Below are 57,671 nucleotides of genomic sequence, written 5' to 3'. Positions count from 1 at the left end.
TACACGAGCAACGCTAACATGTTGTTTTTTTGAAAATTGGAAATCCAGAATTTTGGTTTGTGTCTACCACCGTTAAAGCAATCTATGTCGAACAGTCTCCTATTTGGGTGTTGTCACGCTAACTGTAGTTCGGTTGCTCTTGTTTGGATTTGGACGTGGGTCGCATCGATGAGTTCATCATCCATGAACTATAACCGTCACCGATTTTCTCCTCAGATCATTGCCCATGCGGTGTGGCTTTATCGTCGCTTTAATTTGAGCTTGCGCGAAGTTGAAGAAATGCTGTTGGTGCGCGGGATCGATGTGTCTAACGAAACTGTCCGGCTTTGGGTCATCAAATTTGGGCCGGTGATCGCTTGATGCTTGCGACGGCGGCAGGGCCATCCAAGCGATGTCTGTCACCTCGATGAAGTTGTTGTATAGATCTCAGGTCGCAAGTATTGGCTTTGACGCGCGGTCGATCAGCATGGCGTGGTGCTGGACGAAATACTCCAACCCAACGGGACAATCTGGCCGCAATACGGTTGTCGCGCCGCCCGATAAAGCGTCTTGGCTTCATTCCAAAACGGATCGTCACGGACAAGCTCCGCTCATATGGTGCCGCCAAGCAGGAGATTGCTCCGGGTCTGGATCATTGGTCGCACAACGGGCTCAACAACCGTGCCGAAAGCGAGAGCAGACGATGCAAGGATATCGGTCTCCAGGAGGTTTGCAGAGGTTTGTGGCCACCCACTCAGCCATACCTAACTGCTTCTGTGTCCCCGCACGATGTCGCTCCGCTTTAACAATCCAATACCATCGTCTCGAGGCGTTTGACACCCGGAACGCCGCCACTCGAGCTGCTTGACTTCAGGGCACCAGCATTCCGTGGTGGCCCGGAAGTTTACGTGACAACACCACTGTTTGGCCTGCTGGACGACGATCTGGAACTGGCCATAAGGGTGGTACTGCTCCATTGGATGCTCGGCTACTTTCACCCTTACTCCGTAGGCAATGGCCGTATCGCCCGGTTTCTGATGTACGTTTTGCTGGCTTCGGGAGGGTATCCTTGGATGGTGATCCAAATGCAGGACCGAGCCGAATGTATGAGCGCGCTCGAAGCCGCGAGCGTTTCAGGAGATGTATCCCTTTTTGCAAGGTTTATCGCCGCAAGGCTCGGCGCATGATGAGCCAAAGAACCGATGCAGCCTGTGTCTTGAATGCTAATATTTAGACCACCAATTGATTTGAACGAATAATTGAATGGACATATCGGATTGTGCGGCTGATTGTTTTCACTCATTTGACGGGTACGGAAACCAAAACAAGCAACAGGAGCGCTATCAATGCTGACCAGACGACATTTTGTTGCAACATCGCTCGCCATTTTCTCTCAGCCAGTTTTCGGAGTGGCATCGGCGGCAGCCTCGCAATGGTCAGAGTGGGATGCGCAAGTGACGCCGATCAATTTTGATCCCGCAACATCCAATCCTTGGGGGCTGCACCCGCGTTTCCTGCCTCAGCGCGTGCAAACCAATCGAGCACTTGTTCCGGGTGACATCCATGTCGATGCTGTGGCACGATATCTGTATTTCATCGAAGACGGCGGCACGGCAATGCGTTACGGCGTAGCCATTGCCCGAGGTAATCTCTACGAGCCCGGTATCTACACGATCAAGCGAAAGGCCAAATGGCCGCGCTGGACTCCCACCGCCGAAATGATTGAGCGCGACCCTGAGGAATATGCTCAATTTGCGGATGGTGTGCCCGGTGGACCGACAAACCCATTGGGATCAAGGGCGTTGTATTTGTACGAAGGTGGTCGCGATACATACTTGCGAATTCACGGAACACCTTACCCAAGATCCATCGGAGGTCGCGCAAGTTCAGGCTGCGTAAGGATGGCTATGCCGCATATCATCGGGCTCTATGATCGTGTCAGGGCAGGGTCCACGGCTCATCTCTATCCTCCCGAGCGGATATTGACCGCGACCAGTTGACAGGCGTTTGTCAAGCGCGCGTACAGATCGGGCGCCCGTCAATTGTCCTGAGTGGCAGGAAGGTTGTTTCGACCGGCCCAACGTAGCGATACCAATAGCACCCGTCCTCGGGCATGATTTTCACAGCGGTCAGGTCCTGACCCGGGGCCGCAATTTGGGCAACGGTGTCCGGAACTCGGGAGATCGTTCCGGGCTCGCTTTCTGCGGAAAGCGATGTTGTTTCTGTACAGGCGCTGACAAACAAAAGTGCGGCCAGTGCGTGCAGAGCATTCTTGGAGGACATTGTGTTAAGCCCACGGTGATTGTCATTTGTAGTAGCTGATACCTTCGCATCGGCAGGTGATCACATCAATTCACCAAGAACTAAGCGATTGTTAGCGTTGCTTTTTTGTGCTCCGCTAATTCAATAAAAGCCAAGTTCGGCTTGAAGCGGCTTAGTAACGTGCCCAAGAAAATTGTTTTGCCACAATGATTTGATGATATGAGCCTGCCTTTGGGGCAAAATCCCTGCGCTATCGGTTACGACCTGCCAGACGAAATATCCCTGATACAAAGCCTTTTGCGTGTTGACCTTCCAGCGCAGGAACCGGGCATAGGAAATATTTGAGTCGAGATACAAGAACAACCGGTTGGGATGGCAGGTATGAAACAGAGCAAGGATAGAGGGGCAATTTCGCGACGCAGAGTAATGGCCGCGTTTGCTGCGACGACGTTTTTCCCCGCACCGGCCGTTTTGGCCCAGTCCGCGGAAACCGAAGGCACACGCCGCAATGTGTCGTCTTTCCGTGTTGCTAAATGGCAAGATCACTTCGATACGCTTAAGAACGGTGTGATCCTCTCCGATACACAGTCGAAAGTGTTACAATATTGGTCAGAAGACGAAAGTATCTATCGGATGTATCCGACTAGCGTGCCGCTCACGGAAGACCTTACAAGGTTGGGCCACACCACGGTTACTCGCAAGGTCGAAGGGCCATCTTGGCGACCGACGCCGGCAATGAAAGAGCGCAATCCTGCATGGCCCGACTATGTAGGCCCGGGTCCTGAGAATCCTCTGGGGACACATGCGCTCTACCTGAGCTGGCAATATTACCGCATCCATGGCACCAATGACACGCGCAAGATTGGTAGAAGATCCTCAAACGGCTGCATTGGCTTGTACAACGAGCAGATCGCGGATTTGTTCGAACTGGCCACTGTGGGCACGCAAGTAAAACTGATCTGACCTTGGTCAAGGCGACTTTCTGAGCCGGAAGCTAAAGTCCGATAACTGACAATCATGTGAAAAACTGAGATGGATAAACTTACACTCTTGATAGGCGGAGTAGTGATCGCAGGCGCTGCCGGGTTCGTCTATAATCTTAATCAGCAACCATCAGGTCACTCGATGACGCCTCCTGATACATCAGCGCTATCCCCCGGCGATCCAATAGAAGACGTCAAATTGCCAGAGCAATTCGGCCAATTGGCAACGGTCGGCAAGGTAGCGTTCGACGCGAAGTGCGCTGCGTGTCATGGTGCGAATGCAACTGGCCTGGAAGGGTTGGCTCCTCCGCTGGTGCACAAAATATACGAGCCCAGCCACCATTCGGATGAAGCATTCTACCGTGCAGCGCAGAACGGCGTTCAGGCACACCATTGGCAGTTCGGCAACATGCCGCCGGTCGAAGGCTTGACCCGTGCGGACGTAAAAGGCATCGTTGCGTATGTTAGGGAATTACAGCGCGAGAACGGGATAAACTGAACCGTGAAACGCAAGGCAGGCAGAGCAATCGGGTACTGGATTCTGGCGGTAAGCATCTTTATCGCCGGATTTCTGGTCGTCTCGGAACCTGCATTCGCCCACGGCAACGATGGCACGATGCACGCACCGCTTGTAATTGAAACACCGGATCCCGAGCACGTTGAAAATGGCCATCCTGGCCATTGCCACGGCGGTTCTTTTTGCAATGGTATTGCGATGGCCGTAGTGCCGCCAGCAGCACCCGAGTTGGCCTCGAGGATGGATCGTCAAACCATTCCAGCGGGCCACTTCCGGGTGTTGGCCGTCTCTTTCTTTGATCCACCTCCGCCACGCATCCTGTCCTGATTGACCAAACCTTGCCCCAATTGGGCGCATTGAATCAGACATACAGGATAAGACAATGACCATTTTGAAACTGACAGCAGGCGCCGCATTGGCGTCGATTATCGCTGTGACGGCGCTGGCGCACGGCGGTGCCACCGGCATCGTAAAGGAACGCATGGACGGCATGTCCGCACTGAAGAACAGTATGAAAACCCTTACGCCAATGATGCAGGGCAAAACCCCCTATGACGCCGATGTGGTCCGGCGCGAGGCGGAACAGATCGGTCGCCATGCTGGCGATAGCATGACCCGGCTATTCCCGGACGGCTCTGGCGGCAAACCCTCAGAGGCCAAACCGGAGATTTGGTCAGATTGGGATGAATTCTCAGAACTTGCCGAACAGTTGCACACCTATTCCCAAGGATTGGAATTGGCGGCCGAGAACGGGCTGATGGTGGCAGGAGCAGGGCAGGGTGCCAGCATGATGGGCAGCGAATCCATGATGGGTGGTGGTTCTATGATGGGTGCCGGGATGATGGACGGCAGTCCAGATCAGGCACAAATGTCAGATATGCCAGCAGATGCAGTATTCATGATGCTGAGCCAGACCTGTTCTTCGTGTCACACGCGATTTCGGTCGGAATAGGAATGCGTCATGAGACCGATATTCCGATTGGGCCTTGCTGCCGTCGTCACGGCGTCAGCGGGACTTGTTGCCGTGATGGCTTGGCCGATTGGCCAGCCGTTGCAATCGCTCGACATTCAGGGTGAGGTTAACCGAGGGGCTTATCTGGCAAGGGCCAGTGGTTGCATCGCCTGCCACACAAATTTTGCTGAAGGGGGATCACCCCTGGCGGGCGGGGTAGAGTTGGATACGCCGTTCGGCACGCTCTATTCACCGAATCTGACCACTGATCCCGATCACGGGATCGGTGATTGGACCGTCGAGGAGTTCGCCCGTGCAGTGCGGCAGGGTGTGTCGCCCGATGGACAACCCTATTACCCGGCCTTTCCTTATCCGTTCTACGCCAACTTCACGGATCAGGACATCGCCGATCTCTGGGCTGCATGGCAAACGGTTCCACCGGTAGCGGAACCGTCAAAAGAGCAGGAAATGGCGTTCCCCTTCAATCAGCGGTGGGGCTTGAAGCTGTGGCGAGCGGCTTTTCTCAAACCGCCCCGGACCGATCCTGTGCCAGGTAATGATGATGTATGGAACCGGGGCCGTTTACTGGTCGAAGGTGCCACGCATTGTGCGGCCTGCCACACAGGGAGGAACCTGGCTGGCGCAAGGAATTCGGACACCGAACACTTTAAGGGAAGTGACTCTCTGCCGGGCGGTGACAAGGCGCCGGCCATCGATTTTGAAACCCTGCAAATGCGGGGTTGGACAGTCGACAGCTTGGCCTATGCCCTGCGTACCGGCATCATGCCTGACGGCGATGTGTTCGGTGGCGCCATGGGTGAGGTCGTAAACTATGGGACCAGTTTCCTGACTGACGATGACCGGAAGGCCATGGCGACTTATCTATTGGACGTACACGATGGGGGATAGCTCAGCGAGGGACCAAGTATTCTGTAGAAGGAAACCTTCATGAAACTCAATCGCAGGCATTTCGTTGCAGGCACGTCGGCGCTGCTCGCGATGCCAACTATTGGGAGGGCGGCTACCGCCCCCCAAATAATCGAGGCGCGTTCAGGATTGGCACGTGTTGCCCCCGACAGCTATCCTGAAACCGAGATATGGGGATATGATGGCGGTGTTCCGGGCCCCGAAATTCGTGCCCGGCAGGGCGAAACGGTTCGCCGGACACTCCTGAACTCACTGCCTCAGCCTACGGCAATCCATTGGCATGGGCTGCGGGTTCCAAACAACATGGATGGGGTGCCGGGTCTTACGCAGGAGGCTGTACCAACAAGCGGCGAGTTTCAGTATGACTTGCCTTTGAAGGATGCGGGAACCTTCTGGTACCACTCTCATAACCAGTCAACGGAACAAGTGGCCAGGGGCCTTTACGGCGCGTTCATCGTCGACGAAACGGACCCGCCGGACACGGATCGTGACATTACGATCCTGCTGGATGACTGGAGGTTGGGTCAGGACGCCCAAATCGTCGATGATTTTGGCGCGATGCATGACTGGACGCATGCAGGCCGAATGGGAAATTACGTTCACGCGCACATATCGCCCATGACAGAAGTTTTGACGAACCAACGTTTGCGACTTCGAATGGTCAACGTGGCAACTGATCGGATCATGTATGTCTCAATAGGTGGCGCAAACGGGAAACTGGTCGCTTATGATGGCATGCCTGTAAGGCAGCCAGAGGATTTCGAAATCCTTGTTTTCGGACCTGCACAGCGAGCAGACTTGATCGTCGACGTCACTGCGGAATCGAACGAAGTCGTTCAAATAACTCTTCACGAACGCGATGAATCATTTGTCATCGCTGAGATCCCGGTTTCGGGAAGCGGTTCATCTGCTAACCGCGGTGAGATCGTAGCTCTGCCACCCAACCCTGTTTCTTTTCTTGAAGATGTTTCTGACGCCTTAAAGGTTCCATTGGTGATGGAAGGCGGGGCGATGGGCGGACTGCGTCAAGGTACTTACAACGGCCAAGTCATGAGCGCCAATGAGTTGGTTCAGGAAGGACAGATCTGGACATTCAACGGTGTCGCTGGGTTGCCCGAAGACCCGCTCGCTTCCGTTTCGCGTGGCGAAATAATCCGGATTCAGATGCAGAACGACACTGTCTTTGCGCACGCCATGCACTTGCACGGGACGCACTTTCAGGAAGTTCTGCCGAACGGGAGCCTAGGACCGCTGCGAGACACAATACTGGTTGACCGGATGGAAACGCGGGAGATTGCGTTCGTTGCGGATAACCCGGGGGACTGGCTGTTTCATTGCCACATGCTGTCGCATCAGGCCGCTGGTATGAAGACCTGGCTGAGCGTGGTGTGATGAACAAGAGCGCGGCGAAATGGGTGTCACTGGCTGCTGTGGTGATCATTGTCGCGGTCGCTGGCTGGGGCCTGAGTGGGCGTGCACAGAACAGTGCATCGGCGGATTCGGCACGTGGTGCAGTTTTGTACGCCGAAAACTGCGCGTCATGCCACGGGGCAGATTTGGAGGGTCAGCCGGATTGGCAAACACCCGGTGCAGATGGCGTACTACTGGCACCGCCACATGACCGAACAGGGCACACGTGGCATCACGGCGACAAGTTGTTGTTCGACTATACAAAGCTTGGCGGGGACCAAACACTGAAACAGATGGGTGTAACTGATGTCAAAAGTGGCATGCCAGGTTTTGGGGACACTATGTCGGATCAGGAAATCTGGGACATCCTTGCCTTCATCAAGGAAAGTTGGCCGGATCGGGAACGCAAGCTGCAAGAGCAGCGCACCGAGGCAGAACAAACGGAAGGAAACTGATGTGAAACGAATATTTGCAGGCTTAATCGCCGTCGCCATGTCGATTGGTGCTCCTATGGCGAGCGCTGACGAGTTGACTGAAGCCGATGTGAAGCGGCTGGCTCTCGAAGCCGTTCTGGAAAACCCGGAGATCATCATGCAGGCGGTGGAACTGCTTCAACAGCGCGAAGAAAAGGCAAAAGCCGAAGCAATTGGAAACGTTTTGGAAAACCAGCGTGAATTGCTTGAACAGGATTCGAACGCACCCGTCATCGGAAATCCAGAAGGCAATGTAACAGTTGTCGAGTTCTTTGACTATAACTGTCCATATTGCAAACGCGCTGCACCTGTCGTGAAAAGCGTGATAGCAGGTGATTCCGATGTGCGAGTTGTTTATCGAGAATGGCCCATACTCGGAGAAGGTTCCGTCTTCGCGGCACGCGCTGCGCTTGCCGCACGAAACCAGGGAAAATATGAAGAGTTTCATTGGGCGCTTATGGCTCTGAACGGCCGTGCCAACGAGGCCAGTGTCCTGAAGGTAGTTCGGGAACTTGGCCTAGACGAGGATCAATTGCGCGCAGATATGGAGGCGCCGGAAGTCGACGCGCATATTCAGGTGTCCATGGAATTGGCCCGGCAGCTTGGATTCAGTGGCACCCCTTCATTTGTGATTGGTGATGCACTTGCCCCGGGGTTGATCGCGGAAGATGAAATGACCCGACTAATCGAGGCTGTCAGGGACGCAAGGTAGAGCCAACGGGGGCGACAGCATGTGCTCCCCCAATTTTCATGCGACCGTGGCTTCGTATCCCTCGGATTTCAGGGCTGCAAGGATACGATCAAGTGGATTGGCGCTTAAGACACGTACCGTGCGGTTTTCCATTTCAAAGTCCAACTGTGCAGACGAATACACCCTAGCGACGGCTTTTTCGATAGCTGACTTGCAATGCCCGCAGCTCATTTCTGGGATGTTTAGGGTCGTCATGGATGTTTGCTCCTGCGTTCCGGTGTCCCGGCTAGAGTATTCCAGCACAGGAAGGTCAAGTCGTGATTATTGGATCGCCAAGATTAGTGGGAAAATAGTCAACCGCATCCCTTGACCTTCCACTTGCTGGAACCCTTATGTTGCCCGTCAGCAGAATATTAGTGGTGACAATATGACTGAAAATTCACATGTGCGGTTTCAGGTTCAGGGTATGAACTGCGCTTCCTGCGTAGGACGGGTCGAGCGCGCGCTGAAAGCTGTTCCAGGGGTAGATGCCGCTTCGGTTAATCTTGCCAGCGAAAGCGTTCAGGTCGATTTCGCCGATCCAGCTGATAAATCGGCCATTGCTGATGCGCTAAGCAGCGCCGGATACCCGGTACGGACCGAAGAGGTCACTTTGGATGTGCAGAACATGTCCTGCGCATCATGTGTAAGGCGCGTTGAACGCGCCTTGCAAGCTGATGATGGCGTATTGTCCGCGTCGGTCAATCTGGCCACCGAAAGTGCTACTGTGCGTTATGCAGAGGGTGTCACCACGCCTGAATCCATCGCGGCACTTGCGGCATCTGCAGGCTATCCGGCGACCCTGCGATCCGCGATGCAGACCGAACCACAAGACCGCAAAGCGGCAGAGATCCGACAGTTGGCCCGACGAACAAGCTTTGCCGCCTTGCTCGCTTTGCCGGTTTTCATCCTTGAAATGGGCTCGCATGTTATTCCGGGCATGCACCACCTGATTGCCAGTACGATCGGTATCCAGAACAGCTATTACCTACAGTTCCTTCTGACCACGATCGTTCTCTTTGGGCCAGGATTGCAGTTCTATACAAAAGGTTTTCCGTCCTTGTTCAAAGGCGCGCCGGACATGAATTCCTTGGTGGCCTTGGGCACTTCGGCGGCCTATGGGTTTTCGCTTATCTCCACCTTTACGCCAAGTATCCTTCCGGCGGGAGCCGCAAACGTCTACTACGAGGCCGCTGCGGTAATCGTGGTTCTTATCTTGCTGGGGCGGTTCCTCGAGGCGCGCGCCAAGGGTCGAACTGGCGAAGCGATCCGCAAACTGGTTGGTCTGCAGGCAAAAACAGCGCGAGTCGAGCGCGACGGATCGGTTGTTGAGCTTCCGATTGAGCAAATCGTTGTGGGCAATCTTGTGCACGTTCGCCCGGGCGAAAAGATCGCGGTGGATGGTGCCGTAATGACCGGCGCGTCATATGTCGATGAGAGCATGATCTCCGGCGAGCCGGTTCCTGTCGAAAAGACCGAAGGCGCAACTGTGATCGGAGGGACCGTAAACGGCGCTGGTGCATTGACGTACCGGGCCGAAAAGATCGGCGCAGACACTATGTTGGCCCAGATAATCCAGATGGTCGAACAAGCACAAGGTGCCAAGCTTCCAATTCAAGGCCTGGTCGACCGCATCACGCTGTGGTTCGTGCCAGTGGTGATTGCTGTAGCCGTTATGACTGTGTTGGTTTGGCTTGTGTTCGGACCCGATCCCGCGCTCAGCCTGGCGTTGGTGGCCGGGGTTGCGGTACTGATCATCGCCTGCCCCTGCGCCATGGGGTTGGCCACACCAACCTCAATCATGGTCGGCACCGGGCGCGCGGCCGAAATGGGCGTGTTGTTCCGCAAGGGCGACGCCCTGCAAATGCTACAGGAAACCACTGTTGTTGCGGTAGACAAGACGGGGACCTTGACCGAAGGGCGTCCGGAACTGACCGATCTGATTGTGGCCGAAGGAATGACCGAGGATGAGGTTCTGCGCCTTGTTGCGGCCGTCGAGGTTACATCCGAACATCCAATCGCCACGGCCATCGTGCGCGCGGCTGAAACCCGTGGTCTGGAGCTTCCCAAGCCAGAAGACTTCACGTCGATCACCGGCTACGGGGTAAGCGCCTCAGTCGAAGGCCATACAATCCTGATAGGGGCCGACCGCCTGATGACCCGAGAAGAGGTTGAAATGGGCGCGCTGTCTGATCGAGGCGCTGAACTGGCAATCAACGGAAAGACTCCGCTTTATGCTGCCGTAGACGGGGTTATCGCGGCCGTAATCGCTGTGGCGGACCCAATCAAAACCACCACGCCAGACGCAATTGAAGCTTTGCACGGACTGGGCCTGAAAGTAGCGATGATCACCGGCGACAATACCGCTACTGCCAAATCCATCGCGGCGCAGCTTGGCATCGATCATGTCGTGGCCGAGGTTCTGCCCGAGGGTAAAGTATCTGCGTTGCAGGATCTGCGTTCAAATGGCGGGAAACTGGCCTTTGTGGGTGATGGTATCAATGATGCACCCGCGCTTGCGGCTGCTGACGTAGGAATTGCGATCGGCACAGGCACTGACATCGCCATCGAGGCGGCTGACGTCGTTCTGATGTCAGGCGACCTGACAGGCGTGGTCAACGCTTTCGACATTAGTCAGAGAACTATGAGTAACATCCGCCAAAACCTGTTCTGGGCGTTCAGCTACAACACTCTGCTCATACCGGTTGCAGCGGGGGTGCTTTATCCGTTTGGTGGCCCGCTGCTGTCGCCGGTATTAGCTGCAGGTGCCATGGCTCTGTCCAGTGTATTTGTTTTGACCAACGCGCTGCGGTTGCGTTGGGTAAAGCCCAACAAAGTTGGCCGAGAGCAGAGCTCAAAAAACACCGAGCAGGCGCTGCGTTCAGCGCCTGCTGAATAGATTAGGAGAACCGCTGTGAATATCGGAGATGTAGCAGAACGTTCGGGTTTGCCAGCCAAGACCATCCGCTATTACGAGGATATCGGTTTCATCAAACCCAGGCGCAGCCTGAATGGATATCGCCATTTTGACGAAAAGGAGCTGCACAAGCTGGCCTTCATTGGGCGAGCCCGTTCTTTGGGGTTCACCATTGAGGATTGTCGCTCGCTACTCGCGTTATACGAGGATAAAGAACGCGCAAGCGCAGACGTGAAAGAAATCGCCAAACAAAACCTAAATGAGATAGATGCCAAGATTACAGACTTGAAGGCCATGCATGCAACACTGACTCATCTTATTGATGAATGCGCCGGTGACCATCGCCCTGACTGCCCGATCTTAAAAAAACTCGGCCAATCTTAGCTGCGTTCGTCTATAAACTGCCTCCAGTTTTGGCAGTTTGAGATTTGCACTCGCGGAAATCTGCCTTTTAAAATGCAGCGCTTCAAATCACCTGCTTTTTTCACTGCCTGGCTTGCACACACGCCACGATCGCACTACGTGTGCGGAATGGAGTGTAAGTTTGTCTCTGTGTTGCGAATGACGTTATTAACATGCGTCTGCTTGGCGATGACATTCGTCGGCACCGTTGCTGTCGCGAGCAGTGACATGAAAAGCAGTAACACCCATGACCGTTACGGTTTGTCACTCGTTGCTAAGTTATCAGACTTCAAACACGACCATAGCGGTTTACATCCTACGACCGGCCAATTCCACGTGAATCATAACGGAGAATGCCATTCGGGCATCTGTTGCGTTGGTGAATATCCGGCCCATGTTGGTCTTTCTTTATTGGCCGCAGCTTTTGGGCAGCAAGACCATAACATGGCTACGGACACCCATATTTCCCAAGAGCTTCTGGCTCCCGATCGTCCTCCCCAAATCTCCTAACATTCAAAGGCCTGCAAATGCGGGTTTTTATGTTGAATCGGTTCGAGCAATCACTGCGACCGTCAGGAGATTATTATGCGTGGAAGATATGCGGCACTATCAGTTCTTGCCTTGGCGTTTGGTCTGGGTGGAGGTGTCATTCTTGAAAGACTATACTTGAACCCAATCGATCAGGGGCAGTCGAACGAACCAGAAGTTCTTTATTGGGTAGCACCGATGGACCCGAATTTTCGGCAGCCAGAACCTGGAAAATCGCCGATGGGTATGGACCTGATCCCGGTGTATTCTGGGCAGGAACCTACCGGCGACCCTGAAGAAGTCACCCTAAGCGCTGCGGAAATCAACGCAATTGGCGTGCGAACTGCGGTTGCACGCATGACGGATATCGAGCCTCGTATCGAGACGGTGGGTTTCGTCGGCTTTGACGAACACTTGACCAACCACGTTCATACGCGTGTTGAAGGTTGGATTGAGCAACTGAAAGTTCGCGCGGTCGGTGATCGCGTTGAGAAGGGGCAAGTTCTATTCGAACTCTTTTCGCCGCTGATCGCAGCCGCGACCGGCGATCTTGTGCGCTCTGTCGAAGCTGGTGACCCGCGCATTTTAGACGCGGCGCGCAATAAGTTGATCAGCCACGGTATGTCCGCACGTCAGGTTGCAGAGATTGAGGCGGGCGGTGAGTTGGTTCGAAACGTGGAAATTGAAGCGCCTCAAAACGGTGTTGTCATAGCGCTGAATGCCGCCGATGGAATGTACCTGCAGCCAGGCACGCTTGCGTTTTCGGTCACCGATCTTTCCGAAGTATGGCTGATCGTCGATGTATTCGAGCGAGATATTGCGCGTTTGTCGGAGAATATGCGCGCGATAGCAAGATTCGAGCACCTACCCGGCCGTATCTTCGAAGGCGACATCGACTATATTTACCCTGAGCTTGATCCGCAAACCCGAACTCTTCCCGTAAGGCTGAGTTTCGATAACTCTGACGGCGTGCTGCGGCCAGGCATGTTTGGAAGTGTCAGCCTTATACCAGATGAAAGCCGAAATGTTCTCACTGTACCATCAGAGGCATTAATACGAACCGGTTCGGCGGAACGCGTCATCTTGAAAACGGGCGAGGGATCATTTCGCCCAAGATTGGTGACAACAGGTCTTCGAGACAGTTTCGGCGAGGGTGGGCGAACGGAAGTTCTACAAGGGCTTGGACCCGGCGAAGAGGTTGTCGCATCCGCACAATTTCTAATCGACAGTGAAAGTGCATTGAGCGCCGGTTTCACGCGTATGGCGCCAACAGAAGCCGAACCGGCACGCGGTGCAGGAACCCTGGTTTCACTCAATGTCGAAAATCGGATGGCAACTGTTCGTCACGACGTTCTCGAAAGCCTCGATTGGCCTGCTATGACTTCGGAGTTTCCGGTGAGATCGGGAATTTCGCTCGACCGTTTGAACGCTGGCGATGCAGTTGTTTTCGTTATTGCCCGGGGTGCGGATGGGCTTTTGAGCCTGATGGAGCTTGCGCCAGACGATGGTATTGCCGGAACTGGTTTAGGAGTCGCACGCGCTGTCACTTCAGACGGCAAATTGACGCTTGAGCACGGTCCGATCCCCGAGCTCGGTTGGCCGGCCATGACAATGGATTTGCCTGTAGTGGGAGTAGATCTAACAACCGTGCCGATCGACATGCCAATTGAGTTTGATCTGGCTGAGGGGGAAGGGGGAATGTTCTCGATTGTAGCAGTTCGCGAAGAGGGCTCTACGCTGACCGATTCCGTTGAACCCGAAGAAACCGACACGCCTTCTGCTCCACCGATTGTAGTCACCGGCACGATCAACCTCGTTAATGTTGAGGCGGGAACTGCGACCATCACACACGGGCCGATGACTGAGATTGGCATGCCGGGAATGACCATGGATTTCCCATTAGAGCCAACACTGGACACAAGCATGCTCGAAGTTGGCCCTGAAATGACTCTGACTTTCGCGCGCGAAGATGGGATGACAATGGTGTTGGCTGGGGCAACGCCTATCGCGCCGCCGCTTCAGATCTCTGGCCGGATTAACAGTTTAGACTCGAACTCACGTACCGCGAATGTAACACATGGTCCAATGACCGATATCGGCATGCCGGGCATGACTATGGATATCCCGGTTGCGGATGGGGTCGACGTTTCAAGTCTGCCAGTAGGGATAGATGTTTCTTTGATCCTTCGCCGCAACCCAGACTTTTCGATGACTTTGTTAGAGGTCGTGCTTGATGGGAGTGTCACGCAGTGATACCGGCAATAATTCGTTCTTCTCTCGCAAACAGGTTCGTCATCTTAGCGCTCGCATTTATGATGGGGGTTGCGGGCATTTGGGCCATTCGTGAGACTCCAGTAGATGCAATCCCAGACCTGTCGGATGTCCAAGTAATTGTTCGTACGCCATATGCTGGACAAGCACCTCAAGTTGTTGAAAACCAGATAACATATCCACTTGCGACAGCGTTATTGGCCGTACCTAGTGCAAAAGACGTTCGCGGGTTCTCGTTCTTTGGAGACAGCTTTGTGTATGTCGTCTTCGAAGACGGAACGGACCTCTACTGGGCTCGGTCGCGTGTGCTGGAGTACCTGGGGCAGATTACCGGCAGTTTGCCCGAAGGGGTGTCACCGCAACTTGGTCCAGATGCGACTGGAGTGGGGTGGATTTATCAATATGTGTTGGTTGACAGAACTGGAAATCATGATCTGGCGCAGCTCAGGACTCTGCAGGATTGGTTTCTGAAATATGAATTGCAAGCCGTGGAAGGCGTCTCAGAAGTTGCAACCATCGGCGGTATGGTCAAACAGTATCAGGTCGTCGTCGACCCAAACAAACTACGTGCCTATGACATAACACTTGCACAATTGAGAACCGCTATACAGGCGGCCAACCGTGAGACGGGCGGTAGCGTCATTGAGATGGGTGAGGCCGAATTCATGGTGCGGTCGTCGGGCTACATTGATGAATTGTCAGATCTTGCAAGCGCGCCATTGATGGTCAACGAGCGTGGTGCCGCTCTGACCCTTGGCGACGTCGCTGAAATCCGGCTGGGGCCTGAAATGCGGCGTGGTGTCGGAGAGTTCGACGGGCAAGGAGATGCGGTTGGTGGAGTTGTCATCCTACGTTGGGGTGGAAACGCGTTGGCGACCATCAAAGCAGTGGAAGCACGCATTGAAGAGTTGCGTTCAAACCTGCCGGAAGGGGTCGAAATCATAGCGACCTACGACCGATCAGGAGTGATCGAGCGCGCTATCGATAACCTCCAGAAGAAACTGACGCAGGAATTCATCGTCGTGGTTCTGGTGTGTGCAGCTTTTCTCCTTCATCTTAGGTCATCCCTCGTAATTCTTCTGTCGCTCCCGTTGGGCATCTTTGCCGCGTTTATTCTGATGAAAGCACAAGGAGTAAACGCAAATATTATGTCGCTTGGCGGCATAGCAATCGCTATTGGTGCAATGGTCGATGCATCGATTGTGATGATTGAGGCGATGCACAGGCGGTTGGAAAAAGAAAAGCTGACAGCAGAGAACAGATGGCGGATCGTGCAAGAATGCGCTTCTGAGGTGGGACCTGCCTTATTTTATTCTCTGGCGATCATTACGGTTAGTTTTCTTCCTGTCTTCGTTCTGGAAAATCAGGAAGGTAGGCTCTTCTCTCCGCTCGCTTATACTAAGACATACGCCATGGCAGCGGCCGCCATCCTGTCGATAACACTTGTTCCAGTTTTGATGGGCTACTTTGTAAGGGGACGCATACTACCGGAGCGAAAAAACCCGCTTAATCGTTTGGTCGTGTACCTGTATCGTCCATTTCTGGACGCGGCAATTGCCTGGCCTTGGGCGACAACACTTTTGGCCGGCGTTCTCGTGTCGTCGATGTGGTACCCCTACCAGAGAATCGGCTCTGAATTCATGCCTGAGTTGAACGAAGGCGACTTTCTCTACATGCCGAGCTTCTACCCGGGGATTTCAACGGGCAAAGCCCGTGAGGTGCTGCAACAGACCAATCGTCTAATCGCGACCTTGCCCGAGGTCGAAACCATACACGGCAAAGTTGGGCGTGCGGAGACTGCAACTGATCCCGCACCGCTAACCATGGTGGAGACAACCATCCAACTCAAGCCGGAAAAAGAATGGCGGCAGGGTATGACAATGGAGAAAATCCGGGAAGAGCTTGACCGTATCGTGCAGGTTCCGGGTGTCACAAATGTTTGGATCCAACCTATCAAGAACCGCATCGACATGCTTGCGACGGGAATCCGCACACCTGTCGGTGTCAAAATATCCGGCACCGACTTGGAGGTCATTACAGAGATTGGGATCGAAGTAGAACGTGCGGTCGCCGATATTGATGGAACGGCTTCCGCTTACGCAGAGCGACCTGTTGGCGGGCGTTTCATCGAAATCGACGTCAAACGAGATGCGGCCTCCCGATACATGATGAGTGTTCGCGAAGTTCAGGACGTAGTGCAGACCGCAATTGGCGGTATGCAAGTGTCGGAATCAGTAGAGGGACTTGAGAGGTTTCCGATAAATCTACGGTACCCTCAAGCATGGCGAGACAGCCCGGAACGGCTCGAAAACCTGCCTGTTGTAACGCCGTCGGGTGCTCATGTGCCACTGTCCGCTCTCGCCGATATTCGAATAATTGACGGGCCGGGAATGATACGATCAGAGAACGCTCGACGAACTGGGTTTGTGTTCATCGACATAGCGGGGCGTGACCTCGGCGGATATGTGGCCGAAGCACAAGAGACGGTTGCAGAAAAGGTCAACCTACCTCCAGGTTATTCGCTGACCTGGTCGGGGCAGTATGAGTACATAGAGAGAATGCAGGACAGGCTGACGATCGTTGCTCCTGCAACCCTGCTAATTATCACGCTCATGCTTTTCTTGGCGTTCAATCGGGTGATTGAGGTAGGGATAATTCTTGCAGCGCTTCCGGTCGCACTGGCAGGTGGGGTTTGGTTCCTGTGGTATCTTAACTTCGATATTTCGATAGCTGTACTCGTAGGTTTCATCGCGCTGGCGGGAGTTGCAGTGGAAACAGCGATTGTCATGTTGTTGTACCTCAATCTCGCCTGGGAGAAACGTCGAGTGCTAGCGCAGTCGGAACTGCGAAAGCTGACACGTGACGACATCGAAGACGCGGTGTTCGAAGGAGCAGTTCTTCGGGTTCGGCCAAAGGTGATGACTGTAGCCACGATCTTCGCGGCACTGATACCCATCATGTATGGCACCGGTACAGGCTCTGAAATCATGCAGCGCATCGCTGCGCCGATGATTGGGGGCATGGTGACAGCCACCCTCCTTACGCTTTTCGTCATTCCCGCAGTATTCGTGATCTGGAAACGGCTCGCGCTCAATCGCGTGAACCGAGAGATCTCCCCCACGATCCAGCAAACGCCCCCTGCGCTGCCGGCAGAATAGTAATATCCATAACCATGAAACAGGAGCATCTGATGAAAACGTTGACCGTTATTATGGCACTTTTGGCCATGTCTACGACAACCAGTATCGCGCAAACGAACCACGGCATGGACCATTCCAACATGCCGATGTCCTCCGAACAGATGGAAGGAGCGGTTCATGCAAAAGCTTTGGTAAACTCAATTGGTGACAAAACCGCTAACGTCAGCCATGATCCGATCCCCGAGATCGGGTGGCCCGCGATGACGATGGATCTGCAGCTTCTTGAAAATGCCCAGATGATGGGTGAGATCAGCGCAGGCGACGAGGTCACCCTGATGTTGGTCAAAAGCGACGATGGCATGTATGCGATCGGCGCGATCATGAAAAACTGAGTCTGTTGATACGGCAGCTATTCACCAATGATGTGATCGTTCGCCGTTTCAAGGACTGTAGGAAATTCTATGAACTAAGAGAAATGGAGTAGGAGCCACTCAAGAACCAAATCGTATTTTAACGATCTGTGGCTCTGCTCATAAGTTATCAGTCCGTTGTCGTTAAAGGCGCTTTAAGCAATTCGTTGACTGATTGAAGCCCCAAAGCTCAGAAAATCTTCCGGCTATTCTGAAAGAACAGAGCAATCCAGGCAAGCAGTACACAAACTGCCAACGCTTCGGTATCTCCGGCCCGCGCCACTGCAGTTAAACTTGCGCTAAATTCTGGAGCTGCTTGCGAGCCCAGTGGAAATCTGACCGACAAGCAAATCCCACCAAAAACATTTCACAATTGGAATGTGTGTACTACATTGTCGCCGAGATGACTTCATGCGGCCATTCAACGGACCAGCATCGAATTGTCTGGGGCGTTGCCTTGTTGGTTTTTGCTCCCGTCGAAAACGCAGCGCGGAGCGGTCAAAATGAGGATATCTCCAGGGCGACGACTTGGGAAAACGATACGACATGACGGCTAACACAAGAGAGCACTGGGACGATGTCTATGGCGAGAAGTTTGACACCCAATTGAGTTGGCACGAGGATGATCCAGAGATATCGCTTGAACTCATCGAGTTGATCAGAGTGTCTAAGCCTTCATCCGTCATCGACATTGGCGGAGGTACATCTCGTCTTGCTGGAGCGTTGCTTGCGAAGGGGCTCCATGACGTGACAGTTCTCGATCTATCGCAGGTCGCGTTGGACACGGCCCGGGAACGGTTGGCGCGCGCCGCTGAAACAGTCACTTGGATTTCCGCAGATATAACTTCTTGGGTCCCCGATCGCAGATATGACGTCTGGCATGATAGGGCGGTTTTTCACTTTCTCGTGGATACATCGCAACGCGCGGCCTATCTGGAAAGCGTGAAGAGAGGGGTAAAAATTGGCGGCCATGTGATCATTGCTACGTTTGCACTTGATGGGCCAGAGACTTGCAGTGGTCTCCCGGTCGCCCGCTATAGTCCGAGCGATATCGCCGCGCTTTTCGAGGAACACTTTGAACTCGTCGCGCATCGCCATCACCTGCACCAAACCCCTTGGGGGGAAAGTCAGTCTTTCCAGTTCAGTGTTCTCCGCCGCTGCGTTTGAGCCCACACCTGAAACTGGCCCAAAGCGGTGCGCTTCCAATAAGCTTTCAGAACGTGCCGATTGTGTTCACAAGTTACGTTTGGCCCTCAAAAACTGGCAGAACTACCTGAGCGCACAAGCCGCCAGAGTCCCGGTTTGACAATTCTATGGTGCCACCGTGAGATTGGATGATTGTACGTGCGATCGACAACCCCAAGCCGGTTCCGCCAGTTTCTCGCGAGCGTGATGTTTCAAGCCGCACGAAAGGGTCGAATACCGCGTCAAGCATATGCTCCGGGATGCCGGGGCCTTGGTCCTGAATCAATATTTTTGCTTCATTCCTCTCTTGCGTGACCAAGATGTTGGCCCGGGCACCATACCGGCAGGCGTTTTCAATTACATTGCGCAAAGCGCGCTTCATTAGCATCGGCCGAAGTGTGACAGCTGGATTGTCTGCTACCACTACCTCGACAGTGTTACCGGCTTGGATAAGATCCTCAGCCGCTTTGGTTACGAACTCACCAATTGGAACGGTACTTGAAGGTTCTCGCGTGGCTACGCCCTTGGCGAATGACAGGGTGGAGTCCACCATTTCCTGCATTTCTTCGATGGTCTCGATCAAATGGTCACGTGTCTCGTCCTCGTCCACCAGTTCGGCGCGAACTCGCAATCCTGTCAGTGGTGAACGCAGATCGTGACCCAGCGCTCCCAATAGTCTGGTCCGATCAGCAACATAGCGGGTCAGCCTGTCACGCATACGGTTGAACGCCTGTGTTAAATCTTGCACCTCAGTCGGCCCGGAAACCGTCAGCTCGTGGACGTCTTCACCGCGACCGAACTGGTCTGCGGCGAGTGAAAGGCGGCGCAAAGGGCCGGTTAGCCTTGTCAGTAGAAACCAAATGGCTGCACCAAGAATCAGAGTTGCAGTGAACCCGAAGCTGACAAAGGATTGCCAAGGCCATTGCAATGGTGGGTTGTGGAACCGGGTATCAATGTTGAGCCATTGATCGGTCGTCAGAGCGATCGACAGCTGCATTTCAACTGTGGATACGTCATCACGCATCATTGCCATGTGCATTTCAGCCATCGTAGACGGAAAACCTTCGGCCGGCAGCATATCGGGCGAGAACTCATGTAACTCGACCCTGATGGGGCGGTTTTCATAGCCCGGCAGAATTCTGCGAATTGTGTTTTCGACTGTCCCACCAGCGTTATGCCCGGTGTGATCGACCGCCGGCGTATTTGTAAGGCTGAAACGCACCAACGGAGAGCTCGCCGCTCGCAGGATCGCATCGTGCATCTCTGGTGGAGCATCTTCGATCAGTCGCGCGATGTTTGCGGCGCGTCCAGCCGTTTCCATACCAAGGGCCATGTGTACAGCCATCGAGCGTTCGTCGACAAAGAGCCACAGGCTGACCAGTTGCGCCGCAGCCAGCGCCGCGATGATCAAAAGGATAAGCTGACCGCGCAAGCTTTGAGCAAAGACTTTCATTCCGAAAGCTCGCGCACGTCAGTTGACAGGCAATAACCGCCACCTCTTACAGTGGTGATGAGTTTCGGCCGCGCTGGGTCAGCTTCGATCTTGCGGCGCAGGCGGCTGACCTGGTTGTCGATCGTACGATCGAACAGGTGAGGGCTGCGGCCGGCGGTCAAGTCCAGAAGCGCGTCGCGTGACATCACCATGCGCGGCCGTTGCAGAAACTCGGCCAGCAGCCGGAAGTCGGCGGTTGTCAGGCTTTCTTCGGTTCCATCCGCCGTGGTCAGGGTGCGGCGGTCGGTGTCCAACACCCAGTCCCCGAAAGCGATCTGTTTGCCTGCCAAGCCTCCAACTGGGGGCGCGTCGATATCGGTACGTCGCAGGATGGCTTTGATCCGTGCCAGCAATTCACGCGGGTTGAACGGCTTAGGCAGATAGTCATCGGCCCCGATTTCCAACCCTACTATACGGTCGGTGTCGTCACCCAATGCTGTCAGCATCAGGATTGGCGGCCCTCCGGCGGCGGATAGGCGGCGGCAAACCGAAAGACCGTCTTCGCCCGGCATCATGATATCCAGCACGATCAAGTCGAACCGCCCGGCTGCCAGTCGCGCGTCCATCTCGGAGGCGTCGCGCGCAGTGCTGGCCCGTAGCCCGTTCTTTTCAAGATAGCGGCTGACCGCATCGCGGATCTCGTGGTGATCGTCGACGACAAGGATATGCGATGTTTCTGTCATGGCGCGATCATAGGCCCCGGAGCTGAGCAAATCCCGGCTTTTTTGTATCGCTTTGTATCAGGCAGGCGGGTTGCGACAAGGCGATACAAACCAGACAGGGCAGGGGGGTAGTGGTGGGCCTGTCGAGGGCCATATGCTTGGTGTCGAAACAAAAACCAAGAGGTGAAAGTCATGAAACGCACGTTCAAGCTGGCCGCCGTAGCCTTGGCCGGGTCTTTGATGGCTCTGCCCGCACTTGCCGCAGGTCAGCATGGCAGCAGCGAGCAGATGCAGGGCCATCAGGGTGGCATGATGAAGGGTGCGCCCGACGGCATGAATGGCGATCACGCCGGTATGATGCAAAAGATGATGAAGATGCATGGCCAGATGATGGGTGGTATGCATGGCAAGGGCATGATGCGCAGCAACTGGCTGTTGGTTCTGGATATGGACGAGGACGGTCGCGTGAGCGAGGCTGAGATAGCCGAAGGTTTGAAGGCCCGGATGCAGGCGCATGACGTCGATAGTGATGGCAACCTGTCGATTGACGAATTCGAGGCGCTGCATTCCGGAGTGATCCGCGAAACCATGGTGGACCGATTTCAGCACCTTGACGCCAATGGCGATGGCGCGGTGACTGCCGGGGAAGTCGAGAAAGGCGCGAAGACAATGTCGCCTAAACACAGCGTGAAAGACCCAAAACCCGCGCCTAAAGCCCCTGAAACCAACAACTGAAACGCAACCGTGTAGCCGGGTCATCGCACTCGGCCACAAACCACTGAGGGACAAAGCGATGATGGGTTATGGCGCTGGAATGGGGTTTGGCATGATTTGGATGTTGCTGATTGCAGTGTTGATCGTTCTGGCGATCGTAGCGCTGGTCAAATACATCGCTAAGTGAACTCGGAATCCGTCACTCCCGTATAGGGGTGGCGAGCTATGTAATAGGAGGAACGAAAGCTGGAAGGCCTGCACAGCAATAGCCGTTTGGCTTTCATCGCGGTTTTGATCGCGTTGCTGATCGCCACCATCTGGTTGTGGCTGTCTGGCGCGTTGGATGCAAGACTATCGCGCGAAATCATTGCTGCGTGGGTGGAGTGGGCCGGCCCGTTCGGACCCGCTGTCATCATCGGCTTCATGACAGCCGCAGTGGTTGCCAGCCCAATCCCCAGTGCTCCGATCGCTGTCGCTGCCGGGGTGGCATATGGGCATGGGCTGGGAACCGCATTGGTTGCCATCGGGGCGGAGTTGGGGGCGCTGCTGGCGTTCCTGATAGCCCGTTGGTTGGGGCACGACGCGCTGCGCCGGTGGTTCGGCGACAAGCTGGACTTGGGGTTGCTTGGATCGCAGAATGCCCTGATGTTGACCGTGTTCACCAGCCGCCTGATGCCTTTCGTTTCTTTCGACATGGTCAGCTATGCCGCCGGTCTGACCCGGCTTCAGTTCTGGCGGTTCGCACTGGCCACCTTGGCTGGACTCCTGCCGGCCAGTTTCGTTCTGGCCCATCTGGGCAGCCAGATTACCGAAACCGCGACAGGCGGCACCAGCATTGCGGTTATCGGGCTTGGGCTGTTGACGGGGGCGCCGCTTATCTGGTTGGCTTGGAAACGTAAAACGCCACATGGCCCATCAGAAAACGATTTGAGCCAGATCAATGCGACCCGGCCAAGCGGTCCTAAACTGTTGGAGAATGGAGGAAACCCTAAGTGATCCGCGCACAATGGATATCAACTGCGACACGGCCGGCCCGAGCCATGGGCCGACTGCAGGTCCTGTTGATCTGTGCGTTGGTGGTTTCGATGCTGATCTCTGTTGTGCCGTCCCATGCCGGGCATGACATCGCGAAGGCCGCCACCCAGGCCGAGCTTGTGATCGATGACAGCGGTGGGTATCCCGCGTCTCATCCATCAGAAGAATTAGACTGCTCAGTGCACCCGGGCTGCTATGCGATGGCAGTTATGGCGGCACCTGAATTGCTCTCGATGCGTATTGCTACGCCCGTGGCGCCAGAACGGTTCCGACCACGCGCAAGCCTGCCGGTCGCACCACTACCACATCCGCCAAACCTGTCCTGAATGTGACCGGCAATGGCCCCGGATTCGCACCGGGGTCTTGCCCAAGCCGTTGATTGCGGCCCAACTCAGTTCAGGACACTTACCATGCTTACCATTCTGTACTTTTTCGTCACGGGCGCGGTGCTATTCGCACTGTTGCGCCTGGCCTGTGGCCCCTGCGTGATGGGGATACAAGAACATCAGCCGGGTGTTCCGGTGATAACCCTTGGCTGGGCGCTAAGCCTGTTTCTGGCCGCAACCTACCTGCTGTGCGTGGCGTTTGACCTGATCTTTCCAAGTTTTGCCATGTACCGGGCTTGGATCGGCCTGATGCCCGGAATGATCTGGCTCAGCCTGCCCTCATTCCTGTTGGGACTGTTATGGGCGTTTCTCTACGGCTGGTACGCCGCGTTGCTGCTCGGCGGACTGTTCAATGTCTTTGCGGCTCGCACAAAACTCAACTGATTGAAAGGACAAAGCCATGAAGGCCATCGCTCTGACCCTGCTTTTGACACCCTTCCTGATGGTCGTCATCTACCGGATTTTTCTGCACGTGCCCGCCATGGTGCGCGTTTCAGTTGACGAAAGGAAACCTAAATGACCCTGCTCAATCTGGCCGCAGGCCTGTCCGTAGTAGCTTTGACCGCGCCTTCGCTTACGCTTGCGGCAACCGTGTTCATTCCCGAAGGCAGCGCGGACTCGGTTTTGGTGATCGAGTCCGAAACCGGCAAGACCGTCGAGCGGCTGCCGAGGCTCGTGGCGGTCCATGGGCTGGCCGGCGCGCCCGGCGTTAAGTACCTGGTCGCGGGCAGCTACGCAGAAACCGATACTACAACGCCACCAAAACCCGAAGGTATGTCCGAGGACGAACACGCCGCGCACCACGCCAAGCGCGATGTCACCGTGTTGCCCAAAGACAAGGGGCGGAGCCTGCTGACGATCCTTGATGCAGAAACACGCGAGGTCGCCCGCCAGATCGAGGTTCCAGGCGCGGTGCATCACACCGCGGTGTCGCCCGACGGGCGGTTTGCGGTGGGGACTCATCCGGGTGGTGACGGTATTTCGATTATCGACCTCGAAACGCTCAGTTTCCGAGGCTTCGTTGCCACCGGGCCAATGCCCAACTACGCGGTTTTTTCGCCTGACAGCAACAAGGTCTATGTCACCAACACCGGCAATGGCACGCTCAGCGAAGTAGAAGTCGCCAAGGGCTTTGTCGCACGCAACATCCGCGTTGGCGAAGGCCCGGAGCATCTGGTGCTGAACGCCATCGGCAGCGCCGCCTTCGTCGCCGACAGCGATGGCGGCAAGGCTTTTCGCGTGGATCTTGCCGGCGGTTCCGTCACCGACATATATGACATTGGTGGCGAGCTGCACGGGATCGGCCTGTCCGACCGCGAAGGCGTTTTGTTCGTGGCCGCTAAGGGCACCGACCGGCTGTTGTCGATCGATCTCGCAACGGGAAAACAGCGCGCGACCAACCTGTCACCGGCACCTTACCACCTGACGACAATACCGAATTCGGGCAAAGTGATGGTATCGAGCCGGACCGAACCGAAGGTTTGGATCGTCGATCAGGTTAGCTTGACGGCTGTATCAGAAGTGCCGGTACTGGGTGAGGGCCACCAGATGGTTGTTCTACCCTGAAGGACTGTGCCGGACCTTTGCGAAAACAAACGGCTCTACAACCAACGCTCAAACCAGGGATCAGAACATGACAGAAGTCCACGACACCGGAACCCACGCAAACATTGCGGCCGAGGTCGCCTATGTCTGCCCAATGCATCCTGACGTGCGTCAATCTGAGCCGGGCAACTGCCCCAAATGCGGAATGCACCTTGTACCCGAGGGCGCCGTCGACACACATGCGCATCATAGTGACGCATTCACCGAAACTGACGGCGGTGAATATGACGTCGTTCCCGCAGGCTATGACGGAGCAGTTTATACCTGCCCGATGCATCCACAGGTGCGGCAAACCAAACCTGGGCCTTGCCCACTCTGCGGCATGGGGCTGGAGCTGGAAAGCGCGACGATGGTCGACGAGGGGCCGAACCCCGAACTGGTGGATTTCACCCGTCGCCTTTGGGTGGGCGCGGTTCTGACGCTGCCGCTCTTGGTTTTCACGATGGGCCCCTATGTGGGGCTGTCAGGCGTGCGAGAAATTTTTGGTGAACGCACGACCCTATGGATCGAACTGGTACTTGGCACACCCGTCGTCCTGTGGTGCGGCTGGCCATTTCTGGAACGGGGGTGGAATTCGTTCCGCACTATGAACCTGAACATGTTCTCGTTGATTGCCATGGGGGTGACGGCAGCGTGGCTGTTCAGCGTTGTAGCCGTATTGATGCCCCAAATTTTTCCAGACGGTTTTCGCGATTCAGCAGGCCATGTAGGGGTCTATTTCGAGGCAGCCGCAGTTATCGTTACACTTGTTCTGCTCGGGCAGGTGATGGAGCTGCGTGCACGTGAAGGCACCGGAAAGGCGATCCGTGCTTTGCTGGATATGGCTGCAAAGACGGCCCGAATTATCCGACCTGACAGAACTGAAGAGGAAATCCCGCTTGAAGAGGTTCAGGTTGGCGACCGACTTCGGGTACGCCCCGGCGACAAAGTGCCAGTAGACGGCGTTGTGCTCGAAGGTCGCTCATCTGTTGACGAAAGCATGATCTCTGGCGAGCCGGTTCCGGTCGAGAAGGTACAGGGCGAGCCGGTTACGGGGGCCACGATCAATGGCACCGGTAGCCTTGTGATCGAGGCAACCCGTGTGGGTGCTGACACGATGCTGTCGCAGATCGTTGAGATGGTGGCCAACGCGCAGCGCTCTCGCGCGCCGATTCAGAAATACGCTGACAAAGTGGCGGGCTGGTTCGTGCCGGCGGTCATCGGCATAGCTGCGTTGGCTTTTATCGCGTGGGCGATCTGGGGACCAGCCCCGGCTCTGTCTTACGCTCTGATTGCAGCGGTGTCAGTATTGATCATCGCATGCCCGTGCGCACTTGGCCTTGCCACTCCGATGTCGATCATGACGGCTACCGGGCGCGGGGCTCAGGCCGGCGTTCTGATCAAAAATGCCGAGGCTCTGGAGAGGTTCGAGAAGATCGAAACCTTAATCGTAGACAAAACCGGCACCCTCACCATGGGAAAGCCGCGCCTTGTCGCCGTGCTTCCCGAACCCGGCCATGACGAGGCAGAGGTTCTGCGGCTGGCCGCTACGCTGGAAAAGGGATCGGAGCACCCGTTGGCCGAAGCGATCGTCACCGGTGCCGAGGAACGTGGCGTGGTATTGTCCGACGCCAGCGATTTCGAGGCGGTGACCGGCAAGGGCGTAAAAGGCACGGTGGGTGGTCGCCCGGTCGCGCTTGGCAACTTGAAACTGGTCACCGATCTTGGGCTCGAGGCAGCCGATCTGATAGCCAAGGCCGACGCGCGCCGTGATCAGGGTGAAACGGTGATGTTCGTGATGCTGGACGGAGCGGTGGCCGGTCTGGTCAGCGTCGCCGACCCGGTCAAGGAAACCACACCTGCCGCACTGAAGGCGCTGCACGAACTGGGGTTCCGCATCATCATGGCGACCGGCGACAACGAACGCACAGCGAAGGCGGTAGCCGAACGACTGGGTATTGACGAGATTCGTGCCGACGTTCTGCCCGAGGACAAGGCCCGCATCATCCGCGAGTTGCAGGAGAAAGGAGGTAAGGTCGCCATGGCCGGTGATGGTGTGAACGACGCGCCGGCGCTGGCACAAGCCGATGTAGGCATCGCTATGGGTACCGGCGCGGACGTGGCGATCGAAAGCGCAGGCTTCACGCTGGTCAACGGCAGCCTCGATGGCATCGTGCGTGCCCGCAGGCTGGCGCGCGCCACCATGCGCAATATTCGCCAGAACCTTTTCTTTGCCCTGATCTATAACGCCTCGGGCGTTCCGGTAGCGGCAGGCCTGCTGTTCCCACTCTTCGGCATCCTGATTAGTCCTATGTTCGCTGCTTTCGCCATGAGCGCATCGTCGATCTCGGTGGTACTCAATGCGCTACGCCTGCGGGGGGCGAAGATTTGAGTACGCATCAGAATATGACGCACGGGGGCGGGGGCGGCCTGAAGTCGGGCTCGATCTCGCTGACAGGCGCGGTGGCCATGGGCACGGGCGTGATGATCGGCGCCGGAATCTTCGCGCTGACGGGTCAGATCGCCGGGTTAGCGGGGCCGTGGTTTCCACTGTCCTTCGTATTTGGAGCGATTGTGACGGCCTTCAGCGCCTATACCTACATCGCCATGTCCAACGCCTGGCCGTCCTCGGGCGGAATCGCGATGATCCTGACAAAGGCCTACGGGCCGGGAGCAGTGGCGGCGGCGGCTTCGCTGATGATGGCGTTGTCGATGGTGATCAACGAAAGCCTCGTGGCACGCACCTTCGCCACCTATGCGCTCAGGCCTTTCGATATCGAGGACGGGCCGTTGGTGCCTGTGGTCGCGGTGGCGCTGATTGTCTTTGCCTATGCGGTCAACCGGTCCGGGAACCGCTCGGTGGGTTTGTGGTCCATCGTCATGTCGGCGCTCAAGATCGGCGGGATCGCGATCTTTGGCGTTGTCGCGCTTTGGGCCGCGGGCGGGGACTGGCAGGCGCAGGGTTCTGCGTCCACCCGACCTCTGGGGTTCATTGCGTCTGTGGCCCTGTCGATCCTTGCGTTCAAGGGCTTCACCACAATCACCAACAGCGGCGCCGAGATCGTCGATCCGCATCGCAACGTCGGGCGCACCATCATGATTTCGATTGCGATCTGCGCAGTAGTCTATCTGTTGGTGGCCTTCGCTGTGGGTACAAGCCTGCCACCGGACCAGATTCGTGCCGCACAGGACTATGCCCTGGCCGAGGTCGCCCGACCGGTGCTGGGGCAGGGTGGGTTTTACTTGACTGTTGCGTTGGCAATGGTCGCCACCGCCTCAGGGCTGATTGCCAGTGTGTTCGCTGTGTCGCGGATGCTAGCAATGCTGACCGACATGAAGATGATCCCACACAGCCATTTCGGCATGACGGGCAGTATCCAGTCGCACACGCTGATCTACACGGTTGTCATCGCCGGGTTGCTGGCGGTGCTGTTCGACCTGTCGCGCATCGCCTCGCTGGGGGCGTTCTTTTACCTGGTGATGGACATGGCCGTGCATTGGGGTGTTTGGCGCCGGCTGCGCGGTCAGATCAGCGCTCGGGGCTGGGTCTTGCTGACCGCCCTGGCGCTGGATGCCGTGGTCTTGATCGCATTCACAGCACTCAAACTGCGCTCGGACCCGATGATCGTGGTCTATGCCGTTGCTGGCATCGTTCTGGTCTTCGCTTACGAGCGCACATTTCTCAAACACTGGATCATCAATAAGGAGGCAAATCTGCCATGACCCATTCAAACGCCGAAAAAACCCATGTCCAGCGTGACAAAGTTGAACAGAGCACCCCGCAACACTCGTCCGAAGTGGTAGAAAAAGAATCACAACCGAGCGGGCACGCCAAACGTAATTGGCTTCCAGTCGCCGCGGCGTTAGCCTTCGGCGCCGCTGTACTGGGCTGGGAATACCGCGATGTAATCTATCCGCTGCTCAGTTCCCCGTTGCTGTTCCTACTGGCCTGCGTGGGCATCCACTTCTTCATGCATCGCGGCCACGGCAAGCACTGAGAACGATGACCGCACAACCCGCGATCCGCTTTTATGCAGTGTTGGGAACAGCAATTTTGCTAACTACGTTGGCAGAGCTGTTCTATTTGGTTGTCTGGGGCATGATGTTGTTTCCACAGGGCAGCCTTGCCGGCAAAACCGTGTGGACTTTGACTTGCGGGCTAGCCATGGGCGCGGTGATCGGCGTCGCAACGCTGGTTTGGGTGGAGTTCCGGTACTGGGGTAACGCCGCGCTGTGGCGGGCAGTGCTGGTCGTCGCGGTAGTCGGTAGCTATTGCGCCGTTCTGTGCAGCCGGATTGACGCCCGGTTTGGATATTTTGGCGGGCAAGAGAACACCGGTCTTTTCATTGCTTCAGGCGTTTTTCCCGCGTTTGTTGGCGGCATCCTTTATGGCTGGCTGCTGTACGGACCAAATGCCGCGTGGGCAGTATCAGAACGGCCTGATTGAGAAGAACCGTTAGGAAAACCATGGAGGACCCATGATCGCCACAAACTGATGGAAATAGGGCAACATGCTCAATCCCTCGGGCCAAGCCGTTGCAATATGACGGCGAGGTACGGACAGGTTGGAGGAACGTTATGTCTGATATCTCAGAAAGAAGAAAACCCCCAAGAGACGAATCCCGGCGTGACTTTTTGTATTATGCCACAACAAGTGCAGTGGTCGTTGCCACTGGCGCGGCTATCTGGCCTTTGATCAACAGCATGAACCCAAGCGCCGATGTGTCAGCTCAGGCTGTAGTTGATGTCGATCTGGAAGGGGTAGGGCCGGGAACACGAATAACGGTGAAATGGAAGGGCAAGCCAGTCTTCATTGACCATCGGACCACAGAACGTATCGAATTGGCCCAGGAAGACGATACAGTGCCGATGATTGATCCAGAACCGGACGCGGCCCGCGTCCAACGTCCGGAATGGCTTGTGGTGGTCGGTGTCTGTACCCATCTGGGCTGCATACCGCTGGGGCAGGGCGGCAGCGAACCTGTTGGAGACTGGGACGGTTGGTTCTGCCCTTGCCACGGTTCGCATTACGACACGTCGGGCCGCATTCGCAAAGGCCCAGCACCGCGCAACCTCGACGTACCGCCATATGAGTTTACCTCGGATACGCGGATCAAGATCGGCTGAATACTGTTTGTATGGCTTCCGTAGAAGGACCCGGTCATCTCGTCAGAAGCATCTTTGTTTGTTCCGGGTTTCTGGTTCATTTGCGCGCTTTATTTTCTTCGATGAATCAGAGGTAAGCCATTGGTCGAACCGCTAAGCCTGTCCGATAAGAGTGTTGTCACATCGAAATCCGCCCAACAAAGATATTCTGATGTTTGGAATTCCAGTTACCCGAGTGGTGGCATTCCATGTGTCAAATAACTCGAGATAGTGATCTCGGCGTTGCAAGGCGGAATAATGGTGTTCGGGTACAAAGAAGCAATTCCGTGTGATCAGCTGACAAGCCTTTCGCGACCGTTGTCGTAGTTAAGACTGGCATCGCCTTCTGTGCCTGACAACTGAACATGGCAATCCTGGAGCAAGCAATCGTCGGAGGACAGTAGCTGCAAGGAGGAAAATTTTGCGCGTGGCGCGCAAGCCGACAGTGCAAGCGTAGTCGAAGGTTCTGCGGCCGCCGACCGGGCGCGCAGATACTCCATAGTCGGAGATTGCCGTCGGCTTTCGCGTGCAATTTTGCCCAGGCTTCGATTGAATTCGGGTGCTTGGGTATTTTCGTGGTCGAATGACGGGAAATTCCCATAACCTTATGCATGAAGTTGAGGGCCACGAATGGGTTCTTCGGTACGGGCAGACTGCGTGACTTAGAGAGCCCGCCAACGGCCCGACCAACCAGAAAATAAAAACGATCTGCAAGACCACAATGATGCGACAGGCCATCATCACCAATTCTATAGCGTTACCAGCGGTTCCTTTTACGCAATCCTCCTGTGGGCCTGATTGATGATTATCTGACATGCTCCAACAGTCCTAGATCACAAACTCACCCGGCCTTGCCAAGCAGGAAGGTCAGGTCGCTCCTTTCGCAAAATCGTGAGAACAAAATGGTGAAATATTAGGCTTTTTTTGCCGAACCTAGGTCTAGTTCGTCGACTCAAATCAAACAGGTTTGCCTTCTTCCAATGGCTCTCAAGAAGTTGAATCTATATTATAAATTTTTCGGAGTTCCGCTCTTGAATTGCAAATCATACCCAACTACTTGACCAGTAGTCAAAAGGACAAGGAACTATAAAATAATGCGCCAACAGGCGGGAAAACTGTGGATTTCAATGCTGTTGGCAATTGCGCTGACTGCATCCTCGTTTCTTGCCCCTATGGCGGTTGCTGCTGATATCCGTTCGGACAGTTTCGTTGCAGAACAGCTTGAAACATCCGCCTTAAGTGCAACTCTCAGTTCTGCTCGGTGCCACCAGGCAATAGGCTGTGAGAACTCGGTTGCCTTTCAGTTTTGGTATGACCGCGCCATTTCTGAAACCGTGATAAAGCTTTCAGTTCCTCTGACCGAACCTAACAAAAGGTTGGCCGGTCCCGAGACTCGTGTCCCGCCTCCCAAAGCTTGAACTCAAGCTCCTGACTCCACTGCCTTGTCAGTCGTATCTTTCATAGACATTTCGTTGTCTTCTCTTAGCCTTGAAAGGGTTGCAGGAGAAGTTTGGGAATGCGTCGAAGCAGTTTCGTGAACGATCCTGATATCTTCACGTTTCTGTGCGCAGTGACTGCTCGCAGTGGATTTCGTCAATACCAATAATCTTTACAAGGACTGACAATGTCATCCATTAAATCCTTGCGCGCGGCTCTGACCGGCGCGACCCTTGCGTTGTGCTCTGTAACCACAGCCCAGGCTGGCACATACAATATCACTGTAGACAAAATCCGGATCGGCACCGAAGATTTTGGAAAGAAAGGCGTCGGCTACAATAGCACACAGACGCCCACTATACTTCGCTTCAAGGAAGGCGAGGACGTCACTATTAATGTGACCAATAACCTGCGGGAAAGCACCTCGATCCATTGGCATGGGCTAATACTTCCATTTGATCAGGATGGTGTCCCCAAGATCAGTTTTGATGGCATCAAACCTGGCGAAACATTCACATACAATTTCCCAATCAAACAGGCCGGAACCTATTGGTTTCATAGTCATTCCGGGTTTCAAGAACCAGACGGGGCCTATGGAGCTATCGTGATTGAGCCAAAGGGAGGCGAAAGTATCCGCACTGACCGCGACTATGTTGTTCAGTTGACTGATACCCATCCGCATCAAGGTAAGCGGATCATGCGCAACCTGAAAATGTCGGCAGACTACTACAATCGTTCACAACGCACCGCACAGGATCTCATCAAAGACACCGGTGACGTAGGTCTGAGGGCTGCACTGGAAGACCGCAAGATGTGGGGTCGGATGCGTATGATGCCAACGGATGTCGAAGATGTTCAAGGCTTTACTCCCACCATCAATGGGGAAAGCACTGCTCAGAACTGGACGGGTATATTCAAACCTGGTGAGAAGGTGCGTTTACGGCTAATCAACTCCTCCGCAATGGCCTATTTTGACTTGCGGATTCCAGGCCTGAAAATGACTATTATACAGGCTGACGGCAATGATGTAGAGCCGGTCACGGTGGATGAGCTCCGCATTTCCGTTGCCGAAACCTATGATGTGATCGTCCAGCCCAAGGAAGACCGCGCATACAGCATTGTGGCCGAGTCGATGGGCCGGACAGCGTTGGTCCGAGGCACTTTGAGCCCGCGTGAGGGAATGGCAGGGCCAGTTCCAACTCTTCGCAATAAACCACGTCTCACCATGGCGGATATGAGCGGTGTTATGAGCGGAGCGGGCGTGGAAGAACCTGTCATGGGGAACGCGACCTCCTCGATGATGGATATGAGCGGAATGGACCATAGCAAAATGGGCCACAACGTCGCTTCAACCACGAAAGCTGCAGACCCCTTCTACGCATCAGGTAGTGGATTGACTCCTGTGGCGGCGAACGGCGGAAAATTCCTGAGCTATGATGACCTTCAGGCGCGCAAACCGCGTTATAGGGATCGGTCGGCAACACGCGAAATTGAAGTGCGTCTGACTGGTAACATGGAGCGATACATCTGGTCGATCAACGGAGAGAAACTTTCCGAGGCCGAGCCCATCAAGCTGCTGTACGGGGAGCGGGTCCGGTTCAAGTTTGTCAATGAAACTATGATGTCACACCCAATGCACCTGCATGGTATGTGGTCAATTCTTGATACCGGCAAGGGCAAGTACGATCCGATCAAACACACTGTCAATATTGCACCGGGAACTACCGTCTATACCGAAACCGAAGTGGACGTAACTGGCCAATGGGCATTCCATTGTCATCTTTCCTACCACGCCGATGCGGGCATGTTTCGCAAAATAATCATTCAAGGTGGCCCTGCCTGACCTCCAGACAGCAAAAAACAGAGTAAAGAAGCATGAAAAATTTAATCGCCCCAACACTTGCGGCAGCCGGGCTTTCGTTTGGCTGGACCGCTGACACAAGCGCAGAGACCTATACCTACGGGTTTCAGGCGGAGCAATTGGAGTACAGATCCAATGATAAAGGAGAGGATACTATTCAGTGGGATTTCGACGCCTTCGTTGGAACTGATGAGCTAAGGTTCGTTTGGCGTAGCGAAGCGGAGGTTCAAGAGAGCTCCGGTGAATTCGAGACCCTTGAAAACCAACTACGGTTGCAAATGCCCATTTCGAGTTTTTTTGACGCTGTGGTGGGAGTTTATGTAAATACGCCCAGCGATCTTCCAGAGCGGTACAATGCAGTTCTCGGTATCAAGGGACTGGCGCCACAATGGTTCGAAATTGATGCTGATCTCTATCTTTCGGAGAATTCGTTCTTTCGTTTCGAAGGCGAATACGAAAGTGCTCTGACAAACCGATTGTATTTGATCCCTAATCTTGAGCTAACTGTCCCGCTGCAGGATGATCTTGAATACAATCAAAGAGCAGGTGGAGTTACCGTCGAAGCGGGTCTTCGGCTCAGCTACGATCTCATTGATCGTGCTGTGTCACCTTATGTTGGCGTCAACTACGAAAAATCTTACGGCGGCACTGCGGATCTGATCAGGGCAAACGGCGAAGAGAATGGAATCTTTGCTGTCGTGGCTGGTGCAAGGCTCGTGTTCTGACGTCAGAATTTCAGGCCGGTTCTGGCCAACCTGCCAAACCCAGGCTTTCTTTAACACTGAATCTGAAAAGGAAGCATGTTCCTTTTCAGATTAATGGAGAAGACATGAAAAAAATAATTTTCACCACAGCGTTGCTTGTATTGATCGGAACTTCTGTAGTGGCCTCTCCTTCTGGCCTCGGTACCGGCAACATCGGCGAAAGCAGAAAAACGATAGTTGGAATACCCGGCGACCGCCGCGATGTTGACCAAATCGTCAAAGTCTCGATGAAAGAGACAGATGAAGGTGGTATGATCTTCACACCCTCGCTACTGAATATAAAAAAGGGCGAGACTATCAAATTCGAGGTGATGAATTACGGTGAAGTTGACCATGAATTCATCTTGGATACGCCTGAGCTAAACAGCATACACAAAGAGATTATGGCGGCCCGCACAGAAACTCACAGAACTCCAAACTCAGTTACGTTGTCGCCCGGTGAACAAGGTGAGGTTATCTGGAATTTCACCAATAGCGGTGATTTCGAGTACGCTTGTTTGATCCCTGGGCACTACGATTCTGGTATGTTTGGCAGCATCACAGTGCAGTAACTCTTGCTGGTATAGTTAACCGCAATGTTCCCATGCAACGGCGCCGATGTGTGCGGCAATCCCAAGATGGTTGCCGCATACCAAACTCAAAAACTGATTTTGTATGCCGACTGATCAATTACTCCCCGAGTATCACAATTTTGCTCACAAAGCCGCTGCATGGCTGAGTTTCAGCTATGACGAAGCCGCACCTGCCTGGCTTCATCCAGCACTACATTTGGTATTGGTGTTGGTTCCAATGTTTCTAGCAGTGTCGACTACATTTCTAGCCCTACGTGCTCTTTATTTTCGTTTGAAACCAGTAGCGCCGAACCGAGATGTGAGGCCTCTGCATGAAGCCGCAGGTCTTCACCACAATTTGGTCTCACAAATTGTTCGAACCACGCGCGACAGGCAAGTTTGCCTTATTGTGCTCAGCCTTTCGTTAATGCCGCTGCTATTTTTGTCTTTGGAGTTGCCCAAGCAAATCGTGAACAATGGGCTGGATAACTCGCAAGATATAGTAAGCTTTGCGGGGTACAGCCTTACCCAGATACAATTCCTGGTTGTGTTAAGTGTTGCATATTTTCTCACTATCACATTGAATGGGTTGGGAAAATACAAACTAAACGTGTTGAAAGGGCGTGTAGCTGAACGGTGCCTTAGGAGGCTCCGCCTATTTATCTATCGCGGATGGAGAAATCAGAAACACCTAGCGCGAAAAAGTGAACTACCTCAGGTGCTCGGACAGGAAATCGAGCCGATAGGTGGAATGGCTGCAGATTTGATTACTCTACCTGTAATGCAAGGCGGATCGTTGGCCACGATCCTGACCTTTATGTTCATGCAGGATCCGATCCTAGGATTCGCTGCAGTAACTGTATTGCCAGTACAACTGTTTTTGCTGCCGTACATTCAACGAATCGTGAACCGGCTTGTCCACGTACGAATTCAAGAGATGCGAATTCTCAGCCGCTGCTTGGCACGTCAGTTTGATCCAGCTCACGATCACCCCCGCGATGTCCTGCAAACTGCTGCCTCGCTCCGTCGGCTTGAAGAAATCAGGTGGCGTATTCACAGAGTGAAGTTCCTTGCCAAGGCACTAAATAACTTCCTTACAGCCTTGACGCCATTCGTGTTTTACACACTTGGCGGATATTTCGTCATACAGGAGAGGATCACGCTTGGCGCCCTGATTGCCGTACTGGCAGCTTACAAAGATTTTTCAGCACCCCTCAAGGAGCTGTTCAGGTTTTATCAGCAGTTTGAAGACACGCGAATTCGCTACAAGGCAGTCTATCAGTTTCTTGATGAGCACCCATCACGTGCGTAATACCACTGTCACATAATCAGTTCTCGTCAAGCGAATTGCCAGCGTTGAATAAAACGTCACATTCTAAGATGCGAAAAAGCCGAACGGACGAGACAAACAAAAAGCTCCGCTTTGGCGGCTTATATTGATTGCTTATATTCCTTGGCGTGGACGATCCCGTTACTGAAGTCTGGAGCCTAAGACTAACTGTAACCTAAGGTTGCAAGCGGACAGATCGGCTAAGCAACTTAGCATCTTATCGTGAGCTTTCGAGAATGCCCAAAAAAACGTAGTCGTTCCAGTCCTTTCAAAGACATGCGACACACGTTTGTTAACCGACAGTGAACTGAGCCATCATCCCAGAATCTTCATGCTCCAATATATGGCAATGCGCCATAAATGGCGTCTGCGTCCCAGCTGAATGAGGGAAGTGTACGAGGATTTCGGCTGAACCTCCGTCGGATATGGCAACTGTATCTTTCCAACCCGAGAGATGAGCCGGTGGAGCCGTACCATCAATGGTCAACAGACGAAATTGGCAACCGTGGATGTGAACCGGATGCGTCATTGCGTCACTGTTTTCATTGATCCACCAGCGTAGCAAAGTGTTCTGTTCGGCTTCGAAGGGTTTGGCATCCAGTGTAAATGAAGACCCGTTGACACCATTCGCCGCCGATTGATCAATTTCCGAAAGCACAGGTTCTTTTTCAATTAGGTCCGTCAGCTTCTGTAAGTCGGTTTTGCTTGCGGATCCCTTAGTTACGGCCATTAGTCCGGCGTCCATCAGAGCTTTCATTCCCTGCTGGTCTAGATTCATATTCATTGTCAACGTCTGACTAGTCGGTGGAGGTGTGGACGGCAACGCGGGCATTGCGGCCAATGTATCAGGCAAGACACCAATGCCTATAGGTCCACTGGGATCAATCGAGACCATGGGCAACGCCACATCGAAGGGCGGCAATCGCATGATAGGTTGCTCAACTGGCAGGGTCACAAGATCGAATGCCTTACCGTTGCGCGCGTCCAATATCACCTCGTATCGCTCGCCAGCATGTATAACAAGTTCCGTCATTTGCACCGGTTGTGCCAACAACCCTCCATCCGATCCAATCACAAACAACGCGCGATTGTCGGACGCTGCCAACCGATAGCTGCGCGCGTTGGATCCGTTAAGGATACGCAGGCGCAGCCATCCCTTAGCCGTTTTTGCGATCGGGTATTCTGCGCCGTTAACAAGTGCGACATCGCCGACATAGCCTACTGTCACCGCAGCGAGGTTGAATCGGTGGAAGAAATCGCCATCGGACTTGAACCGTCGATCTTGCAAGATCAGAGGAATGTCATCTAGGCCCCAAGTGGAAGGCAATCCAAGTCTGGTGGTTTCATCATCGTCAACTAACAATAATCCGGCCAAGCCCTTGATGACCAGTTCGGCAGTGGCGGGATAGATATGCGGATGGAACCAAAGCGTCGCCGCGGGCTGATCAATCGACAGTGGCGCCTGCCAGCTCTCTCCGGGCGCGATTATCTGATGCGGTCCACCGTCGACCTGGCCAGGAATAATCAGGCCATGCCAATGAATGGTCGTGGGCTCGGGCAGGGCGTTCCTTACATGCATGACAACTTGATCACCGCGCTTTACCCGTACGGCTGGCCCAAGAAAGCTGCCATTGATCCCATACGTAGAAGTATGGGGTCGGTCGCCAAATGTCATCGAGCCTGTCTGCGCGGTTAAGTGGATTGCCCCATCAGCATTGGCAAACAGTTCGCGTGGGATCGATAGTGCTGGTCTCGCACCTTGTGCGGCCGCTTGGTTTACCGCCGGCATCAGCGCACTTGCGCCTAGAGCAGTTAGGCCGCCGAGGATCTGTCTTCGATTTGATTGTGTTCGCATCTCCGCAAACCTTTAGAGTCGCCATTTTCGCAATTCGGTGGAGTGCCTGCCTGAGGTTCACCAAGACCTGAACTGATCCAGGCTGCTTCATATCTAGGCCGCAACCTTAGTCAGCGTAATGGCTCTACTCGTACCCCCGCCACTGTCTATTCTCGTAGCTTTTACCTCCTGCGTCTAGCCCGCTGAAAACAAGCTAGCTTAGTATCCACGCCTTGGAGTAGACCCTCCGACTTACAGTCGGATTTGCTTCAGCGGGTAAGCTCATGATTGTCGCGATTTCCATCAATCTTATCCCGCCGTTTGCCTTTGGTGCACCCTGGGGCTCTGGATCTATATCGCGCTGGTTCTACTGGTCGTTGCCTGCCCCTGCGCGCGGTCCCATCATGGGGCGGCGAAAACGACCCTTTTTGCAGCACTGAACTTCATTCGCGCAACCCACTGATTTTCTTTGTACATGACTGACGCAAAAACCCTATGCAAAATACATTCGCGAAAACTGGCAATGTTGCAACCAAGTAGAAAGGTCACTGGTTGTGCAAAGTAGAAATGTCCCAGTTGCCGCGGAACGGGAGTGCAGCCTGACAGGGTGGAGACCTCAAACATCGGAGCCCTGGCTGGCTGCACGCATCTCTTTCGCTGCTTTCGCAAGCCTTGAGTTCCAGCCATCTCAATTGCCGCCAACCGGTCTATGCCGGAGCTGGTGCCGCGTATCACTAGTGACCTGCCACTTCCAAGAGCAGGTGGTTGGTCCTTACTTCCGAACTTGAGCGGTCGAAGAAGCTTTGTTCCAAACCCGCTAAACTTACTCATAGGTTCTTAACCCAAATTTTTCGATCTGCATCTTCACCAAATGCGCCAGTTATGGCCTCGATAGAAATAAGAAACCGCTCTGACAAGCTCGCCGCTTCGACCGGTACAAAGCTCGCAAGATCCCGAACCTGTCGACCCCGATCAAAGGAGATGATCTCATAGTTATTACGGGTCCAGTACACTATCCCACCAAGTAGAACACGTTGATCCCGATCGACGACTTCTAACACCGGATTTGCGAAGAAGTCGGTCCACAGTAGTGTTCCAACACTGACAGCGCGTCCGACAGCCTGCTCAATCGTATTGCTCCTGAATTTGGTCATAATAGAGTCCGTAAGAATGTTGATCAGGCCGGAGGAAAAGCCAATTTGGCGGGCGATGCTCTGCGGAGACAAACCAGCCGCCAACATTTTAAGGACATCTCGTTCATCCCCAGACAAAGACTCCGCCGGGAAATCGAGGGTAATGTCGATTACATCCAGTGCCAAGAGGTGCAGAAGCTGGGCCTCGTGTCGCAATTCGGGGAGGAGCTTCTGAATCTTTGATTGCCAGCGCGTGGCGGGTAGGTTGGAGGTGACAGTGAAAAGGCCACGACTACCGAACGGGCCGATTGTGGGAATTGATATCCCCTGGCATCCGACGCCGAAGCGTTTTGCAGCCTCAAACATTGGAGAATACTCGGGTTGTGCGGAATATGCTGACCACTCCAACGGCGCAATCGTGCTCGCCCCAAAGCGAATGAGTGGATCAGCCAATATCAGATTGTTGTCCGTGTAGTAATTCACCCAATCTGCAGGGAAGGTTGTGCACCCATGAACGATTTGGAGAGACGTGTCGATGTGTGCATAAGACGCATTTGTCAGCCCATATCTGTCGCAGATTTCTTGCAACCTGGCTTCGCCGGTCTGCTGCAAATCTAGGGTGCTCTGCCCAATATCTGTAAGTTGCATGTGTGTTGTCCTCGGGCGTTTGTTTGTGTTTTGGCCTTCAACTATCGGTTGTCGAGAACACGAGAAGCCTATTTGCCGCACTATCACTAAGGTTGATTGCCACAGCTGCTTGACAATGCCACGAAACGGAACGAGATCATACGAGAAGATGTGAGAGTAAACTTGCTAAAACGTTGAAAAATAATAAAAGAAATATTGTCTTACCGCCGAAAAATGGCAGCGACTTTAAGGAGCTGTTCAAGTACGCGACGGATATCGGCGTAGGTTTGCCGATAAGTGGCGATGGTTTGCCGATCGGAACCTGGACGCCGCAAACGCTTGCGGCTGCTCTATCTGAGATTGAGACAAAAAAGGCCGCTGTCGACCTTCGTGCCGTGCAGCACTGGTTCGAAGATAATGACAAAGGAATAAGCGCGCCGAGCATCAATTTGTTAGCCCGGGTGTTCGGTGGTGATGACACCGACGCCACAACAGCGTGGCGCTCTGAGCTGACCGCTGGGCAAAGGCGGCTGACGGCAAAAAGGAAGGCAAGCAAAAGTAAGACGAAGCGCAAATCAACAAAAGCGGCCGTAGAAGAACCAATCCCGGCGAAACAATGGCCTGCTGATGCCATTCCAGTCGAAGAATTTCCCGAGCCGTCCTCTGTACAGACTGACACCAGTGGGATCAGTGGCGCGCGGCGTCATCCAAAGACCCTTGCCGAGAAATGCGAACAGATCTTGAGCGGCGCAGCTTCGATGAACCTATTGATCGTGTATTGGCTGGTTTTTTGCGGGCTTGGGCTGATGAACTATGTCTTCAACAGTCTGAGTGTCACATACAGCCCATCCGAAGGTCTGGACAAGCAAGTCGGGTTCATCTGGGCTCCAACCCTGACCGTCTTGCCGTTGGTGGCTCTCCCGGCTTTCATCTATTACGTGAGCGAATTGACAACCTATTGGAAGCGGGTCGGTCGTTCGAAATGCATTTTGCAAGGCGTGACGTCAACTGACAGCCAGGGCAACGCGGCCTGGTACGCTAAGGTAAACGATTTCAAGTTTTCATTTTGGGCAATTGCCCTTTTTTGCCTTCTCTTCGTGTTCGGCTTTCAGTGGGCAGGGATCTACTTGCCTGCATACCTTTCCGGAGATGCAAACAGCGTTCAGATCGATCGGTACCTTGTTGCCCTTGTTCGGCCAGAAGTCATATCTATCGAGGAAGCAATGGTGCTGTCGTTCGTGGGCTACTTGTATACCGCGTCATACATCGCAGTTTTCATGTTTGGCCTCCTATTCTTTGTCATAATCGTCTTGGACTTCCAAGATATCTGCACGACATTGGACCTAGAAGGTAACGACATCGATAGCCACCAGATCCGCAAAGAGGGACAGAAAGTGGTTTGGGGCGGTTTCAGGGTTGTTGTCTTTGCTTTGTGGTTGGCCACGCTCGTAAAGCTTCAAATTACTTACCTGTCTTCTGATAGCTCAGATTTCCTCTCTTGGATGAGTATAGACATGATGGGTGCTTTTGATGCGACCTCATTGCGTAATGGCTTATTGGTGAATAGCTCAATTAGCCATTTCACAACTTTCATGATGATGGCTGTAACGGTCTCTGTCTTCATTTTTGGAGTTCTCAGACTCCGAAGCTCTTTTGAGCGTTTGGCCGTTTGCGACCGGATTCAGCAATCGACACGGGATTATCTTGCGCTGTTCGAGATGCTGGGTGTGATCGCGCTGTTGTCGATTAGCTTGGTGCTTGTTGGGAGGTTTACTGGGTTTTCTATTGTTGTCGGTATCAGTGCCATCGCTTCACTACACGTGCTATCGGGACCGAAACTAAGAACCTATTAGGTGGATAATGATAGAGGCTGAATTCTACGATCAAATGGCGGAAGGGCCAGCGTCCAGCAGTGCATACTGGATGCAGACCGAAGATAATGTACGTGTCCGAGTGGGCGCCTATGGGTGCGAGGGCGAGAGCAAAGGAACGATTTTGCTCATGCTGGGAAGGTTTGGCTACGTAGAAAGATATGGGCGCGTTGCAAAGGCGTTCGCAAGGCATGGGTTTGCAACCGCTGTCATAGACTGGCGAAGCCAAGGGCTTTCGGATCGTATAGCCGATGACCCATTGGCGGGGCACATCAACAGCTTCTCAGACTATCAGAAGGACGTTCAGGCTCTAATCGAGGCAGCGGACAGTTTGGAGTTACCGAAGCCGTATTTCCTGATTGGCGTGTCGATGGGTGCTTGTATCGGTCTCAGGGCGATGTTCAACGGTCTGCCGGTTGTGTCTGCGGCGTTTATCTCCCCGATGTGGGGAATACGAATGACTGCGGCTCAGCGTATCGCAGCTTGGCCCCTTTCGTGGGCATTCAAGCAAATTGGGATAGGGCAAAGATACGTCCCAGGTGAGAGCAGCGCGATATACGTGTTGGAGACCCCATTCGAGGAAAACAATCTAACCCACAATAACGCCATGTATGACTATTGGGTTGATCAAGCTAAAAGAGCCCCTGAGCTACAAATCGGTGGGCCAACTATGGCGTGGCTATATTCGGCCCTATCCGAGTGCCGAAGCCTTTCAAAGATGCCTTCCCCTGACACTCCGTGCATAACCTTCTGTGGTGAGCTTGACCAGCTGGTAGACAACTCATCGATCAAGCGTCGAATGGCGGCATGGCCAAACGGTGAGTTCTCGATGATCCGCAATGCCAAGCACGACGTGCTGACAGAAACCTCGGAAGTAGGGGGCGATGTGATAAGCGAGATTGCCGGTTTCTTTACCAAACATGGTGCTTCTGCGACGCCAGCAGAATAGTGTTGGCAAGCTGCCCCTTCTAGGCTTGGGGTTGCGAACATCCCAAGCCGTCTCATCTGGCCTTTAACTCTTGGGTTGATCTTGGCCGGCGGTGTGGCGGTATCCTGCCGTAGCTTGTGTCGCCTAATAACGGACCAGTTCGTAATCGTAGTTCCCAAATATGTCCGACCACTCGACGCCAACGCCACGGAAATAGGTCGGGCACCTATCCTTGTTCAGGGGCAGCCAATCAGGGCGGGGGCCTGGCGCGCGATCTGACCAGTGGAAATTGGCGTTTTCGTCGTAGGTCCCGACGGACATATCCAAGCGGGTTGTGCATGGGCCCTCGCGTTCACGGATCCTGTAGCTGTAGTGACGGACATCCCAAACACGGATCGAGCGAATAACATCAAAATCTGCAGACGATAGATCAACGTTTGCAAGTGTTGGCGCGGGTAGGCTAGGGGAGGCGGGTCCCGGGTTGGCCCAAGATTCTAAGGCAAATGATACTTCAACAATTACCGAGGGTTCTTGCTCTTCTTGGGGCAGCTCAGGGAAAGGCGTGGCACTGACCTCCCTAATTGCTTCCAGGCGTTGCATCGGCGTGAGATTGGAAGTGCCCAAGACCACGCCCATCGGACATCGCCAAAGTTGCAATGGTGGTTCAACTGGCATGGGCGTGATGCGACGAATGAACTCGGCCCTTGCCGCGTTGCAGTCGGGATCGGTCGGCCATCCACCGGCTAGACATAAGAAGATTGCACAGTCAATGGGATAGGCTTTGACCTCAGTGGCGGGCACGCTTGCGACTGCGAGCGTACCAACCGCAAACAAGCTTCGGATCATGGGTGTCTTGTGTCTCATAAGGTCTCCTTTCATATATTGCGGCACACTATCAGAGTCAGAACACTTTGCCAGTTTTTTCACATTTTAATGTATCACCGCAATTTAATAGATTGACACAACATAAGTTTTCCATCACAAATTTTGGGTGTAGAAGGCGGTCCAAGGGGGATCGCCATGGCGGACAATAAGAGACAGTACACCGTGGTAACCATTGATATGGTCCGGGGCTTTCTGGAAGACAAAATTCCCTTTACGTGCCGCTACGAATTCATCGGATTTGCGTCCCATGACCGGCCAAAATATCACTGCATTTACACATCACCAGATTACGTCGGTGCGCTTTGTAAATCGAGGATCTCAAGGACAGGTGCCGTCCCACGCGAGCTTGTTCTTTGGCCCGGCCTCATCAATCACCACCAGGAGTTCGGTGATGGTCGGTTCCTGTGCCTTAAGCCGGATTTCTCCATCGAGTCAGTTTCACCCAAACAACTCGAAACAGTCCTGGCCATGGACACTCCGCCCTAACTCTAGACGAGGCCTGAACCGTGCCTCTCGCCTTAGAAACTGCTCAGGCACTGCCTGCCCGGCCCAGCACGGGGTAGGGGGCGAGCCTTTTGATGCCCATCGCCCACATGCCTCCGATCCTGTCCGTCTTCCGCATGAAGGAGGACAGGGCGGATGAAAAAGCTCCTTATTTCCTGCACGATGATAGCCGGGGTGCTGATCGCAAACCACCACTTCGGTCGGTCGGCAAAGGTTCTGCGCGCCTCAGAAATTGTTGCTGTTGACGGCGACACCATCGACCATGGCGATGACCGCTACCGCCTGGTCGGCTTCGATACGCCTGAGACCTACCGTCCACAATGTGATGCGGAAAAGGCTTTGGGGCTGAAGGCGAAAGACAGGCTCACAGGCCTCATCGACACAGCCGGTCAAATTAAGTTGGTCCTCAAACCGGAACTGGACAAGCACGACCGTTTTCTGGCGGTCGGACGTGTGGCCGGGCAGGACGTCGGGGCCATCCTGATTTCCGAAGGTCTTGCGCGACCCTATGACGGCGGCGAACGCCAGTCATGGTGTATCTGATTGGAGAAAAAATGCAGGAAAAGGAAAGAAACTAATCGAGCAAGGAACGGTCCTGTCGGTTGTTGGCGCAATCGACAGGACCAGAAACGCCCCAATGCGAACCAGGGCATTCCTCAACATCAAGAGAGAACCGTAAGCGATGAAAAATACAGCAACACTCGATGCTGCTCCTAACAAGGACAGCAAATGCGCCGGAGTCAATGGCCTGACTTCGGAACGCAACCGCAACTTCTGAGCGGTGTTCAGGGGTCCGACAGGCGTGCGCTCATGCATGTCGGAAACGCGCCCCATAATGACTGTTATGTTAAATATGTAAGTATTGCTGACCTAATCCCGACAGGCGGAAAGGAGGTGCCAAATGACACTGTTTTTGAACAACAAACCCCTTTCGGTCGATAGCGAAAGCGGACAACGTGCTCTGACCGCCGCACACAGCGCAGGCACCCGAATTGAATGCCGGTGCCGGATGCCTGCCCCGGAAATGTATATCGCCGCAACGGCTGGCAAATTCATCGTCAAACGGATGCCCGGAACCGGGCCGGATCACGCGGTTGATTGCCCGTCCTTCCTGCCCCCTGAAGAATTGTCCGGGCTGGCGCATGTTCAGGCGTCGGCGATCACCGAAGACCCCGATGACGGCACAACCACGCTCAAACTCGGCTTTCCACTGCGGAAGAACAGCAAATCTCGGACCGCACCGGAAACGACCGGTGGGAAGGCGAGTGAGGCAAAGGTTGCGCCGCGCAAGCTGACAATCACCTCTGTCCTTCACTTCCTCTGGCATGAGGCCGATCTGGGGAAATGGTATCCCAGGATGGAGGGCAAACGGTTCTGGGGCGTGATCCACTCCGCCCTGTGCCGGGCCGCTGCAGGAAAAATCGTCAAAGGCCAGGACCTGTCCCGCATTCTCTACGTCCCGGAATACTTCAAACTAGACGATAAGGCCGAGATTGCGGCCAGATGGAACCGGGTCTTTGCCAACCTGCGGCCAGCCGGGCTAGGTGCCACTCCGTTCGGCCTCGTGATCGCGGAATTCAAAGGCATGGAACCCACAGCGCATGGCGCACGGTTCATTTTCAAACATGCCCCCGATTGCGCGTTCTTTGCGGACGCGGATTTGGCCAAGAAGTTCGCGGGTGTGTTCGGGGACCAGCTGCTCCTCCTTGAAGCCATGGGGTCCGGCCATGCCATCGTGATCGCCAGCTTTTCCATCGCAAAGGCAGGTTACCCGGTTCTCCATGAAATCGGAATGATGCTGGTGACGGACAACTGGATTCCGTTTGAAGGCTTGCGCGAACTGGAAGTGCTGAATGCGCTGACCGAACGGAGCCGCGCGTTTCAGAAGCAATTGCGGTTCAACCTGCCTGTGGACGCACCGATCGCATCGGCTGTGCTGCTGGATTCCAAAGATCCGATTGCCGTCTTTGTTGCAAACAACCCCGACGATGCTGGGGCGCTGACGCTGCTCACCAAAGCCTCTGAAGAAGGCCGGTATGCGAGCTGGAGCTGGTTTGACGATGGGCCGATGAGCCCGTTCCCGCATCGTGCCGCGTCCCCCTCCAAGCGCCGCTCACGCACACCGGAGGGGGGGGCGGGCGAGCCTTGGGACAACCCAATACCGAACGGAGCAATCGAAAGGTTACCCGATGAATATTGAGCAAAATCATAAACCGGGCCGCAACGGCAAAGCGCTGATCCTGAGCGCCGCTGTATCGGTCCTTTCCGGATTGGTCTTTGCATCGTCTGCCCATGCGCAGAACGACGAGGCCGCGATTTGTGCGAGCCGTGATGGCCCGCTGTTGAGTGGAGGGCGCTTGCTCTGCGCGACCGCCCCCACCCGCACCTGCCTGGAACCCGCATTCCGGGCAGGTGCAATGGTTTGCCTCAAGTATGAGGATGGCGGCAATTCTGAACAGGTCGTCTCAAAGTATGCAAGTCCGCGCGCCAAAGGCGAATGGGCAGCAGAGGCCGAACGTGCCGCCAAACGCCACGGTGTTCCGGTGTCGCTGTTTCATGCGTTGGTGCATCAGGAAAGCCGCTGGAATACCAATGCGGTCAGCCCAAAAGGTGCGCTCGGGTTAGCGCAACTGATGCCGCCAACCGCCGCCGCGCTTGGCGTCGATCCGCATGACCCGGTTCAGAACCTCGATGGCGGCGCGCGCTATCTGAAAGCCATGTTCCTGAAGTTTGGCACATGGCGGCTGGCGCTGGCCGCATACAACGCCGGGCCCAAAGCCGTGGAACGCTATGAGGGCGTCCCACCCTATTCGGAGACCACCCATTACGTCGCAACCGTTCTCGAAGGGGCCGGGCTTCCGCCCGACGTCTGAACACCCCAGTCCAAGGAGACTATTTTCAATGAAACGTAACCCTCAAAGCGTCACATTGCTGACAGTGCTGGCCCTCGTGGCACTCAGCAGCCCGGCCATGGCGCAATCGCTGTTTGATGCGCCGGTGTCCATCCTGACCCAGATCCGCACCTTTGTGACAGGTGCCAATGGTATTCTGCTCGGTGGCGCCGCCATTGCGCTGGCCGGTATCTCGGCCGCCAGCCCGCGCGTTCCTGTGACATGGGGCCATTTCTTTGTGATCCTCGTCGTGCTGGGCATCTTCTATGGTGCGTTTGGCATTGCCGAAGCCATTCAGGGCTTTGCAACCTGATGAGCGACGATAACCGCATATTCCAGGCGATTACCCGGCCTTCTGAGAGGGCCGGGATGCCTATGACGTTTCACATCGTGGCGATCAGCATTCCCCTGATGACTTTCATCATGACGCAGGGCTTTTTGGGCTTCTGGGGATTGCTCGCCATCGCCCCGTCTTATGCCGCCGCCCGCTGGATTGTGAGCGTCGATCCGTATCTGCCGGATCATGTCGCCACCATGGCCGACTGCAAACTGTTCACCGCAAACAAGCCCTACTGGGGCGGCAATTCCTACTCCGGAGACTGACCCGATATGAACATGCACCCCGAGATTCAAAAAGCCATGCCCTCCGCGCGCCGCGCCGCGCGCGAGGTGCCGGCTACCAAGCATATCCCGTTTGTGCGCTTCCTGTCAGATGGGACATTCACCACCCGCAACGGGGATCTGGTGGCGGTGTTGGAACTCAAGGGGTTTATCCACGAAACCGCAGACCGGGCGGCAAGCAGGGCCGCAAATGATACCTTGGCTCGGCTGGCCTCCAGTTTTGAAGACAACCGGACAGTGTTCTATAGCCATACTATCCGGACCAAAATCCAATTGGCCGATACGCTGGAGCCTGTGAGCGAGCCCGCTTTCTCTGCAGAATTGGACAAGCACTATCGGGACCAACTGGACCAGGTCGAAACCTATCAGCTGCGCCACTTCCTGACGATCGTGCGCCGCCCTTACACCAGCGGCAAGCGGCTGCTGGATGCGGGGTTGCGGTCTCTGCGCTCAGCAACAACAGATCCGGCAACAAGCGCCACCCGCGAAAAGAACCGCAAAGCCCTGCATGTGGTTGCAGAACAGGCCATGCGGGATCTGTCGGTGTTTGGCGCGCGCCGGCTCACCGGATCAGCCGCTGATCGAAGCCGCACGCTGTCATTTCTCTCGATGCTGCAAAGCGGGATTTGGCAAAAGGCTCCGTCGGTCTGGACCCATCTGGCCGACGCCGTTCCAAACGGGCGTATCACCTTCCGCAAAGACCATGTTCACAGCCTTTCACCGGGCGGAGACAAGGATCGTTTTGCGGCTGTCTTTGCGGTCAACGCTTATCCCGAACGCTCGAGATACTACATGTTCGATGAGCTGCTGGGTGAGCGCTGCGAGTTCATTGCCACCCAATGTTATGCACCGTTGGAGCGCGTGTCGGGCGGCACAAAGATCCGTGACGCCAAGCGGGGGATGGCAGATGCGGGCGATGAAGCGGAATCGCTGCAAAAGGATCTGAATGAGGCGCGCGACGCGGTTGCCTCCCGTGCCATGTCCATTGGACGGCACCACGTCACGGTTGCTGTGTTGGGAAACACCCGCGAAGAGTTGGAAGATGCGGCCACGCGGGTGAATTCCTGTCTGACTGGCGCGGATCTGCGCACGCGGCGCGAAGACATCGGGTTGGAAGCGGCCTGGTGGGCGCAGCTGCCCGGCAACTTCGCCTATCAGACCCGCAGCAAAAAGCGCTTCGTGTCCGACCAGAACTTTGCCGACTTTGCCAACCTGCATTCCTGGCCGACCGGATCGCGGGAAAGACTGCGCTGGGGCGGCCCTGTGGCGGCGTTCCGGACGCTGGGCGGTACGCCCTATTGGTTCTCTTTCCACCGGGAAGGCTCTGACAAATCCAAGGGGCCAGGAACCACGGCCATCTTTGGGGCGACCGGTGAGGGCAAAACCCTGCTGGCGAACTTCCTGATGTCCTGCTGCTACCGCCTGCCCGAACACCCGCACCTTATTGCCTTTGACAAGGATCGCGGGTCCGAGACGTTCATTCGGGCCATTGGCGGCACATACCTTCATCTGAAATCCGGTATGAACCTGGGCTTCAACCCGTTTGCTGTTGCCACGGATGAGGTTGGTATCGAATGGCTTGAGGGCTTCATTCAACGCCTGACGGGTGCGGACAAACTGACGCCGGAACAGGAACGGCGGATCGCAACAGGTATCAGGCGCTTGGCCAAAGGTGATGCGGCCCTGCGCACATTCTCGGATTTTGCCGACACGCTGCGGTCTGTCGATGATGCGGACGCGCCGGTCCAGCTGCTCGATGCGCTTAGCAAATGGTATGGCTCCGGCAATCGCGCCTGGCTGTTTGATAATCCTCAAGACAGTTTCAGCCTCGATCAGTCCGTGACCGCCTTTGACATGACGGCGCTGCTCAAAGCCTCAGATATCCGGCTGCCCTTGCTGGACTATCTGTTCTACCGGATCGAGCGGAAGCTGGCGCAGGGCAAACCGTTGATCATCATGGTGGATGAGGCCTGGGCACTGTTTGACGATCCCCGCTTTGGTCCCCGTATCCAGGATTGGATCAAAACCATCCGGAAGCTGGATGGCATTCTCGTGTTCATGACTCAGGAAACGTCGGATGCGGCCAAATCCTCCATCTCGGACACGCTGATCCAGTCGACGGAAAACCGCATCTTCTTTGCCAATCCCAAGGCCGACCGTGCGACCTATGTGGATGCGTTCCGGCTCACCGAAGCCGAGTTCAGCGCCATCTCTACGATGCCGCCGAAATCCCGTCTTGCTCTGATCAACGACGGAGGCGGATCGGCCGTTGTCTCGACGCGGCTTGAGCTTCCCGAACAGTTCTATCGGGTGTTGTCCGCCACAGGCGACAGCGTTGGTGAGATGGACCAGCTGCGCGCCGAGCATGGCGAGGATGGCTGGCTCGCCGCCTTCATGACCCCTAAAGCCCCACAGGAGACCTCCCAATGATCCGCAAACTTGTTTTCGTCGTACTTGGCCTGCCGCTTCTCGGAGCCTGCACCATTACCGGTGATGCTCTCGATCCGCCCCGCGAACTGAAGGCCAATTGCAACATCGCTGATGCAGAGCCGGTCCCTCAGACCGGCCTTGCCACCACCCCGCCGCTCAGCATCGGCAAAATCTGACCCCTCCCCCGAAAGGACAAGACAATGCGGACCATTCTTAAATCCACCGCCGCGGTTGTAGCACTTGCACTAGCCGGATTTGTTGGGAACGGCAACACAGCCCACGCTCAGGGTGTGCCAACCTATAGCGTCACAGAACATGCAGAACTGATCGCGCTGCTGAATTCCAGCGGAGAAATGGTTGGTCTAAACACCGAGATCCTGGACAATGCCCTGCTGCAGTTGCAAGAGCTTCAGGAGCAATTGCGCCAGGCGCGCGCAACGCACAATGCCATCACGGGCACCCGCGACACGATCGGCAACCTGTTCAACGGCGACATTACCCCACGCAAACTGTCCTCGTCCCTGTCTACGCTCTCCATGACCGGCAATTCGGTGAACCGCCGCTTGAGCAATCACATGGAAGAGTTACGGGTGGATTTCCAGCCGCTGAGCGGGCTGCAGGCGTTGGGACGTTCAGCGGAAGATCCGGCCACAAGGTCACATGATCTGGTTTCCGGATCGAGCATGGCCGGGCTGGCGATTGCCGAAGAAGGCTTTGCCGGGGCTGGCGAAGCGATGGAGCGCTATGACGGCTATCGTGAGCAGATTTCCGCGACCGATGATCTCAAAGCTAGCATTGATCTGAACACACGCATAGCGATTGAGAATGGCATGATGCTCGCCACTTTGTTGCAAACCCTCTCTGCACAAGGCCAGCTGGACGCCGCAATCGTAAACCAGCGCCTGCGCGGTCAGGATATCGTCGCGCGTCAGGCGTACAGACCTGAAGGATCAAACTGATGCGCCTCCCCACAAACACGCTTCTCATCGCAGCAACAGTCGCCACCACGTTGGCGGCGGGCCAGCACGCCTTTGCTTTGACCGCAGATGAGAAACGGGAACAATCCCGGCTGTCAAAGGCACAGGGCGTATCTCTGCGGCGCGAGTCAGCTGTGCGGCGTTTCGCATTCGCAGAGAAATGCGAAGCTGCATTTGAGGCTGGCGAACCCATGCCAGAGGTGGATTTCTACATCAAAGAAGACGTTGGAATTGACGACGATCTGATGGGCATGACTTTCGACGAAATCCTCGAAGAGTCTGCGCGTGCATCGGCTGAGGAACGGTCTTCTGAAAAAGCCTGGAAGGCTTGTGCCGTCAAATACCGAAAAGGGGATGGTGGCTCATGAGCATAAGAGATTTTCTGGTTGGCACTGATCAAAGCTTTGACAATTTAATCAACGGTGGGTCGCAGCAGGTGTTCCAGGCGCTTGCGACCCCCAGCGCCGAATTCCTGACTCTGCTCGCAGGAGCTGCACTGGCGGTCTGGGCCATAACCGCCGGATTCAGGGGCAGTTTTTCCCTCGACGGCTTCATAATGTTCGCGTTTCGGTTCACGCTATTCTATCTGGCCATTTCGGGCGGAGCGCTTTGGACTCAATACATCTTCCCCTTCATTACGCAATTCCCGGTAAATGTCGGTAACACGATTATCAGTTCATTCGGGGGTACCGGGAATGCCGGTGGTGTGGCCACTGCCTTTGCAGATGTCGCGGAGACATCATTCGACAACATCGTCGCTGCCTTGGGATCTTATGGTGTAACAGATTACATCGCCGGCGATGCACTCGGTGTGCTCCTGTTTGCATTGCTAGCGGCTGGCGCGATATTGGCGATGATTATCATCGCACTTGCTCTTCTGATCGCGTCAAAGGTCCTGTTGGCGATATTATTGGCAATTTTCCCGGTGTTAGCAGTTTGGGCCTATCTCCGCAGTTCGGCGGAAATCTTTAACGGTTGGGTGCGTGGAATCACCATGCTGGTTTTGTTCCAGGTGCTCCTATTTGGTGTCATGGGGATATCGCTGGCAGCAACCGGGGATGTATCTCAAGCAGTTTCAAATGGCGTACGCTCTGGTACAGATGTTCCACTAGAAATGTTCAAGCTGGCTGGGATCAGCGGCATCACGGCCGGACTGCTTTTGATCTGCCCGATGATCGCACAACGGATCGGCGGCGCGGCGTTGAACCTTGGTGAATCCCAGATCAAAGGCGTAGGAGCAACAGGTATGAAGCTTCTGGGCGGTCAGCTAACAGGTGGTGGATCTGGCGGCAACAACCTGGGCGATGTCTCCAATCAGCGCGCGAGTGCGGCTAATGAGGCCGATCGGCCATCAGCAACAGAGACCAATAACCAGCGCATTCAGGATTCCGTAAGGCGCGGGGCCGAACGCATGGCCGAAGACGCACGACGGCGCAAAAGCTGATCAAAACTCATTGGAATCATTGGCGGGCCGGCCCCGCAACAGACGAGGAGTCACCAGATGCAACATGCGACAGCAGATTTGAGACCCGATCCGCTCAATCCTGGCGGGCAATATCAGGGCTCGCCCCTGCCGGACACGACCACCATTCACGCAGGTCATGATCGCTGGGAAGATGAGATGTATCTGTCCATGAGGCGCAGGGCGCGGATTGCCTATATCGTGGCCGGTGTCGGCGCTCTGATCGGCGTCATGGGCGTTGCGGCCGTCATGGGCCTCGCTCCGCTCAAACAGGTCGTGCCCATCACAATGACTGTCGATAAGCATACCGGCCTGGTCAACGTGGAGTCGCGTCTGGGCAATCTCACTCTGGATGACGACGAGTATGTCACCCAGGCGCTGTTGTTCCAGTATGCCCGCGACCGCGAAACCTATGACGCGCATGATCAACGAGAACGGCTGACCGATGTGTATGGGCAGACCTGTGGCGGAGCCGCCGAGGATCTGGCCGCGCTTTATGACGAAGACAATCCCAACAGCCCGATGAACATCTACGGCAGCTATGGCCGCGTCGATGTCCGTATTCGGTCGGTCACACTGAACAACGGAAACTCGGCCACGCTGCGCATCACGAAAAGCGCTCGCCAACAACAGGGCGCCCCGGTCTCGACGCGGAATTTCGTGGTGACGATGGGGTACGAATTCGACCGCACCGGAAACATGACGCTTGAGGAACGTTGGAACAACCCAACCGGCTTTTGTGTCGCCAATTACCGACTGGATGAGGAGGCGCGATAATGCTGCGTTTAATTTGCACTGTGGCTGTGATGGTGGCGCTTGGTGCGGCCTCTGTCTCAGCTGAACAACAAGGGCGAGGAACCCGCACGGACGCGCGTGTCCGGACCCTCGTTTATCACCCTGACGAGGTTTACAAGATCAATGTTTCACGGGGCTATGCTCTCAGCATTCACCTCCAAGACGGTGAACAGATGGTCGATGAGGTCCGGGGCGATCCCAAAACCTGGGACTTCATCCCGTTGACCGCTGGCAACGGCTTTGTCCTGAAGGCCAAACATGCGACTTCGCAGGCGAGCAACCTCATTCTGCAAACCAATCTGCGCAGCTATGTGTTTCTCCTTCAGGCGCATGAAGCCGGTCCACCTGATAATGTCGGGTTTCTCTATCGGTTCAGCTATCCGGATCAAAAAAAGGGCTCCAAACCGCGACAGGCCGGTAACATCCAGACCGCATTCAACACCACCGGGCGGCCCGCCAATCTGCAATACAGCGCAAGTGGTGACAAACTGCTGCGGCCGGAGGTGGCGTTTGACGACGGACGCAAGACCTATCTGCGCCTGAAACAGCAAAGCGTGCGGCCTGCTATCTTTGCCATGGACGCGAAAGGGCGCGAACGTCTGGTTAACTCAACGGATCTGGCAGACGGCACCATTGTTGTGACGGGTGTTTATCCGCGCCTGGTCCTGCGCGACGGGCCATATGTGGTCTGCGTGTTCAACATCCCTCTCTATGAAATCGACCAGAACCGCGACCCGAATAAACCTCGCAGGGTTTCGTCATCCACGTCACAGCGCAATTCACGTCAAGGTGGGGAGAACCGCTGATGCCCGAGAAAAACAAACTGCTTGAGAACCGCATCGAAGGCTCTGAGGAGGAAAAACGCGGTCTGAACCTGCCCATGATCCTCGGCATCGGTGCATTTATTGCCTTTGTTGGCCTGTTCTTCTGGATCAACAGTGGCGGGGATGATGCCAGCCGACGCGGCAGCATCATTCCAGAAGTCAACGAGACGCCGGATCAGCGTAATCAAGGGGGCACCCTTTTTGGTGCAGTGCCTACGGAACCCTTGCCCCAGGTCGAACAAGAGCCTGACCCGCGCGTTGCCATTCTGGAGGCTGAGCTGGCCGAATTGCGGGAAATGATTGCAGCTGCGCAAGCAGTGGAACCCGATGAAGAGACCTCCTCGCAAGCGCCCGCCTCGGATCTGGACGCAGCGGCCCTCGCAGCGCTGGAAAAACGCACCGAACGGCAAGAAAAGGCCCTTGAGGCGTTCCTGAAGAAGCTTGAAGAGGATCGACTGGCCGATGAACGCCGGCAACGGGAACTGATTGCTCGGATTCAGGCCAACCGGCCGATTACAGAACCGGGCCAGGCGTCTGAGCCGGCACAGCAAGGCGATGCGGTACAGGATGCCGTTGCGGCTGAAGAAGATCGGTTGACCCAGCCCTTGACCAATAGCCTTGGGCGCAGTGCTGCTGGAGCGGGTGCTGGTGACGGCTCGAATAACAGCACGGGCAACGATTTCCTCGATGCCGCCGCGTCTCGTAGCGTCCAGACAGCCCGGGCGACCCAGTTACAGGATGTGCATCGTCTGATCACACAAGGCACCATGATTCCGGGCGTTCTGGATACAGCAATATCGTCCGATCTTCCCGGTGAACTGAAAGCCACCATAAGCCGGGACGTGTGGTCGGCGGATGCAACCACGATCCTGATCCCCAAAGGCTCAACGCTGATTGGTGAATATTCGTCGGATATCTCTCTTGGTCAGCGCCGGGTTCTGGTGGCCTGGAACCGGGTGATCACAACGGATCAGCGCTCAATTATGATTGGGTCGCGTGGTGTGGATGGTCTGGGCCGCGCCGGTCTGACAGGCAATGTGCAGCACCACTTTGGCCTCAAGTTTGAAGCGGCATTCTTCATCTCGATCTTCTCGGGGATTTCCAGCTTCGGCAATCGCACTCTGAGCGAGAACGATCTGTCCACCGGCACCGATGGGTTCGCGAATTCCGGTCAGGATGCCTTTGAGGAATACCTGTCGATCCCGCCGACAATCTGGGTGGATCAGGGCGAGAACATCAACGTGTTCGTCTCGCGAGACCTCTATATGTGACGCCATGAGCATCATTCCAGGCGGGGCGCAACACCGTTGTGCCCCGCAGCGTTTTCGAGCTTTCCACCCCTTAAAACTCTTGTCCTGAAGGAGAATGCCATGAGCACCATACAGGCAAAGACCCACCTGCCCTACACGATTGCAGCTGGCGTCCTCAGCATCCCGCTCTGGGCCGCGCTTCTGATAGCCTGGAGGGTGAATGGCGACATTGAAACATGGCGGCCCTGGCTCTTGCTCAGCCAGCGCAACAGCCTGCACCAGAAGGATTGGGACCTGGTGCTTTGGGGTGGCATCACGCTTGGACTGATGACCGGCGCGGGCCTTGCCTATCTCTTCGGCGGAATGGTGTTTGGTGTGACGGCGACTGATGCGCATGGGGATGCACGCTGGGCCACAGCCAAAGAGATCCGCGCCGCACGGTTGATCAGTGATTGGGGCCTGGTGCTGGGCAAGCTGGGCAAACCGGAGAAAAAGGCGCCACATCTGCGCGCCCATACTGATGATCAAGGCACGGTGCTTGTCTCGGGTCCGCCCAGGTCCGGTAAAGGTGTCGGTATCGTTGTCCCCACCCTGCTCGACTATCCCGGTTCGCTTATCGTCTATGACGTCAAAGGTGAGCTTTTTGAAACCACGTCGCGACGGCGATTGGAAAAAGGCGACGAGGTGCGGGTTCTGTCGCCGTTCGATGTCCAGTTTCCGAACAACCCCGACGGCTCGCTTGTCGGCCGGTCGCACAGTTTCAACCCGCTGGTTGAGATTGCGGCGATGGATGATCTGGAAGACCGGCTTGTGCGGATCTCGGAAATCAGCGCCGCGCTGTTGGCACCAAAAAGTTCAACCGGCGCTGAGGCGTCCTTGATGGAAGATGCGCAGGAAATCTTTGAAGCCGCGGCGGCGATCGTCTGCAACGAACCTGAACCGTCGCTTGGCCGCGTGCTGCAGGTGTTGACGCCGGAAGTGGCAGGCAATGATGAGATACCAGATTACAAGGGCATGTTTGCCGCCCTTGCGCCACGTGCGCCAGATCCGGTGTCAAAGGGCGCAATGCTGCGCATGGCGGGTCAGGACAACAAGCAGCTGGGGATCTACCTGTCGGTGTTGATGGGCGGGGGTTTGAATGCCTGGCGCAACCCCGCGATCGTGCGCGCGACAAAGACCAATGATTTCGACTTTGAATCGATGCGGTGGGACCCTCAAACCTGCTACATCTCGATACCGGAGGCGCACAAGCAGGTGTCGCGGCCTTTGGTGCGCCTGTTCATCCAGTGCGCCATCAATGCGCTGCGTCGTCGTCTCATGGCCTCGGGTGAGGATTACCTGCCCGTCCTGTTTCTGATCGATGAGTTTCATTCGCTGGGGAAAATGCAGGGCGTCCTCGATGCTGTAACCACCCTGCCCGGCTATGGTGGCCGCTTGTGCCTGATCGTGCAATCGCCGGCCTCGCTGCGTGAACATTATGGGCCAGCTGGTGAGGAAATCCTGACCGAGAGTTCGCATCTGCACGTGTGGCTGACGCCCAATTCCGAAGAAACCAAGCAAAAGCTGTCCAAGGCGCTCGGCAATAAGACCGTCACGCAGAAATCCGTCTCGGGTCGCAACTGGTCGAAAGAGCCCGGGCGGTCGGAAAGCTGGTCAGAGAAAAGCCGGGCGCTGCTGACACCTGAAGAAATCGGCCGGTTGGGCAAGGAAGAGGTCATTGTCACCGGCAAGGGCATGTTCCCGATCCGCACAAATCGGGTGTCTTATTACAAAGACCATCGGTTTAAAGCGCTAAATAACAGTCAAAAGGGCAAGCCCTGGCCGGATGTGCCTGTGGTCAAGGATAGCGTTGTGACCCGATATGATGAGTTCCTGAAGGATGCCAGCTCGTCGAAATCGGCTGAGGCCGAAGAACCGGAGCCTGAGCCTGTCGCCAAACCAACCTTGTCGCAGCGTGCGGCTGTCACTGGACCACGCTCTTACGATCCGCCTGAGTATGACCGATATCTTGATCAAGGCGTGGTCGGTTACGGGTACTTCGAAGATCCGCGCGAGACTGCCGATAACGAGGAAACAGCCGAGGACCGCCAGCTAACGCAAGCAATCGAAACGGTGAAAGCACCCAGCTTTGCGCACAACCTCAGCAACCTGTTGACCCTGGCACTGATCGGCCCGGACGCTGAGCCCGAACTTGCTGACCTGGCACATCGGCTTTCACCTGACGAGCTGGTCAACAGGTTGATGCCGCTGTTCAGCGGCGAAAACGTGAAGATCAGTGGCCATTCGCTGCGTGGGGCATAAACTGGCAAGAAGCGGACAAAACCGACCTTGGGTTTTTTGCCTTCGCTGGCGCAGCATCACTTTGCACGTGCGGCGGGTTTTTTGCTGCGTCGCAGTCCAAGTCGCGGAAACGGCCTTTCCCAGCTGGCTTCGAAGGCCTGATCCAAACCGCGCTTTCGCTGCATGGTGGTTGGACACGAAAGACGCGGACTAAACCGTCGTTCGTTCAATGCCCGCTTCGGTGAATTCATCCGGTTTCGGATACTTCAAACAAGGTATCCAGTATCGGACAGTCTGGCACATCGCCACGAC

57 protein-coding genes are annotated in these 57,671 nt (G+C 55.2%); 50 read left to right on the top strand and 7 right to left on the bottom strand.

Features of this window, described 5'->3' with window-relative positions:
• Positions 1-183 precede the first annotated feature (183 nt).
• The 4 genes from DHN12_RS25285 to DHN12_RS23240 all read left to right on the top strand — a co-directional run bounded on the left by DHN12_RS25285 (position 184) and on the right by DHN12_RS23240 (position 1,979).
• Positions 184-360 carry a hypothetical protein gene (locus tag DHN12_RS25285; RefSeq protein WP_373455772.1) on the top strand — a complete coding sequence of 59 codons (177 nt, stop codon included), beginning with the start codon at positions 184-186 and terminating at the stop codon, positions 358-360.
• Between the two features lie 80 nt (positions 361-440).
• Positions 441-785, top strand: a complete 345-nt coding sequence (locus DHN12_RS25280) for a DDE-type integrase/transposase/recombinase (RefSeq protein WP_373455771.1) — start codon at positions 441-443, stop codon at positions 783-785.
• Between the two features lie 102 nt (positions 786-887).
• The gene (locus DHN12_RS23245) at positions 888-1,166 is read left to right on the top strand and encodes a Fic family protein (RefSeq protein ID WP_159090203.1); all 279 of its coding nucleotides are present in this window, start codon (positions 888-890) and stop codon (positions 1,164-1,166) included.
• A gap of 159 nt (positions 1,167-1,325) precedes the next feature.
• On the top strand, positions 1,326-1,979 hold the full coding sequence (locus tag DHN12_RS23240) for a L,D-transpeptidase (RefSeq protein WP_108862319.1): 654 nt from the start codon (positions 1,326-1,328) through the stop codon (positions 1,977-1,979).
• A 10-nt stretch (positions 1,980-1,989) separates the two neighbouring features.
• On the opposite strand, the gene DHN12_RS23235 is transcribed toward DHN12_RS23240, so the two are convergent.
• Positions 1,990-2,262, bottom strand: coding sequence for a hypothetical protein (locus DHN12_RS23235; RefSeq protein WP_108862318.1), 273 nt, complete (start codon positions 2,260-2,262; stop codon positions 1,990-1,992).
• A gap of 351 nt (positions 2,263-2,613) precedes the next feature.
• Between DHN12_RS23235 and DHN12_RS23225 the strand changes: the two genes are divergently transcribed.
• From DHN12_RS23225 to DHN12_RS23190, 8 genes are all read left to right on the top strand, one after another.
• Entirely contained in the window at positions 2,614-3,204 is a 591-nt protein-coding gene (locus tag DHN12_RS23225) for a L,D-transpeptidase (protein ID WP_108862316.1), read from the top strand.
• Between the two features lie 69 nt (positions 3,205-3,273).
• Positions 3,274-3,723, top strand: a complete 450-nt coding sequence (locus tag DHN12_RS23220) for a cytochrome c (RefSeq protein ID WP_108862315.1) — start codon at positions 3,274-3,276, stop codon at positions 3,721-3,723.
• 3 nt (positions 3,724-3,726) lie between these two features.
• A complete protein-coding gene (locus tag DHN12_RS23215) occupies positions 3,727-4,068 on the top strand; it encodes a hypothetical protein (RefSeq protein ID WP_108862314.1) in 342 nt (113 codons plus the stop codon).
• Between the two features lie 55 nt (positions 4,069-4,123).
• The gene (locus tag DHN12_RS23210; protein ID WP_108862313.1) at positions 4,124-4,693 is read left to right on the top strand and encodes a cytochrome c; all 570 of its coding nucleotides are present in this window, start codon (positions 4,124-4,126) and stop codon (positions 4,691-4,693) included.
• 9 nt (positions 4,694-4,702) lie between these two features.
• Positions 4,703-5,602: a cytochrome c gene (locus DHN12_RS23205; RefSeq protein WP_108862312.1), complete on the top strand. Its 900-nt coding sequence runs from the start codon at positions 4,703-4,705 to the stop codon at positions 5,600-5,602.
• Positions 5,603-5,641: 39 nt separating this feature from the next.
• Positions 5,642-7,012, top strand: a complete 1,371-nt coding sequence (locus DHN12_RS23200) for a multicopper oxidase family protein (RefSeq protein WP_108862311.1) — start codon at positions 5,642-5,644, stop codon at positions 7,010-7,012.
• Positions 7,012-7,485, top strand: a complete 474-nt coding sequence (locus DHN12_RS23195; protein WP_108862310.1) for a c-type cytochrome — start codon at positions 7,012-7,014, stop codon at positions 7,483-7,485. Before DHN12_RS23200 ends, DHN12_RS23195 begins: the two co-directional genes overlap by 1 nt.
• Positions 7,486-7,522: 37 nt before the next feature.
• The gene (locus DHN12_RS23190; RefSeq protein WP_108862389.1) at positions 7,523-8,215 is read left to right on the top strand and encodes a DsbA family protein; all 693 of its coding nucleotides are present in this window, start codon (positions 7,523-7,525) and stop codon (positions 8,213-8,215) included.
• Positions 8,216-8,251: 36 nt separating this feature from the next.
• Here DHN12_RS23190 and DHN12_RS23185 read toward each other — a convergent pair whose 3' ends face one another.
• Positions 8,252-8,449, bottom strand: coding sequence for a heavy-metal-associated domain-containing protein (locus DHN12_RS23185; protein WP_108862309.1), 198 nt, complete (start codon positions 8,447-8,449; stop codon positions 8,252-8,254).
• Between the two features lie 172 nt (positions 8,450-8,621).
• Between DHN12_RS23185 and DHN12_RS23180 the strand changes: the two genes are divergently transcribed.
• From DHN12_RS23180 to DHN12_RS23155, 7 genes are all read left to right on the top strand, one after another.
• Positions 8,622-11,132: a heavy metal translocating P-type ATPase gene (locus tag DHN12_RS23180; RefSeq protein ID WP_108862308.1), complete on the top strand. Its 2,511-nt coding sequence runs from the start codon at positions 8,622-8,624 to the stop codon at positions 11,130-11,132.
• A 15-nt stretch (positions 11,133-11,147) separates the two neighbouring features.
• A complete protein-coding gene (cueR, locus tag DHN12_RS23175) occupies positions 11,148-11,534 on the top strand; it encodes a Cu(I)-responsive transcriptional regulator (protein ID WP_108862307.1) in 387 nt (128 codons plus the stop codon).
• A gap of 72 nt (positions 11,535-11,606) precedes the next feature.
• Complete coding sequence (locus DHN12_RS24545; protein ID WP_159090201.1) at positions 11,607-12,062, top strand: hypothetical protein; 456 nt, start codon at positions 11,607-11,609, stop codon at positions 12,060-12,062.
• A 75-nt stretch (positions 12,063-12,137) separates the two neighbouring features.
• The gene (locus DHN12_RS23170) at positions 12,138-14,333 is read left to right on the top strand and encodes an efflux RND transporter periplasmic adaptor subunit (protein WP_108862306.1); all 2,196 of its coding nucleotides are present in this window, start codon (positions 12,138-12,140) and stop codon (positions 14,331-14,333) included.
• Positions 14,330-17,509, top strand: a complete 3,180-nt coding sequence (locus DHN12_RS23165; RefSeq protein WP_108862305.1) for an efflux RND transporter permease subunit — start codon at positions 14,330-14,332, stop codon at positions 17,507-17,509. Before DHN12_RS23170 ends, DHN12_RS23165 begins: the two co-directional genes overlap by 4 nt.
• Positions 17,510-17,541: 32 nt before the next feature.
• On the top strand, positions 17,542-17,883 hold the full coding sequence (locus DHN12_RS23160; RefSeq protein ID WP_108862388.1) for a copper-binding protein: 342 nt from the start codon (positions 17,542-17,544) through the stop codon (positions 17,881-17,883).
• A 564-nt stretch (positions 17,884-18,447) separates the two neighbouring features.
• The gene (locus DHN12_RS23155) at positions 18,448-19,068 is read left to right on the top strand and encodes a trans-aconitate 2-methyltransferase (RefSeq protein ID WP_108862304.1); all 621 of its coding nucleotides are present in this window, start codon (positions 18,448-18,450) and stop codon (positions 19,066-19,068) included.
• 73 nt (positions 19,069-19,141) lie between these two features.
• On the opposite strand, the gene DHN12_RS23150 is transcribed toward DHN12_RS23155, so the two are convergent.
• Both DHN12_RS23150 and DHN12_RS23145 read right to left on the bottom strand, forming a co-directional pair.
• Positions 19,142-20,539 carry an ATP-binding protein gene (locus tag DHN12_RS23150; protein WP_108862303.1) on the bottom strand — a complete coding sequence of 466 codons (1,398 nt, stop codon included), beginning with the start codon at positions 20,537-20,539 and terminating at the stop codon, positions 19,142-19,144.
• Positions 20,536-21,261: a response regulator gene (locus DHN12_RS23145; protein WP_108862302.1), complete on the bottom strand. Its 726-nt coding sequence runs from the start codon at positions 21,259-21,261 to the stop codon at positions 20,536-20,538. Before DHN12_RS23145 ends, DHN12_RS23150 begins: the two co-directional genes overlap by 4 nt.
• A gap of 171 nt (positions 21,262-21,432) precedes the next feature.
• Here DHN12_RS23145 and DHN12_RS24980 point away from each other — a divergent pair, with 171 nt between their 5' ends.
• The 14 genes from DHN12_RS24980 (at position 21,433) to DHN12_RS23065 (ending at position 36,029) form a co-directional block, all read left to right on the top strand.
• Complete coding sequence (locus DHN12_RS24980; RefSeq protein ID WP_108862301.1) at positions 21,433-21,975, top strand: calcium-binding protein; 543 nt, start codon at positions 21,433-21,435, stop codon at positions 21,973-21,975.
• Between the two features lie 252 nt (positions 21,976-22,227).
• Positions 22,228-22,950: a TVP38/TMEM64 family protein gene (locus DHN12_RS23135; RefSeq protein ID WP_306418427.1), complete on the top strand. Its 723-nt coding sequence runs from the start codon at positions 22,228-22,230 to the stop codon at positions 22,948-22,950.
• Positions 22,947-23,315 (top strand): hypothetical protein, encoded by a 369-nt coding sequence (locus tag DHN12_RS23130; protein ID WP_159090200.1) that lies wholly within the window; start codon positions 22,947-22,949, stop codon positions 23,313-23,315. Before DHN12_RS23135 ends, DHN12_RS23130 begins: the two co-directional genes overlap by 4 nt.
• Positions 23,316-23,399: 84 nt before the next feature.
• Complete coding sequence (locus DHN12_RS23125) at positions 23,400-23,759, top strand: hypothetical protein (RefSeq protein ID WP_108862300.1); 360 nt, start codon at positions 23,400-23,402, stop codon at positions 23,757-23,759.
• Positions 23,760-23,891: 132 nt separating this feature from the next.
• Positions 23,892-24,941: a YncE family protein gene (locus tag DHN12_RS23120; protein ID WP_108862299.1), complete on the top strand. Its 1,050-nt coding sequence runs from the start codon at positions 23,892-23,894 to the stop codon at positions 24,939-24,941.
• A 133-nt stretch (positions 24,942-25,074) separates the two neighbouring features.
• Positions 25,075-27,351, top strand: a complete 2,277-nt coding sequence (locus DHN12_RS23115) for a copper-translocating P-type ATPase (protein ID WP_255415486.1) — start codon at positions 25,075-25,077, stop codon at positions 27,349-27,351.
• Positions 27,352-27,365: 14 nt separating this feature from the next.
• A complete protein-coding gene (locus tag DHN12_RS23110; RefSeq protein ID WP_108862298.1) occupies positions 27,366-28,682 on the top strand; it encodes an APC family permease in 1,317 nt (438 codons plus the stop codon).
• Positions 28,679-28,957, top strand: a complete 279-nt coding sequence (locus DHN12_RS23105) for a DUF2933 domain-containing protein (protein WP_108862297.1) — start codon at positions 28,679-28,681, stop codon at positions 28,955-28,957. Before DHN12_RS23110 ends, DHN12_RS23105 begins: the two co-directional genes overlap by 4 nt.
• A gap of 5 nt (positions 28,958-28,962) precedes the next feature.
• Positions 28,963-29,406: a hypothetical protein gene (locus DHN12_RS23100; RefSeq protein ID WP_108862296.1), complete on the top strand. Its 444-nt coding sequence runs from the start codon at positions 28,963-28,965 to the stop codon at positions 29,404-29,406.
• Positions 29,407-29,537: 131 nt separating this feature from the next.
• Positions 29,538-30,086, top strand: a complete 549-nt coding sequence (gene petA / locus DHN12_RS23095) for a ubiquinol-cytochrome c reductase iron-sulfur subunit (protein ID WP_108862295.1) — start codon at positions 29,538-29,540, stop codon at positions 30,084-30,086.
• Positions 30,087-31,728: 1,642 nt separating this feature from the next.
• On the top strand, positions 31,729-33,384 hold the full coding sequence (locus tag DHN12_RS23080) for a multicopper oxidase domain-containing protein (protein WP_108862292.1): 1,656 nt from the start codon (positions 31,729-31,731) through the stop codon (positions 33,382-33,384).
• A gap of 32 nt (positions 33,385-33,416) precedes the next feature.
• Positions 33,417-34,127 (top strand): copper resistance protein B, encoded by a 711-nt coding sequence (locus DHN12_RS23075; protein WP_108862291.1) that lies wholly within the window; start codon positions 33,417-33,419, stop codon positions 34,125-34,127.
• A 104-nt stretch (positions 34,128-34,231) separates the two neighbouring features.
• Positions 34,232-34,717 (top strand): plastocyanin/azurin family copper-binding protein, encoded by a 486-nt coding sequence (locus tag DHN12_RS23070; protein WP_108862290.1) that lies wholly within the window; start codon positions 34,232-34,234, stop codon positions 34,715-34,717.
• 103 nt (positions 34,718-34,820) lie between these two features.
• On the top strand, positions 34,821-36,029 hold the full coding sequence (locus DHN12_RS23065; RefSeq protein ID WP_108862289.1) for an ABC transporter ATP-binding protein: 1,209 nt from the start codon (positions 34,821-34,823) through the stop codon (positions 36,027-36,029).
• A 310-nt stretch (positions 36,030-36,339) separates the two neighbouring features.
• On the opposite strand, the gene cueO is transcribed toward DHN12_RS23065, so the two are convergent.
• Together cueO and DHN12_RS23050 are read right to left on the bottom strand one after the other, a co-directional pair.
• Positions 36,340-37,902, bottom strand: coding sequence for a multicopper oxidase CueO (cueO, locus tag DHN12_RS23060; protein WP_108862288.1), 1,563 nt, complete (start codon positions 37,900-37,902; stop codon positions 36,340-36,342).
• A gap of 806 nt (positions 37,903-38,708) precedes the next feature.
• Entirely contained in the window at positions 38,709-39,662 is a 954-nt protein-coding gene (locus tag DHN12_RS23050) for an autoinducer binding domain-containing protein (protein WP_108862286.1), read from the bottom strand.
• 173 nt (positions 39,663-39,835) lie between these two features.
• On the opposite strand from DHN12_RS23050, the gene DHN12_RS23045 reads away from it, so the two are divergent.
• Together DHN12_RS23045 and DHN12_RS23040 are read left to right on the top strand one after the other, a co-directional pair.
• Complete coding sequence (locus DHN12_RS23045) at positions 39,836-41,494, top strand: RcgA family putative transporter (RefSeq protein WP_108862285.1); 1,659 nt, start codon at positions 39,836-39,838, stop codon at positions 41,492-41,494.
• Between the two features lie 70 nt (positions 41,495-41,564).
• A complete protein-coding gene (locus DHN12_RS23040) occupies positions 41,565-42,461 on the top strand; it encodes an alpha/beta fold hydrolase (protein WP_159090198.1) in 897 nt (298 codons plus the stop codon).
• 123 nt (positions 42,462-42,584) lie between these two features.
• On the opposite strand, the gene DHN12_RS23035 is transcribed toward DHN12_RS23040, so the two are convergent.
• The gene (locus tag DHN12_RS23035) at positions 42,585-43,304 is read right to left on the bottom strand and encodes a hypothetical protein (RefSeq protein ID WP_159090196.1); all 720 of its coding nucleotides are present in this window, start codon (positions 43,302-43,304) and stop codon (positions 42,585-42,587) included.
• 156 nt (positions 43,305-43,460) lie between these two features.
• On the opposite strand from DHN12_RS23035, the gene DHN12_RS23030 reads away from it, so the two are divergent.
• From DHN12_RS23030 to DHN12_RS22960, 15 genes are all read left to right on the top strand, one after another.
• On the top strand, positions 43,461-43,811 hold the full coding sequence (locus tag DHN12_RS23030; protein ID WP_108862282.1) for a hypothetical protein: 351 nt from the start codon (positions 43,461-43,463) through the stop codon (positions 43,809-43,811).
• A gap of 153 nt (positions 43,812-43,964) precedes the next feature.
• Positions 43,965-44,372, top strand: coding sequence for a thermonuclease family protein (locus tag DHN12_RS23025; RefSeq protein ID WP_108862281.1), 408 nt, complete (start codon positions 43,965-43,967; stop codon positions 44,370-44,372).
• Between the two features lie 358 nt (positions 44,373-44,730).
• Positions 44,731-46,029 carry a DUF1173 family protein gene (locus tag DHN12_RS23020; protein WP_108862280.1) on the top strand — a complete coding sequence of 433 codons (1,299 nt, stop codon included), beginning with the start codon at positions 44,731-44,733 and terminating at the stop codon, positions 46,027-46,029.
• The gene (locus tag DHN12_RS23015; protein ID WP_234416764.1) at positions 46,019-46,702 is read left to right on the top strand and encodes a lytic transglycosylase domain-containing protein; all 684 of its coding nucleotides are present in this window, start codon (positions 46,019-46,021) and stop codon (positions 46,700-46,702) included. Before DHN12_RS23020 ends, DHN12_RS23015 begins: the two co-directional genes overlap by 11 nt.
• A gap of 28 nt (positions 46,703-46,730) precedes the next feature.
• Positions 46,731-47,033 (top strand): TrbC/VirB2 family protein, encoded by a 303-nt coding sequence (locus DHN12_RS23010; RefSeq protein WP_159090194.1) that lies wholly within the window; start codon positions 46,731-46,733, stop codon positions 47,031-47,033.
• Positions 47,033-47,323, top strand: a complete 291-nt coding sequence (locus tag DHN12_RS23005) for a VirB3 family type IV secretion system protein (RefSeq protein ID WP_159090193.1) — start codon at positions 47,033-47,035, stop codon at positions 47,321-47,323. The genes DHN12_RS23010 and DHN12_RS23005 overlap by 1 nt, the downstream gene beginning before the upstream one ends.
• Before the next feature lie 6 nt (positions 47,324-47,329).
• On the top strand, positions 47,330-49,771 hold the full coding sequence (locus DHN12_RS23000) for a hypothetical protein (protein ID WP_108862277.1): 2,442 nt from the start codon (positions 47,330-47,332) through the stop codon (positions 49,769-49,771).
• A complete protein-coding gene (locus tag DHN12_RS22995; RefSeq protein WP_108862276.1) occupies positions 49,768-49,947 on the top strand; it encodes a hypothetical protein in 180 nt (59 codons plus the stop codon). Before DHN12_RS23000 ends, DHN12_RS22995 begins: the two co-directional genes overlap by 4 nt.
• Positions 49,948-49,971: 24 nt before the next feature.
• Positions 49,972-50,730 (top strand): type IV secretion system protein, encoded by a 759-nt coding sequence (locus DHN12_RS22990; protein WP_108862275.1) that lies wholly within the window; start codon positions 49,972-49,974, stop codon positions 50,728-50,730.
• Positions 50,730-51,116: a hypothetical protein gene (locus DHN12_RS22985; protein WP_108862274.1), complete on the top strand. Its 387-nt coding sequence runs from the start codon at positions 50,730-50,732 to the stop codon at positions 51,114-51,116. Before DHN12_RS22990 ends, DHN12_RS22985 begins: the two co-directional genes overlap by 1 nt.
• On the top strand, positions 51,113-52,192 hold the full coding sequence (locus DHN12_RS22980; RefSeq protein WP_108862273.1) for a type IV secretion system protein: 1,080 nt from the start codon (positions 51,113-51,115) through the stop codon (positions 52,190-52,192). The genes DHN12_RS22985 and DHN12_RS22980 overlap by 4 nt, the downstream gene beginning before the upstream one ends.
• Positions 52,193-52,249: 57 nt before the next feature.
• Positions 52,250-52,987 (top strand): virB8 family protein, encoded by a 738-nt coding sequence (locus DHN12_RS22975; RefSeq protein WP_108862272.1) that lies wholly within the window; start codon positions 52,250-52,252, stop codon positions 52,985-52,987.
• Positions 52,987-53,811 carry a TrbG/VirB9 family P-type conjugative transfer protein gene (locus DHN12_RS22970; protein ID WP_108862271.1) on the top strand — a complete coding sequence of 275 codons (825 nt, stop codon included), beginning with the start codon at positions 52,987-52,989 and terminating at the stop codon, positions 53,809-53,811. The genes DHN12_RS22975 and DHN12_RS22970 overlap by 1 nt, the downstream gene beginning before the upstream one ends.
• Positions 53,811-55,100 carry a TrbI/VirB10 family protein gene (locus tag DHN12_RS22965; protein ID WP_108862270.1) on the top strand — a complete coding sequence of 430 codons (1,290 nt, stop codon included), beginning with the start codon at positions 53,811-53,813 and terminating at the stop codon, positions 55,098-55,100. Before DHN12_RS22970 ends, DHN12_RS22965 begins: the two co-directional genes overlap by 1 nt.
• 99 nt (positions 55,101-55,199) lie before the next feature.
• Entirely contained in the window at positions 55,200-57,380 is a 2,181-nt protein-coding gene (locus tag DHN12_RS22960; protein WP_108862269.1) for a type IV secretory system conjugative DNA transfer family protein, read from the top strand.
• The last annotated feature ends 291 nt before the right edge of the window (positions 57,381-57,671 follow it).

Source organism: Ruegeria sp. Alg231-54 (genome assembly GCF_900143525.1).
Classification (GTDB): Bacteria; Pseudomonadota; Alphaproteobacteria; order Rhodobacterales; family Rhodobacteraceae; genus Ruegeria.
This window is presented reverse-complemented; position numbering and strand designations above follow the sequence as displayed.

Bases quoted from the DNA above. Each gene is read 5' to 3' on its own strand.
- DHN12_RS25285 (WP_373455772.1), top strand. From the start codon at position 184: ATGAACTATAACCGTCACCGATTTTCTCCTCAGATCATTGCCCATGCG.
- DHN12_RS23240 (WP_108862319.1), top strand. From the start codon at position 1,326: ATGCTGACCAGACGACATTTTGTTGCAACATCGCTCGCCATTTTCTCT.
- DHN12_RS23235 (WP_108862318.1), bottom strand. From the start codon at position 2,262: ATGTCCTCCAAGAATGCTCTGCACGCACTGGCCGCACTTTTGTTTGTC.
- DHN12_RS23225 (WP_108862316.1), top strand. From the start codon at position 2,614: ATGGCAGGTATGAAACAGAGCAAGGATAGAGGGGCAATTTCGCGACGC.
- DHN12_RS23220 (WP_108862315.1), top strand. From the start codon at position 3,274: ATGGATAAACTTACACTCTTGATAGGCGGAGTAGTGATCGCAGGCGCT.
- DHN12_RS23210 (WP_108862313.1), top strand. From the start codon at position 4,124: ATGACCATTTTGAAACTGACAGCAGGCGCCGCATTGGCGTCGATTATC.
- DHN12_RS23205 (WP_108862312.1), top strand. From the start codon at position 4,703: ATGAGACCGATATTCCGATTGGGCCTTGCTGCCGTCGTCACGGCGTCA.
- DHN12_RS23200 (WP_108862311.1), top strand. From the start codon at position 5,642: ATGAAACTCAATCGCAGGCATTTCGTTGCAGGCACGTCGGCGCTGCTC.
- DHN12_RS23195 (WP_108862310.1), top strand. From the start codon at position 7,012: ATGAACAAGAGCGCGGCGAAATGGGTGTCACTGGCTGCTGTGGTGATC.
- DHN12_RS23190 (WP_108862389.1), top strand. From the start codon at position 7,523: ATGTCGATTGGTGCTCCTATGGCGAGCGCTGACGAGTTGACTGAAGCC.
- DHN12_RS23185 (WP_108862309.1), bottom strand. From the start codon at position 8,449: ATGACGACCCTAAACATCCCAGAAATGAGCTGCGGGCATTGCAAGTCA.
- DHN12_RS23180 (WP_108862308.1), top strand. From the start codon at position 8,622: ATGACTGAAAATTCACATGTGCGGTTTCAGGTTCAGGGTATGAACTGC.
- DHN12_RS24545 (WP_159090201.1), top strand. From the start codon at position 11,607: ATGCAGCGCTTCAAATCACCTGCTTTTTTCACTGCCTGGCTTGCACAC.
- DHN12_RS23170 (WP_108862306.1), top strand. From the start codon at position 12,138: ATGCGTGGAAGATATGCGGCACTATCAGTTCTTGCCTTGGCGTTTGGT.
- DHN12_RS23160 (WP_108862388.1), top strand. From the start codon at position 17,542: ATGAAAACGTTGACCGTTATTATGGCACTTTTGGCCATGTCTACGACA.
- DHN12_RS23155 (WP_108862304.1), top strand. From the start codon at position 18,448: ATGACGGCTAACACAAGAGAGCACTGGGACGATGTCTATGGCGAGAAG.
- DHN12_RS23150 (WP_108862303.1), bottom strand. From the start codon at position 20,539: ATGAAAGTCTTTGCTCAAAGCTTGCGCGGTCAGCTTATCCTTTTGATC.
- DHN12_RS23145 (WP_108862302.1), bottom strand. From the start codon at position 21,261: ATGACAGAAACATCGCATATCCTTGTCGTCGACGATCACCACGAGATC.
- DHN12_RS24980 (WP_108862301.1), top strand. From the start codon at position 21,433: ATGAAACGCACGTTCAAGCTGGCCGCCGTAGCCTTGGCCGGGTCTTTG.
- DHN12_RS23125 (WP_108862300.1), top strand. From the start codon at position 23,400: ATGCTTACCATTCTGTACTTTTTCGTCACGGGCGCGGTGCTATTCGCA.
- DHN12_RS23120 (WP_108862299.1), top strand. From the start codon at position 23,892: ATGACCCTGCTCAATCTGGCCGCAGGCCTGTCCGTAGTAGCTTTGACC.
- DHN12_RS23115 (WP_255415486.1), top strand. From the start codon at position 25,075: ATGCATCCTGACGTGCGTCAATCTGAGCCGGGCAACTGCCCCAAATGC.
- DHN12_RS23110 (WP_108862298.1), top strand. From the start codon at position 27,366: ATGACGCACGGGGGCGGGGGCGGCCTGAAGTCGGGCTCGATCTCGCTG.
- DHN12_RS23105 (WP_108862297.1), top strand. From the start codon at position 28,679: ATGACCCATTCAAACGCCGAAAAAACCCATGTCCAGCGTGACAAAGTT.
- DHN12_RS23100 (WP_108862296.1), top strand. From the start codon at position 28,963: ATGACCGCACAACCCGCGATCCGCTTTTATGCAGTGTTGGGAACAGCA.
- petA (WP_108862295.1), top strand. From the start codon at position 29,538: ATGTCTGATATCTCAGAAAGAAGAAAACCCCCAAGAGACGAATCCCGG.
- DHN12_RS23080 (WP_108862292.1), top strand. From the start codon at position 31,729: ATGTCATCCATTAAATCCTTGCGCGCGGCTCTGACCGGCGCGACCCTT.
- DHN12_RS23075 (WP_108862291.1), top strand. From the start codon at position 33,417: ATGAAAAATTTAATCGCCCCAACACTTGCGGCAGCCGGGCTTTCGTTT.
- DHN12_RS23070 (WP_108862290.1), top strand. From the start codon at position 34,232: ATGAAAAAAATAATTTTCACCACAGCGTTGCTTGTATTGATCGGAACT.
- DHN12_RS23065 (WP_108862289.1), top strand. From the start codon at position 34,821: ATGCCGACTGATCAATTACTCCCCGAGTATCACAATTTTGCTCACAAA.
- cueO (WP_108862288.1), bottom strand. From the start codon at position 37,902: ATGCGAACACAATCAAATCGAAGACAGATCCTCGGCGGCCTAACTGCT.
- DHN12_RS23050 (WP_108862286.1), bottom strand. From the start codon at position 39,662: ATGCAACTTACAGATATTGGGCAGAGCACCCTAGATTTGCAGCAGACC.
- DHN12_RS23040 (WP_159090198.1), top strand. From the start codon at position 41,565: ATGCAGACCGAAGATAATGTACGTGTCCGAGTGGGCGCCTATGGGTGC.
- DHN12_RS23035 (WP_159090196.1), bottom strand. From the start codon at position 43,304: ATGAGACACAAGACACCCATGATCCGAAGCTTGTTTGCGGTTGGTACG.
- DHN12_RS23030 (WP_108862282.1), top strand. From the start codon at position 43,461: ATGGCGGACAATAAGAGACAGTACACCGTGGTAACCATTGATATGGTC.
- DHN12_RS23025 (WP_108862281.1), top strand. From the start codon at position 43,965: ATGAAAAAGCTCCTTATTTCCTGCACGATGATAGCCGGGGTGCTGATC.
- DHN12_RS23020 (WP_108862280.1), top strand. From the start codon at position 44,731: ATGACACTGTTTTTGAACAACAAACCCCTTTCGGTCGATAGCGAAAGC.
- DHN12_RS23015 (WP_234416764.1), top strand. From the start codon at position 46,019: ATGAATATTGAGCAAAATCATAAACCGGGCCGCAACGGCAAAGCGCTG.
- DHN12_RS23010 (WP_159090194.1), top strand. From the start codon at position 46,731: ATGAAACGTAACCCTCAAAGCGTCACATTGCTGACAGTGCTGGCCCTC.
- DHN12_RS23005 (WP_159090193.1), top strand. From the start codon at position 47,033: ATGAGCGACGATAACCGCATATTCCAGGCGATTACCCGGCCTTCTGAG.
- DHN12_RS23000 (WP_108862277.1), top strand. From the start codon at position 47,330: ATGAACATGCACCCCGAGATTCAAAAAGCCATGCCCTCCGCGCGCCGC.
- DHN12_RS22995 (WP_108862276.1), top strand. From the start codon at position 49,768: ATGATCCGCAAACTTGTTTTCGTCGTACTTGGCCTGCCGCTTCTCGGA.
- DHN12_RS22990 (WP_108862275.1), top strand. From the start codon at position 49,972: ATGCGGACCATTCTTAAATCCACCGCCGCGGTTGTAGCACTTGCACTA.
- DHN12_RS22985 (WP_108862274.1), top strand. From the start codon at position 50,730: ATGCGCCTCCCCACAAACACGCTTCTCATCGCAGCAACAGTCGCCACC.
- DHN12_RS22980 (WP_108862273.1), top strand. From the start codon at position 51,113: ATGAGCATAAGAGATTTTCTGGTTGGCACTGATCAAAGCTTTGACAAT.
- DHN12_RS22975 (WP_108862272.1), top strand. From the start codon at position 52,250: ATGCAACATGCGACAGCAGATTTGAGACCCGATCCGCTCAATCCTGGC.
- DHN12_RS22970 (WP_108862271.1), top strand. From the start codon at position 52,987: ATGCTGCGTTTAATTTGCACTGTGGCTGTGATGGTGGCGCTTGGTGCG.
- DHN12_RS22965 (WP_108862270.1), top strand. From the start codon at position 53,811: ATGCCCGAGAAAAACAAACTGCTTGAGAACCGCATCGAAGGCTCTGAG.
- DHN12_RS22960 (WP_108862269.1), top strand. From the start codon at position 55,200: ATGAGCACCATACAGGCAAAGACCCACCTGCCCTACACGATTGCAGCT.